This window comes from Butyrivibrio sp. INlla18 (assembly GCF_900103635.1).
Lineage (GTDB): Bacteria > Bacillota > Clostridia > Lachnospirales > Lachnospiraceae > Butyrivibrio.
The window spans coordinates 173015-230685 of record NZ_FMXK01000006.1 but is presented as its reverse complement, the minus strand read 5'-3'; the positions used below and the strand labels follow the sequence as shown (position 1 = coordinate 230685).

The following is a 57671-nucleotide window of genomic DNA, read 5'->3' as shown; positions in this document are numbered from 1 at the left end:
GCAACATATCTCTCAAGCTTACCAATAGAAACGGCGTCGCCCTTGATTCCTCTTACGCACTTTCCTTCACACTGGCTTTCCTGAGGACAAACACGTCCACATACAGCTGGAAGAGCACTTGACTTACTGATTGTCTGATAAGCTCCCTCAACATCACCAACTTTAACCTGCTGTATGAAAGCTGGGATATCGATTGATACAGGGCATCCCTGTACACACTGTGGGTTCTTACAGTTAAGACATCTTAATGCCTCTTTTTCTGCTTCTTCTTTGTTATATCCAAGGCATACTTCTTTGAAGTTAGTAGCACGCACTTTAGCATCCTGCTCACGAACAGGAACTCTTACAAATCCATCCATCTGTTTTTCTCCTATCTGTTTCGCTTACCTTAGTCACAATTTCCGCATCCGCCGTGGTGAGTATCACCTTCCTGAGCTTTAAGAAGAAGTCTGCCCTCTTCTGTCTTGTAAAGCTTCATACGGTTCATAGCCTGATCAAAGTCAACCTTATGTCCGTCAAACTCAGGTCCGTCAACGCAAGCGAATTTAACCTGTCCATCAACAGTTAAACGGCAAGCTCCGCACATTCCTGTTCCATCTACCATTATAGGGTTCATACTTACAACTGTAGGAATACCAAGTTCCTGTGTAAGTTTGCATACAAATTTCATCATGATCATTGGTCCAATAGCTACGCAGTGATCATATTTGTTGCCTTCATCCCAAAGATCCTGAAGAGCCTTAGTAACCATACCGCTTCTGCCATATGATCCGTCATCAGTTGTAACATGAAGGTTACATACTTTCTTAAATCTATCCTCTAAGATTACAAGGTCTTTAGTCTTGGCACCGATGATAACATCACAATCTACGCCATGTTCCTTGAGCCATTTAGCCTGAGGATATACTGGAGCTGTTCCAACACCACCAGCGATGAATACGATCTTCTTTTTCTTTAGATCTTCAATGCTCTCTTCGCAAAGATCTGAAGGCTTTCCAAGAGGACCAACCACATCTGCAAGATGATCTCCAGCCTTTAACTTTGAAAGTAAATGAGTCTCTGCACCGATTGCCTGAACAACAATCTCAACAGTTCCCTTTTCTCTGTCATAATCACAGATAGTAAGAGGAATTCTCTCTCCCTCTTCATCAACACGTATAATGAGAAACTGTCCTGGTAAACACGCCTCTGCCACACGTGGAGCTTCAACGATCATCTGATAAATGTTCGTAGTGAGCTCATTAGCCTCTAAAATCTTGAACATAGTCATCCTCCTACAAAAAATGTAATTACCTAGTACATGATAAATGATAAAAATAAAAATTTCAATTCATAATTTAAATTGGTAAAGTGTTAAATTGTTTTTATCTGTTAGAAATGGTTATGAGCGTATATTTGCCACTTGAGTCATAGCCAAGTCTATTAACTGTGCCATCATGGGTATTAACGGCATACATAAGGCCTGTAGGTGTCGACTTACCATCATTAGAAACATGATTCTCGATGATGACATAATATTCACCTGCACCCTGAATCTCTATCTCAGAGTTATATATGTATTCGTTATGTCCCTCTACGCCTCTTACTTTACCTGAAGCATCCAATAAGATATCAAGCCTTACAAGGGTACTTACAAGGCTATTAACAGCCTGCTCGGTAGATACAAGTCTTGTAAATACAAGATGATAATCTCTTTCCACTATCTCACTTGAATTGCCATCCTGATCAAAAGTAGCAAACTTAAAATGAGAAGTTCCAACTGGCATAGTAATAGGTGAAATATACTGTTTGGACTCCATAGTAGGGTCGCTTCCATCTGTAGTATAGAAAATAGTGTATCCTTGCTCTGCCACAGCAACTATCATGGTGTTCTGATTATAATCACCGCTTGGCTCCATGATCTCAGGCGCTACAGGAGCACCTTTTTCAAGAACATAGTTGCATTCAGTAACAGTACTAAAGATTCCATAGTCGTTGACGCAGGCAGCCTTAATATTGTATTCTCCATCAGTTTCGATAGCTATCTCGCCTTCGTATAGAATACTTTCGGTGGTTGGTACATCACCATTTACTGTGTAGTAAATTGGATTATTCTGATTATCACTTGTGATTATCTTGATCTGAACAATTCCCTCATATGTGCCGCTTTCAGGTAGCATGATAGGACTACTAGGCACGTACTTGGCTCTTAAGTCTGCTACTATTTTGTTATCAGTATCTGATAAGACTTCAGTTATCTTGTCAAACTCACCAGTCTGCTTGTAGATCGAAATAATGCCTTCATAAGCTGTGATCACTATATCATCAGCAAACTTATCAGAAGAGGTAATAGTCTTTAAAGTCTCAACTGCTTCATCTGGTTTCTCAGCTTCCATGTAATAATCAGAAAGTCTGAATATGATCTCGGAATTAGCAGGATTTTCTGTCATGCCGCGCTTTAAATACCCTATCGCCTGTTCCATATCACCTGAAGCTTTGGCACTCTCAGCTAGGCCCATATAATAGTTTGATGATCTGTCATTATAGGAAGCCAAAAAGACAACAAAAAGCACAAGACCAATAACTGCTACAACTCCAATAGCCGCAGCTCTCCAGTGAGCTTTGATGATGCTAAAGAAATTATGGATCTTTTCTTTTCTCAAAAGTTTCTTTCTGGCATCTTTGTTAAGCTCATCAGCTAGTCCTGACAAACTGATATTTATTTCATTTTCAACTTCAGGCTCAAAATCTGGGACAATGTTTATCTCTGTTCCGCAGTCGTCACAGTACATATGTCCTTCAGGTATATTTTTGCCACAGTTTGGACATTTCATAGGACCAAATCCTCTTAGGAATTCATATGCATGATCGCAGCCTCGTAACAATTGTTCATGAGCATAGCAATGGTCATAGGACCTACGCCGCCAGGAACAGGTGTTATTGCGCTAGCAATCTCTGATACCTCATCAAATTTAACATCTCCGCAAAGCTTACCATCCTCGCCTCTATTGATGCCTACATCAATTACAACCGCGCCTGGTTTGACGTGATCTTTTGTGATCATGCCAGCCTTTCCAACAGCTGCGATCAGGATATCTGCTCTCTTACAAACTTCTTCAAGATCCTTAGTTCTTGAGTGAGCTATTGTTACAGTAGCATTTTCTTTAAGCATCAAAAGAGCCATTGGCTTGCCAACAATATTGGATCTGCCAACGATCACACACTCTTTGCCGGAAATGTCAAAGTCATCAACGCCTCTTTTAAGAAGCTGTATAACTCCAGCTGGAGTGCAGGATACAAAGCCCTTATCTCCAACGCAAAGAGCACCAACGTTCATAGGATGGAAACCGTCTACATCCTTATCAGGACTGATCGCAAGAGTAACCTTTTTTTCATCAATATGTTTTGGAAGAGGCATCTGAACAAGGATTCCATCTACATCCTTTCTGCCATTTAATTCATCAATAAGCTTAAGGAGTTCTTCCTCTGTAGTATCTTCAGGAAGTTCATAGGACAAAGACCTGTAGCCAATATACTCACATGCTCTTTTCTTGTTACGTACATATACCTGTGAGGCAGGATCAGCGCCCACAAGAATAACTGCAAGAGTTACTTCTATGCCTTTTTCTTTCAAAAGAGCTGTCTTTTCTTTAAGCTCATCCTTGATCTGTCCTGATATTAATTTTCCATCTATAATCTGAGCGCTCATAATTAACCTTTCATTTTAGAACAATCCTGTAATCTTTCCAGATGCATCTACATCGATGTCGTATGCTGCAGGATGCTTTGGAAGTCCTGGCATTGTCATGATAGTACCTGTAAGAGCTACTACAAATCCAGCGCCTGCTGATACATAGGCTTCTCTAACAGTGATCTTATAATCCTTTGGTCTACCAAGAAGCGATGGATCATCAGAAAGAGAATACTGAGTCTTGGCCATGCATACTGGAAGATTGCCAAAGCCCATTTCTTCAATCTTGGAAAGCTGCTTGCTTGCAGGTCCTGTGAATATTACGCCATCAGCACCATAAATCTTAGTAGCAACTGTTTCGATCTTCTCTTTAAGAGAAAGATTATCCGGATAAATTGGAGCATAGTTACTTGGCTTATTTTCGATAGTATCGATAACTGCCTTAGCAAGATCCTCTCCACCGGCTCCACCTTTTTCCCAAACTTCTGAAAGAGCAAATCTGCAGCCCCTCTCCTCACAGAACTTCTTAACGAAGTCTTTTTCAGCTTCTGTATCTGTAATAAATGCATTAAGTGTTACAACAACTGGAACACCATACTGCTGAATATTCTCGATATGCTTCTCAAGGTTAACGATACCCTTCTTCAGAGCTTCAAGGTTTTCATTTGAAAGCTCTGTCTTAGGAATACCACCGTTATACTTAAGAGCTCTGATAGTTGCTACAAGTACAACAGCGTCAGGCTTAAGCCCTGCAATACGGCACTTGATATCAAGGAACTTCTCAGCTCCAAGGTCAGCACCAAATCCAGCCTCAGTTACTGTATAATCAGCAATTCCAAGAGCTGTCTTTGTTGCTCTAACAGAGTTACATCCGTGAGCGATATTGGCAAATGGTCCGCCGTGCACGATAACTGGTGTATGCTCAAGGGTCTGTACAAGGTTAGGCTTGATAGCATCCTTTAAAAGAGCTGCCATAGCACCGACTGCCTGAAGGTCACCTGCAGTTACAGGCTCTCCCTTAAAGTTATAAGCAACTATGATCTTTGAAAGTCTCTTTTTGAGATCATCCATATCACTTGCAAGGCAAAGGATTGCCATGATCTCAGAAGCTACTGTAATAACAAAGTGGTCTTCTCTTGGAACACCGTCAGCCTTTGCACCAAGACCTACTACGATATTTCTAAGAGCTCTGTCATTCATATCTTCAGCTCTTTTCCAGATGATCTGTCTAGTGTCGATCTGAAGTTCGTTGCCCTGCTGAATATGATTATCCAAAAGAGCTGCTAAAAGGTTATTAGCAGAAGTGATAGCGTGGAAATCACCAGTAAAATGAAGGTTAAGGTCTTCCATAGGAACAACCTGAGCGTATCCGCCGCCAGCTGCACCACCCTTAATACCAAAGCATGGTCCAAGGGAAGGTTCTCTAAGAGCGATCACTGTCTTGTATCCAAATCTGTTGAGTGCATCGCCAAGACCTACGCTTGTTGTGGTCTTTCCTTCTCCTGCTGGAGTTGGGTTAATAGCTGTAACAAGAATAAGTTTTCCTTTCTTGTTGCTTTCAGCTTTTTTGAGGTATTCTTCTGTAAGTTTTGCCTTATATTTGCCATAGAATTCAAGATCATCTTCCTGAATACCTATAGAACCTGCTACATCTCTGATATGAAGCATCTTTGCTTCCTGTGCGATCTCGATATCACTTTTTACTGCCATTTACTCTCCTCCTAACATCTCCTCAAACTGTTCCATTGTCATAAGTATCTTTCTTGGCTTGGTGCCTTCTTCATCACCTACGACACCTGCTTCGCAGAGCTGGTCCATGATTCTGGCTGCTCTGTTAAAGCCAATCTTGAATACTCGTTGAAGCATTCCAATAGATGCCTTTTCTTTCTCGATGATGAATCTGCCTGCTTCAGCAAAATACTCATCCCTATCAGACCCTGGGTCACCGCTTGCGCTGCCTGATCCCGAGAAGCTCTGGAAGTTTTGGATCTGCTTCTCGATCTCTTCGCCATAACCTGTATCAATGTCCTGATTTCTAAGGAAATCAGTAACATCCTGAACCTCTTTGTCAGATACAAATGCGCCTTGGACTCTGGCTGGCTTGGTGTATCCCTGAGGGTAAAATAGCATATCTCCTTTACCAAGAAGCTTCTCAGCACCGTTGATATCAAGGATTGTTCTTGAATCAACACCACTTGATACTGCAAAGGCAACTCGGCTTGGCATGTTAGCCTTGATAAGACCTGTGATAACGTCAACGGAAGGTCTCTGTGTGGCAATAATAAGATGAATTCCAGCAGCTCTTGCCAGCTGTGTAAGTCTACAGATAGCATCTTCAACTTCACTGGCAGAAACCATCATAAGATCAGCAAGCTCGTCTACGATAACAACTATCTGAGGCATTACTGACATTTCTGGATCATCGCTCTTTTCAGCGAGCTTATTGTATCCCTTAAGATCTCTAACTCCTGCTTCTGCAAACTTCTTGTATCTGTTTGTCATCTCTGCAACTGCCCAGTTAAGAGCTGCAGCAGCCTTCTTAGGATCTGTGACAACAGGAATCATCAGATGAGGAATTCCGTTATAAACACTAAGCTCAACGATCTTAGGATCGATCATGATCATCTGAACTTCTTCTGGCTTAGCCTTGTAGATGATACTCATGATGATGGTATTGATACATACAGACTTACCAGAACCTGTAGCACCAGCTATGAGAAGGTGAGGCATCTTGGCAATATCAGTAACAACAGTCTTACCAGCAATATCCTTACCAACTGCAAAGGCAAGCTTTGATGAAAACTCTTTGTATTCCTTTGATTCAATAAGGTCTCTAAAGGCAACCATCTGGTTTTCTTTATTTGGAACTTCGATACCAACTGCAGCTTTACCAGGAATAGGAGCCTCAATTCTGATATCCTTGGCAGCAAGATTCATCTTGATATCATCAGCAAGTCCAACGATCTTGTTGACTCTAACGCCTGCCTCTGGCTGAAGCTCAAATCTTGTAACAGAAGGTCCCTGACTAATATCAGTAACAGTTACGTTAACTCCAAAGGTCTTTAGTGTCTCCTGAAGCTTAAGTGCTGTCTCTTTAAGTTGCCTTGCTGAATCAGAGTTCTTGTTCTTCTCACCCTTTTCAAGAAGAGTTACAGGTGGAAAAACGTACTTCTTTGGAAGTGACTTTTTGTGCTTCTCTATTTCTTTTTCCATGCCTGGACTAGTTGTAACTGGACCAGATGCATTTATTACGTGACTTGATGTTGTAGCAGTTGAAGAAATCTTGGATGAAGCTGAAGGGCTTCTTGAAATATGCTCCTGAGCGTGAATAGAATACTCACCATTCATGCCATTTCCGATATCCTCTGCGTGAATAGGTACATCAGGAAGTATATCCTCTTCTATCTCTTCCTTTGGAGCTGTTGCTACAAGCTTGCCGGATGTAGGAAGCTGAATTGGCTCTTCAAAAGGAACCTCTTCATGTTCAAAGCTAGGAGTGATCTCCTCCATATCATCACTTGCATAGTCTTCTTCATATGGCTCGTCATAACCCATGCCATGGATGACAGGCTCTGTTCTAAGGACTCTCTGTCCATCAGGCTCAATATCAGTCTCAATTCCCTTATTGAGTGTGATCTCATGAATATCATCATGAAATTCATCTTCATCAGGAATAAATACGTTTTTCTTAACTGATTCCTTTTCATCGTGGATCTTGATATCTTCAGAAGAATCTTCCTCAGGGTCGTCTTCCTTAAGGGTTGTATCAAGGCTTACGCCTCGTACATTCTTTTCCATTCGAAGGATCTTGGCATCTTCCTTCTGCTCTATCATAAGGCGCTTTTCTTCTTCAATCTCAGCGCGTCTTTGTTCCATCTTTTCTCTGCGCTTCTCAGCAAAGTCTCTATAATTGGCTGCATCCTCTCTGGTGCGCTCAATGATCTTTTTGCCGCCCTTTTTAAGGCCTCCCACAAAGGACTGCTCTGTAAATACAACTACGCTTGCAATACCGATCACCAAAAGAAGCAAAGCTGTACCAGCAAATGACAAGTACTTATAAAGAAAATATGCCAAAGTACCAGCAAAGAAACCACCACCATTTCTGGCAGTTCTAGCCTGATCAAAGATATATGGAATATCATAACTAGTAAGATTCTGAGGTCTTCCTGTAATAAGGTCAGCTATGATACCAATTACCAAAAAGATAACGATTCCAGAAACTATCTTGCGAATGGATGCGCTATTACCAAAGTTTGCAATACCAATTACAACTGCACCAAGCATGATAAGTGGTGCCACATAAGCTGTGATACCGAATAATCCAAATAAAATACTGCTAACAGCGTTGCCAAAGTCGCCGCAAATTCCAAAATTACATAAAAACAGGAAAATAGTCAGAGCGATCATTACGATCACGATAAGCTCACTCTTAAGAGAATAATCAAACTCCTCATCCTGCCTTGGGACAGGTCTTGAAGCACTTCTGCTCCTTGATCTAGAGCTCGCTCTATTAGAATTATTTGACTTTTTTCTCCCCTTTGTTTGTTGTGCCATGTCTTCCCCTTATTTCATACAAAATCCTTATAAGTATACCATTTTCTGTGTGTTTATGCTATACTATCAACTGATTTTAACTATGAGAACTTAAGCAGTTTTGGGTATTAAGTTTTATATGTTATGACCAAAAACTTCATTGCGAAAATAATCGAATAGGAGAAAAAAATGGAATTTAAACAGGAATTAGAAACTGGCACATTTAAAATGGTCGGAACAACTGAGACCACTCTTAAAATAAAAGATGTAGCAAGCAAATGTCGTCTTGTTAAAACAGACAACGGCGTTAAGGTTGAGCTTGCTTATACTGGTCCTAATGCCAGCAAATATCTTCAGTATGTTGAAAAGCACAGAGAAGAGCTTACCAAGTATCTTATGAATCCAGATGAGGCTGATCTTTATGAGTGGCTTGAAACATCTCACCAGACAGCCGAGACACTTAAAAAGCATGAGAAAGAAAAGCTCATCCTCTATGTTAACTTTGATCCTGATACACACAAAATGCTTACAGGAATCGCTGATGAGAACATCACTCTTAAACTTGGCTCTCCACTTATGGAGGTTAACATCAATGAAGTTACTAGAGATGAATTCAAGCTCAGCATCTACAATATGCTTCTTTTAGCTGATGAGATCGCTGTAATGATGGGTAATCACGATCTTCGTAAGATGGCTAACATCCAGATCGTTAAGACATACCTTTCTGAGATCTATGATAAGTTCCACGACAGTGCAAACTAATAACTTTTGATCAAAAAAAACCTGAGATCATATGATCTCAGGTTTTATTTTTGTCTTATTCTACTGTTACGCTCTTTGCAAGGTTTCTTGGCTTATCAACGTCAAGACCTCTAGCAACAGATACATAATATCCAAGAAGCTGAAGTGGAATAACAGCAAGTGAACCAATGAAGTGCTTGTCCATCTTTGGAACATAAGTTACAAAGTCTGCTGTATCTTCTATCTCATATCTTCCATATGGTGCAAGTCCCATAAGGAATGCTCCTCTTGACTTACACTCAACCATGTTAGAGATTGTCTTCTCATAGAGGTTATCCTGGCAAAGGATACCAATTACAAGTGTACCATCCTCAATAAGGCTGATAGTGCCGTGCTTGAGCTCACCAGCAGCGTATGCCTCTGAATGGATGTAAGAGATCTCTTTCATCTTAAGGCTTCCCTCAAGGCCGATAGCATAGTCGATACCTCTTCCGATGAAGAAGATATCCTTTGAGTTAGCAATCTTAGAAGCAAACCACTGAAGTCTCTCTTTATCATCAAGAATCTTCTGAATGCACTCAGGGATTCTCTCTATTTCTGAAATATAGTTCTCATACTCTTTCTGCCCAAGCTTTCCTCTTACAAATGCAAACTGAAGAGCAAGAAGGTATGTAACTACAAGCTGACAGCTGTAAGCCTTGGTTGTAGCAACTGAAATCTCAGGTCCAGCAAGTGTATATAATACATAATCAGCTTCACGAGCAATAGAAGAACCAACTACATTTACGATGGCGAGAGTCTTAACACCTCTCTCCTTGGCCTCACGAAGAGCTGCAAGTGTATCAGCTGTCTCACCTGACTGAGAAATAACAATTACAAGTGTGTTCTTGTCAAGGATAGGTCCTCTGTATCTAAACTCAGAAGCAAGCTCTACTCTTACTGGAATGCCGCTAAGCTCCTCAAATACATACTGAGCTGCCATTCCTACGTGCCATGCTGAACCGCAAGCTACGATAGTGATGTTTGAAATATCCTTGATAGTCTCATCATCAAGCTCGATCTTGGAAAGGTCGATTGCCTTGTTTGATACAAGTGAACCAATTGTATTCTTGATAGCTGTTGGCTGCTCGTGGATTTCCTTCATCATGAAGTGCTCAAATCCGCCTCTTTCAGCAGCCTCTGCAGAGAACTTGATCTCTACAAGCTCTTTCTCAATGATATCACCGTTAAGGTCATAGAACTCAGCCTTACCAGGCATGAGTCTAGCCATCTCATTATTACCAATATAGTAAACGTTTCTGGTGTGATTGAGGATAGCTGGTACGTCAGATGCAACAAATGTCTCATCTCCAGATGTACCGATGATCATTGGGCTATCTTTTCTTGCAACATAGATCTCATCTGGATAATCTGCAAACATAACCTCTAATGCATATGATCCACGAACTCTGACCATAGTCTTAGCAAGAGCATCGATAGGTCCAACCTTATACTTCTTGTAGTAATAGTCTACAAGCTTGATAGCAACCTCAGTATCTGTATCACTATAGAACTGATATCCGTTCTTAAGGAGCTTTTCTTTAAGTTCCTGATAGTTCTCGATGATACCATTATGTACACCAACAACCTCAGACTCAACAGTACCTGAAGCTGAACCTGTGCAGTTACCTGATACATGAGGATGTGCATTGATCTGTGAAGGACCACCGTGTGTAGCCCATCTTGTATGACCAATACCGCAGCATCCAACTACGCTCTTGCCATTGTCAGTCTTCTCTTCAAGGTTCTTAAGTCTTCCGACTGCCTTAACTACCTCTGCCTTGTTGCTACCATCTCTAACAGCAATACCAGCAGAATCATATCCTCTATATTCTAGTTTTGAAAGTCCCTCAAGCAGTATAGGAGCTGCCTGATGCTTACCTATAAATCCTACTATTCCGCACATAAAAATTCCTTTCTTTAGGGATTTTTGTAAAATCAACTTTTCTAATAATAAAACGAAAGACTAAAAAAGGCAAATCCTTTACGAATTTGCCTTTGCTACAAACAAGGTTCCTACCTTCTTCTTTTCGATGATATCATACAGTTTTTCTGGATTTTTACCATTTGTCACAAGTACATCTATGCCATGGCTTGTGGCATATTCTGCAGCTTCTAATTTTGTGATCATACCACCTGTACCTCTATTTGAACCAGAACCTGAAGCTATGCTCTTAAGTTCAGTGGTGATCTCTTCTACTCTGCTAATAAGCTTGGCATTTGGATCAGTATTAGGATTGCCATCATAAAGTCCATCTATATCTGAGAAGATAATAAGCTTGCAAGCATTGCAGAACACAGCAACAAAGGCTGATAACATATCATTATCCGAAAAGAGCTTTTTCTCTGATTCGATCTCTGCATGACTTACAGAGTCATTTTCATTAACAATAGGGATAATATGATTTTCTAAAAGAGCTTCAAATGTATTCTTAAGATTCTCTGACCTTGTAGGATCTGCAATATCCTCATTATCAAGAAGGATCTGACCTACCATCCTGCCGTATTCCCCAAAAAACTTATCATAAAGGTGCATAAGCTCAGTCTGACCTACTGCAGCTGCAGCCTGCTTCATCCTTATTTCTTTAGGCTTTTGAGCAAGTCTCATCTTACCAGCTCCAACTGCTATTGCACCAGAAGAAACAAGCACAAGATCATATCCCATATTCTCAACACCAGAAAGGGCCCTGCAAAGATGGTCTAAAGCTCTGATGTCAACGTTTCCTTCGCTATTAGTGATGGTTGATGTTCCAACCTTAACAACAATCCTTTTCTTACTAATGCTCATAATTTACCCCTTTAACTCGTTAAATTACTTTTTATATTATATCTAATAAAGGAATTTAGCAATAGACAAGAAAAAGCGACGAACAATAAGTTCGCCGCTTCGTGTCATAGTGGATTAGGCGGGAGTCGAACCCGCGTCCAAAAATTCATCCCCTGTACTTCTACTATCGTAGTCAATTATTCTGAAGTTCTGCACTTCCGTTCCCTCCTGCCTGCGGTAATTGACAACTACAAACAGGAAGTAGCTTCATGATACGACCATAGCCGCAAAGCTTAAGCTATGTCGTTTCCTACAAAGTTTGATGCCAGTTACTAAATGTGTAGGTGCACTTAGGCTGACATGCTGCACTTAGGCAGCGTAAGCTAAATTATCGTTAGCGTTTAATTTTAATTTGAGGTTTGACGCACCGTCCTGCGGATAGCTTCTCCAGCTTCAAAATCCCTGTCGAAACCTTTACTAACCCATATTTAATTGTTATGCCCCTTTAAGGTGCTTACTTAGTATATCGTTAAAAGCCCAAAAAAACAATATACCAGCAGTTTAGTTTTTAGATTATTTTTCCAAAATATAGCAATAAATGAGAATAACTTAGTAGTATTTCGTTTGTTTATAAAACTCGCAGATACTATGATGATTATGGGGATTACATCTATGGAGGTATAGTGTATGAATAAACTAGTTTACTCAGTCTACATCATTATGCCACTGATTCTTTTGTGGCATAGCAAATTCTATGGAAAGGGCAAATTTAATGATGAGTTCTTGTCTCTTGAACAGACCAAGGCTCTTCAAGGATTCCTTGCCCTTTGCATCATGCTCCATCACATTGGTCAAAAGACCTGCGCATCATGGCTTACACCAAAGACAAGGATCATACATGGTCTCGATCTTTTTGAGCCTATGGGCTTTATGTATGTAGCAGTATTTCTTTTCTTTAATGGATATGGCGTTTATAAGAGCTTCCATTCAAAGGATAATTACCTTAAAGGCTTTATCAAAAGAAGAATATTGCCTGTAGTTTTAGCTCTTTATACAACTACTATCATCTTCTTTATTGCAAGACTTATATTAGGCGAAAAGATGGATGGAAAGCTTGTATTCTTTTATCTTACAAGCATCAAGCTCTGCAATCCAAATACCTGGTATGTTATAGTTCTTCCATTTTTCTACCTGGCATTTTATCTGGCATTTAAGTTCATCAAAAAAGATGGCCTTGCAGTAGCTGCTGTTACTACCTTTGTGCTTCTCTATATGTTTGGATCTTGTTATCTTTTGCACAACGATTTCTGGATTCGGGGCGAATGGTGGTATAACTGTGTTCATCTATTCCCTATTGGTATCATCTTTGCAAAGTTTGAAAGTAAGATAATTGCTCACGTTAAGAAATTCTATTATATCTACCTTGCTGTATTTGTACTTGGCGTATATCCAGCTTACCGCTTTTCAAAGTTTGTACTTATGTTCCACGGCTACTACATGGAGTTCCTACCAGATTACCCATATCACAAGATGATAGGTCTTTCTTCAGAAATGCTTGTTACATTTGTATTTACTATGGCTGTCCTTCTCGTAGGAATGAAGCTCAAGATTGGTAATAAGTTCCTTGCATTTATGGGCACCATAACTCTTGAATTTTACCTTATTCACGGCATCTTCGTTGAGATGTTTGACCATCAGTTTTGTAGCGTAATCAAATCACCATTTCCTATCAAGAACGTATTTCTTTATGTAGTCCTTGTATTTATCTTAGGAATCCCCTCAGCCGTACTACTAAAGAAGCTCCACACCTTGATCTTAGGACTTGGAAAAAGAACTGAAGATTCCAAAAACAAAAAGATAGCATAAAACAAGGGACAGGTGATGAGCCTGTCCCATTTCTTTATCTTAAGCTAACTTTATAGTCTCTAAGTGCTTCTCTTTGCTGGTCTTTCTTGGCCATATCAGCCCTCTTATCATAGAGCTTTTTACCTTTAGCAAGTCCCACTTCAACCTTTACTTTACCATTTTTGAAATACACTTCAAGAGGAACAAGGGTATAGCCCTGAACCTGCTTTTGCTGTTCAAGCTTTCTGATCTCAGCCTTGTGTAAAAGAAGTCTCTTAACTCTAAGAGGGTCCTTATTAAAGATATTGCCCTTCTCATATGGGCTTACATTCATGCCCATGATAAAGGCTTCTCCCTTATCAATGCTGATCCAAGCCTCTTTAATACTGCACTTTCCCTGTCTTATAGACTTAACCTCAGTTCCAAAGAGCTCTATTCCAGCTTCATATTTCTCTTCTATGAAGTAGTCGTGATATGCTTTTTTGTTATTAGCTACAAGCTTTCTAGCCTTGTTATCTTCTGCCATATTACACCTTTATACTAATTATTTTCTCTTTCTGCCTTTACCCTGGGCGCTTCTAGCAGCCTTACTTGTGGCAGATTTCTTATACTTATGAACCTTATAAACCTTGCGTGTAGATTTCTTTTCAGAATCACTACTTCCTGATCTCTTACCTCTTTTTGAAGTAGAAAGCTTATCAGACTTACTTCGCTTTTTCCTGAATCCTCCCGTTACAGAGTCAGGTTCGTACTCAGATAAGTCTATCATCTCTCCGTTATATTCTACAAGTCTTCCAGAGTTTTTATCCGCTTTCTTTGATTCTTTCTTAGAGGATCTACCAGATGACTTCTTTTCTTTTTTATCTTTCTTTTCAGATGAGATTTCAGCCTCTTCTCCTCTTGCGATAGCTCCGAGTTTTTTGATCTTTCTAGACCTCTCATCGGCTATTTTCTTGGCCTTTGGTATATCTATGAAGCTATCATATACATTCTCGTCAAAAGAATCATCGTCGTCATCTTCGTTTACAAGCCTAAAGTCAATAGTCTTAGCAATCCTGTCAGCTCCAATGACTTTTATCATAACCTTCTGACCAAGGCAATATTCCTTGTGAGTACTTTCTCCCACAAGTTTCATATTGTTTTCATCATATACATAGAAATCATCATTCATAGAGGCTGCTCTAACGATTCCTTCGCAGGAATTTTCAAGCTCAACAAAAAGTCCCCAGGCAGTAACACCTGAAACAATTCCCTCGTAGCGCTCTCCAATGTGATTTTCCATATACTGAGCCTTTTTAAGCTTATCTGTTTCTCTTTCAGCCTCTTCAGCTCGTCTTTCTGTCTCTGATGAATGCTTGGCTACTTCATCCAAGATATCAGCATAATGTGAGGCCTTAGCTTCTGTCATTCTGCCTCTTAAGTGATCCTTGATAATCCTGTGGATCTGAAGGTCAGGATATCTACGGATAGGTGAAGTAAAGTGGCAATAATAGTCAAAGGCAAGTCCGAAGTGTCCAAGACATTCTGTGCTGTATTTAGCCTGCATCATGCTGCGAAGAGCCATTCTACTGATGACTGCTTCTTCCTTTGTTCCTTCTATGCCCTTAAGGAGTTTCTGAAGCTCTTTTGGTCTAACCCCAGTATCCTTTCTGGTCCTGATATGAAGTCCGAAGTTACTGATGAATGCTGAGAGTGTAGATATCTTCTCAGGATCAGGCTGTTCATGTATACGATATACAAATGGGCTCTGTAAAAAGAAGAAGTGCTCTGCCACAGTTTCATTGGCCGCAAGCATAAAGTCCTCAATGAGCTTAGTTGCTACGTTTCTCTCATGAGGAACAATATCTATTGGATTTCCTTCGCTATCAAGAATGATCTTGGTCTCTGGGAAATCAAAGTCAATAGAGCCTTTATCCTCTCTTCTTTTTCTAAGAATAGCTGAAAGCTCAGCCATATCCTCAAACATAGGAACAAGCTCTTTATACTTTTCTATTTCTGCCTCATCCTTGTCTGCAAGTATCTTGGCAACACTAGTATAAGACATTCTCTCGTTGACATTGATAACAGACTCAACTATCTGGTGATCGATAATACCGCCGTTTTTGTCAATAGTCATAAGGCAGCTAAGAGCAAGTCTATCTTCGCCGTGATTAAGTGAACATATACCATTTGAAAGTCTATGAGGAAGCATAGGAATAACTCTATCTACAAGATAGACACTGGTTCCTCTCTTTAATGCCTCCCTATCAAGAGCAGATGACTCCTGAACATAGTTGGTAACGTCTGCGATGTGAACCCCAAGGTGATACAAGCCCTTGTCATCAATATAAAGACTTACAGCATCATCAAGATCCTTGGCATCTTCGCCATCGATAGTGACCATCTGAACATCTCTTAGGTCTTCTCTGCCATACATATCGGCTTCTGATACCTGATCAGGGCATCTATTTGCCTGATTTATGACCTTTTCAGGGAATTCATAAGGAATGTCAAAGCCCTTAACTATAGACAGGATATCTACGCCAGGATCATTGATATTACCAATGACCTGAGTCACCTTTCCTTCTGGCTTTTTTCTAAGTGCCTGATTGCCATAGTCAGTAAGCTTAACTACTACCTTATCTCCAGTGACAGCCTTGCCACTGTGTTCAATTGGAATAAAGATATCACTAAGGATCTTGGAATTGTCAGGCACAACAAAACCAAAGTTCTTTTCAGCCTGATATGTTCCAACAACCTCTTCCATTCCTCTTACTAATATATTCCTGATGCGGCCCTCCTGTCTCTTACCTGTTTGTTCAGGTAAAAGTTCTACCTCAACCGTATCAGTGTGAAAAGCACCATGAACATACTCTTCTGGTATAAAGATATCCTCATCCATGCCTTCAACTTCTACAAAGCCAAAGCCCCTTGGATTAGAAATAAACTGACCAACTATATATTTTTCAGCCTTCTTTTTTCCAGCTCCATATATGGTTTCTTCTACTCTCTTAAGCTTCTTTCCCTTACTCATAAAAACCTCGTAAATATAATGTGAAAAAAAGGCACTCTAAAAATAGAGTGCCTTCGTAAATACAAATACTTAAATATCTGATCAGAACATATTCATGTCAAGAAGTACGCTGAGAACAACGAAAAGTACTGATAATACTACAGTAACCTTTTTAAGGATGCCTTCTCTTGAACGTCCTTTGTTCTTTCCCCAGTATGTATTCTCTATTGTACCCTGAATAGCCCCAAGGCCCTGGTTCTTACCTTCCTGTGCAAGTACGAGTACAACCAAAGCGGCACAAATTATAATAAATAAAACACCAACAACATAAGCTAAAGTACTCACGAAATAAATCCCTCCCAGTACAACTGTCAATATAATTACTTGCTTGAAAATCGAAAAGTCACAAGCACGTAATAATATATCATAAAATTACTTTTTAATCAATAATGACTTACCAGTCATCTCTGCAGGCTGCTCCTCACCCATGCACTCGATAAGTGTAGGAATGATATCTGCAAGGCATCCGCCTTCTTTGAGAGTATAAGCCTCATCGTAGTTAACAAGGATAAATGGAACAGGATTTGTTGTGTGAGCTGTCCAAGGCTCGCCTGTCTCATAATCGATCATCATATCTGCATTACCGTGGTCAGCGCAGATGAACATTGTGCCATTCTGTGCCTTAACAGCATCTACTACCTTGCCAACGCACTCATCAACAACTTCGATAGCCTTAACAGCTGCAGGAATAACACCTGTGTGTCCAACCATATCAGGGTTAGCAAAGTTAGCGATAACTACGTCATACTTCTGAGAGTTGATAGCATCTACAATCTTCTCACATACTTCTGGAGCGCTCATCTGAGGCTTGAGGTCATATGTAGCTACATCCTTAGGAGAGTTAACAAGTACTCTGTCCTCGCCCTCGTTTGGCTGCTCAACACCGCCGTTAAAGAAGAATGTTACATGAGCGTATTTCTCTGTCTCAGCGATACGAGCCTGCTTCATTCCCTTTGATGCAAGCCACTCACCAAATGTGTTGTTAAGAAGAACCTTCTTGAATGCAACTTCCTTGTTAGGAATAAGTGGATCATAATCTGTGAAGCAAACATAAGTAACATCTAATCTGTTACCTCTGTTAAACTTATCAAAATCATCATCGCAGAAGCAATGTGTGATCTCTCTTGCTCTGTCAGGACGGAAGTTAAAGAAGATAACTGAATCGCCATCCTTAACTGTTGCTACAGGAGCACCATTCTTCATGATAACTGTAGGAATAACGAACTCATCTGTCTTGCCGTTCTTGTAAGACTCAACCATGCACTCGTGTGCGCTGTTTGCCTTGTTGCCCTCACCCTTTGTAAGTGCGTTGTAAGCAAGCTCAACACGGTCATAGTTGTTATCTCTATCCATAGCGTAGTAACGACCAGAAATAGAAGCAATCTCACCTACGCCAAGCTCTTTCATCTTGTCTTCTAGCTGCTGAACGAAATCGATACCACTTTCTGGTGGAGTATCTCTTCCATCAAGGAAGCAGTGAACATATACCTTGTTAAGGCCGTTCTTCTTGGCAAGCTCTAAAAGGCCATAGATATGTGTAATGTGGCTGTGTACACCACCGTCAGATACAAGACCATACATATGAAGGGCAGAATTCTTTTCTTTGCAGTTATAGATAGCTGCCATAAGTCCTTCATTGGTGAAGAAGTCGCCATCCTCGATAGACTTTGTGATTCTAGTAAGCTCCTGATATACGATACGGCCAGCACCCATATTCATGTGACCAACCTCTGAGTTACCCATCTGTCCGTCAGGAAGTCCAACTGCAAGACCTGAAGCATATCCCTTAACAAAAGGATAATCCTTCATAAGACCATCCATTACTGGAGTCTTTGCCATAGCAATAGCATTTCCCTCTGGGTTATCATTAAGTCCATATCCATCAAGGATCAAAAGAACTGTAGGCTTAGAACCTCTCATTTATATATCCTCCATTCTACGCTCAAGGCGTTAAAAACATTGATAATTAAAACTGTCCTTGCATAGTATAGCTCATGTAATTACTATCTGACAAGCATTTAACAAAAAAGTTAGATTATGTTTATTATTCTTATTTGAAGGCATAGCCTTCTATACTGATAGATTCGATCGGATTCTCTGCAAGATGATCTCCTCGAACTACAAGATTAGTGATCTTTAAAACTCCTCCATCAGAAAGCGGAACATAAACGTCAATAACACCTCCAAGCTGATCCTGATATTCCATAGAATCATTCTTATCTGCAGTTTGTTGAATCTCGCAAATCTCATTTACAATATTACTAAGGTCAGCATATCCTATGATCTCTTCATCTGCGTCGCTTCCAAAATCATATGCATAAATAGGTACTTTACTAAGATCAAGATCTGTATAATATCTATCTCCAAGATCTTCATCAACAAAATACAGTGTTTTGTATGAACTCACATCATAAGAGGTATGATTGCTAAATGCAGAAACAGAGAAATTATCAGTAGGAACGCTACTTTCTTCTCCAGATAGTTCCTCAACCTGTTCATCAGTTAGATTCTTTTCAATATATCTTTTAGCTGCTAATCCGCCATTTTGTTCAAGCATCCTAAATGCACTTTTAGCTTCCTCAATATCTTCAATCTCTGCTGCATCTCCAAGCTTAAAGTATTGTTCGATTCTAGCTTTCTGAGACATAAACACCACGCTATTAACGTTGACAAAAGGCATAATAAACACAATAAATGCAGCGATCATACCCATATAGATAATGTAATAGTTTTTATCCCAATTCTTTATGCTTGATACAGCATGGAAAATGATATATGCAATCTCAAAAACAATAAGTGCCATACCAAAATATCTTGAAGAAGTAAAGCCATACTCAGATACTCTCATAGAAAGACACATGATCTGAAGCACAATAAAAGGAATAAATGCATAGTGCATTATATTTACTGTCTTTTCCATGTTCTCTTTATTGGAACCAAGAGCAAGAAACCACGCTGGAACAGAACATACAAAGAGTCCTGTAAGGATTGAGAACACCTCATTTGATGGGAATGTCCATGTAACAACGATCTTAATGATATAAGCATAAATGATCACATATGCAATACCTAAAAGAGCCATGAACACATATGAAAAAAGTGCTTTACAGAATTTATCAAGTTCTTCATCAGTCTTAGAAAAGCCTGTTAAAAGACATGGAAACTCAACAAGCCCAACTAACATGAGCTCAACTCTTTCAATCAGATAAATCTCATAGGAATCAAATAAAAGAGAATCGACAATCCCAATAAGGATCAGAAAGCCAATTGCCAAGATCAAATAAACAAGCTGTGCCTTTGCCATACTGCAAAAAGCTTTAGCAATGTAAGTTTCAAACTTTTCGCCGCTTCTTTTATAAAAGAAATATACTGAAAGTAAAACCGTTATCAATAAATAAAAGATCACATAATTCCCTATAATAGTCTCTACAACTTCATTATCGAGAATATTAGAATACAGAGAATTTACAAGAGAAATACCAATAGACGCTACTGAAATAATCGCATATAGGATACTATATTTTTTCTTCTTATTCCCATACTCAGGGTCAGAAGTCTTTTTATATTTGTGAATCGTCTCACACAATACTATTCCAAAGGCTGAAAGAATAAGAAATCTGAATAAAAAATTTGAGGAATCGTCAATGCTATGAATCTCATATCCATACGTAACTGTGGTAATGATCATTGCGAGCAAGACTGTAATAAAGGAAAACTTATGCTCCTTGATGATATCAAAGTATACCTGCTTTAATTTTTTTAGTCCCAACATATACTCTCCTTTTTGCGCCTTACTGCTTTTCCTTCTTCTCCTTGTCGATAGTAACTTCCATCTCAAGTTCAGGATCAATTCCCTTTATATGGTTCCTTAGATAATCCAAAATATGATCATCACTTAGATCATATTTGTATGGAACTTCAAGATCGAAGGTAAGCTTTTTGCCCTCTTCCCCAGAATGAACAAGTCTAAAATCATGGAAATTAAGATCCGGATCAAGCTCATTTATAAGATGCTTAACCTTTCTCTTAAGAAGATCCCTCTCATCATCCTTAACTACTACAGGGTCCATGTGAATAACTGCTGTGCAATGATATTTCTGATGAAGTTCATTTTCTATGTCATCTATAAGGTCATGAATAGCGATAATATCTTTATCAGCAGGAACTTCTACATGCAAAGACATGAAGATCCTGGTTGGTCCATAGTTGTGAACCACAAGGTCATGAGCACCAAGAATTCCTTCATGAGCAGTGACTGTAGTAATAATCTCATTTACAAGTTCCTTGCTAGGTGGTTCTCCGAGCAAAGGACTTATGGTATCCCTTGCTGCATCAATACCAGCCTTGATAATAAGAAGTCCAACTACAATTCCTACAAAGCCATCGATATTAAGTCCCATGTAGTAATTGATAATGGCACATATCAAAACTATAGATGTGGTGAAAACATCAGAAATACTATCTATCGCAGTATTTCTCAACGCGGCGCTGCTTATTTTTTTTGAAGCCTGCATGTTTCCTTGAAACATGATCAGCTTTATACAAATAGAAAACAACAGAATAACACCTATCGTTGCATTAAATTCAATTTTTTCCGGATGGAATATCTTGTCAAAGGAAGAATGAATGAGCTCAACACCCATTATGACAATAAAAAGAGAAACGATCAGTCCGGCTATATACTCTATTCTGCCATGACCAAAGGGATGATCTTCATCAGCTTCCTGTCCCGAAAGCTTGAATCCAACAAGTGTGACCACAGAGGACGCCGCATCAGATAAGTTATTAAATGCATCACCCATGATAGCAATAGAACCACTGACTAACCCTGCAAAGAATTTAGACAGGAACAATATAATATTAAAGGCAATGCCAGTAGCGCCACTTAGGACGCCATAGCTTTGCCTTACTGAAGGTAGATTTACCTTATCATTATCTTTGATAAAAAACTTCGCGAGAAAACATATCATAATTCATCAGAGAAATATGCCGTTATCAGAAGCGTTCCCTCCTCAACGGTTATCTCAGCCTCCTCATCAATAATAAACTCGTTACTGACCCCCAAAGGAAAATCTGAGCGGAGCTCTCCTTTATCCAAATTATACATCAATCCCTTTAATGTGACACCTTTTGAAACTTCAGACAATGAAAAGACTGATATATAGCCTGTATTTCCAGCATGGAACCTAACAGTCTCATTTTCAGCTATCATAAGAACTCTGTTATGCTCCATGATATAGCCCTTACCACCGCCATGTTTGATATAGGTAAGAGTCTGTATATTAGCAATAGTATGATCTACTCTCTTGCCTCCAAGAGCTCCATAGAGATAAAACTTAGTGTAGCCCTTAGATAAGCCAACTTTAACGGCTTTAATGGTATCTGTGTCGTCCTTCATAACATCAAGTCTCATGACGCGGGATGGATCTGCCTCTTCTATTTCACGAAGAGCATCAAGACCAAGGCTTCCAGTTTCTGATAAAGAATCAAAATCACCGATAATAAGATCTGGCAAAAGCCCAAGCTTTTGAACATTCAAAAAGCCAGCATCACATGCTATCAGAAAATCTCCGTCATTAAGATCAAGATCAACTGGAACAAAATCACCAGCTGAGACAATAACACATTTTTTATCCATTATGCTTTAATCCTAGATTCAATAGTGTCGATATCCATAACCCACTCATTGGATCCGCCCCAGTCTCCAACAATAGTCTCGTCAATGGAGCCATCCTCATAAGTGATAGTAGTATCAAGTCTGTAGTTCATCTGAGCAACCTTAGTAGATTTGCCAGATGTGATATAGCTTAAAAGATATGTTACAGAATACTGAGTATGAGGATAAACATTCCCATTTATAGCAGCTGGTTCATAGGAAATAGCTGCTCTCTGAACACCATTATCCTCAAAGAAATTAGCCCAAAGAGTGATAACTCCGCTAGTCTCAGGATTCTCCTCAAAGTTCATAAATCTGTATGACCATGTAGCATCTTTTCTATCAAGAACGATTGCTTCACGACTGATTGGAACGTAGGTTGTATTCTCCTGAGGAGTGTCCTGATTATTAAGGAACACGTCTCTTAAAGCGATATAAGAATCAGAAACAACAAAGTTTCTGAGTTCATCTACATTTCCAACATCAAGCTGAGTGAATATATCAGAAAATACTGATAAAACCTCTTTTGAATTATTAAGACATGCCTTAAAAGAATCAATCTCCTCATTTGAACCTACAACTGATGTTGTAGAATCAATAAGGCTAAGATATGAATCAACACTGTCTACGTCTAATGCAAAAGAATCTATGTTAGGAACAAGATAGTTCTGGATTGCTCCCTTAAGTTCCTCTGAGCCATTACTTTGATAAACTGATACCATCCTACCGATCATCTCTGCATACTGCTCGAAGGTTGGCAAGTTTCCATCGCCTGATCTAAAAAGCTGGTTCATATCACTACTGTAAGAATCAGCAAAGCATCTGTCAGAAGCAGCATTTAAAAGCTCTACTGCATGTGCGTTCTCACCGTTTTCTTCTAATACATTAACGATAGATAAAACAGTGTTAAGATCAGTCTTTTGATCATTCATGGCATATACTGCTTGATTCAAAACTACTGTGTGATAATTGTCTAAAAGAGCCGTGTTTCCAGTATTCTCATATCCTTCATAAAATACGTTTTTGGCTGATTCAAGGTCATCTAAACTAAGATACGCTCCAGCAAGATTTGAATATGCTGTAACTGATTCTTTATCAATATCAAGTGCCTTCTGGTATGACTCTATCGCTGACTGATAATCTGCATTTTCTGTAAACTTGTCACCAGCAGCAATTGCCTTATTTACTTTTACAAATGGAAGGTGGCTGTATACAACGTAACCGCAGATCACTATTGCAACTGTAGCTACTGCGATAATACCTATTCTTTTTAGATCGATTCCTCTTTTCTTTTTCCTATAGCCTCTTCTTTTCCTGTTATTAACCCTATTTCTGTTGTAACCCAAATCCTTATCCTCTGTACAAAAAATCTCATAATAATAAAACAAACAATCTATAGTATAGCATGAATTATTCTATACCTAAAGAAATAAAAACTCACAAAAAAATTTGACATAAATCTTGCAAAAATAACACAAATCTTGATAACAAGTAGACTTTATATCCATATATCTCTAAAATTATAGTCATAATAAACTTCTAACATTTGTAGATGATGATTTGGAAAGGAAATTAAAATGAAAATTGCACTTATCAATGAAAATAGCCAGGCAGCCAAGAATGAAATGATCTATGGCGCTCTCAAAAAAGTTGCTGACAAGCACGGCTTTGAAGTATTTAACTATGGAATGTACTCTGCTGAAGACGAGGCTCAGCTTACATACGTTCAGAATGGTATTCTTGCTTGCGTTCTTCTTAACTCAGGCGCAGTTGACTATGTTGTAACAGGATGTGGCACAGGCGAAGGCGCTATGCTCGCTTGCAACAGCTTCCCAGGTGTTATCTGCGGACATGTAACAGATTCTCTTGATGCTTATACATTCGCCCAGATCAACGATGGTAATGCTATCTCAATGAACTTCGCTCTTAAGTCAGGTTGGGGCGCAGAGTTAAACCTTGAGTACACATTTGAAAAACTCTTTAGTGAAGCAAGTGGACAGGGATATCCAAGAGAAAGAGCTGTTCCAGAGCAGCGCAACAAGAAGATCCTTGATGAAGTTAAGAAGGTAACTTACAAGCAGGATGTTGTTGAGATCTTAGAAAACCTTGATCAGGACCTTGTTAAGGGGGCTCTTTCAGGTAAGCACTTCCTTGAGTATTTTGATGCTAATGCAAAGGATGCTCGTATCAAAGAAGCTGTTCATAAGATCCTTGGTAAATAATTTTTTCTGTAGCATAAAAGGATGTGTCATTTTTAGACACATCCTTTTAATTTGCTTTAACATCAGTTTTTATCAGATTTCAGAAACAATAACTGAAATAGTATTAGGCTTAGAAATGTAGTTAAATCCAAGCTCTGCGTCCTCTTCTACAAGGGCTACCTTTGTAGGCTCTTCGATGCTGTTGCAATCATCTACGTCGCCTTCCATCTTATAGATCTTAGCTGCACCTTTGTGATATCCGTTTATTGTAGCAAGGTTAAGCTCTACATCAGCATTTCCAGCGTTGATAACCTTGATGTACATCTTCTTAGAATCCTTAGATACAGTTACATATACTCTATCCTTCTCGAGCTCATCAAAGTCTACATCAACAAGCTCTGTTCCTGTAAATCTAGCATAAATCTTCTGAACATAGTAGCTTGGTGAACCATAAGCTGATGAAGCATCAAACCAGATAAGATCTGGCTGCCACTGTGTAAACTTAAGTCTTGCAAATAATGGTGCATAAGAAGCCATAAGTACAACGTCACAGTTCTTTTCAAGACCAGTCATAAATGCTGCCTCAGCAAGAGCTGCACCAAAGCTGTTTCTCTTTTCTGGTACTCTATCTGGATTTATATGGCAAGCATACTCTCCAGCAAATACCTTCTTGTGCTTGTCATATGCATCATACATGTGAACGTTGTTGTACATCCACTCATCTGATACATAATAATGCTCATCTACAGCATAGCTGTAATTCGCATCTGCCTTCATCTTTGGTGAGAAGTGATTCCAAGCATCTCTGTAGTGATCTGATGTAACATCAGGACCAGCACTTCCGCAGCACTTGATCTCAGGATACTTGTCATGGATAGCCTTCTCAAATACATCATAGCGGTGGAAGAAATCAACTTTATCAGTCTCCCACTGCTCATTACCGATACCAATAAGCTTTAAGTCAAAGCTCTCTGGGTGTCCCATCTTGGCACGAACAGCTCCCCACTTAGTATTAACGTCACCATTAGCAAATTCGATAAGATCAAGAGCATCCTGAACAAACTCATTAAACTCAGGTGATGAACTCTCTACAAGCTGATCTGACTGATACTGGCAAGCAAGTCCAACATTCTGAACTGGAAGTGGCTCACAACCAAGATACTCGCAAAGAAGGAAGTACTCATAGTAACCAATTCCAAGAGTCTGGTTGTAATAAGGGAAATCTCCCATATCCTTGTTGCCGTGATCGTTGTCATTACCATGAACTGCCCATCTGTTCCAGTTAGCTTTTCTTTCCTCTGAAGGGCCTACTGTAAGCTTCCACTGATATCTGTTAGTAAGCTCATTACCTTCTACTACGCAGCCGCCAGGAAATCTCATAAATCCAGGCTTAAGATCCTTTAAGAGCTCCACAAGGTCTTTTCTGAAAAGGCCAAGTACAGCATCCTTTGGATATGCTCTGAACTGGTCAAAAGAAATAACGCCGCTATTACCAACAACTACAGTAAATTTACCAGCTTTGATGTCCTCATTGTTAATTAGCTCTGTAGTATATTTTGTCCAGTTAGCTGATGATACCTTGATCTCAGCACTTGAAACAAGCTCTTTTCCATCTTCTGAAAAGATCTTAATAAACACTGATGTCTCTTTGTCTGCCTTAGCATAGAAGCTGATATCAGCGCCTACCCCCTTCTTTAAAAAGATTCCTTCGTAAGCCTTGTTAGTAAAGCCTGCTCCATCCTTTTTAACGTCTGCAACCAAGTGACTTGGATTAACATCATTAAGTGGATTTTCCTTAGAAGCTGTAAGCTCTATATCTGATGCAGAAGGATATGCACCCCATCCGTATAAAGGAGCCTCCTGCTGATAATAATTTGATTTATGTCCGTGACACTCCAAAAAATCAAAACTACGGTTCTCAAGCATTTCTGCATGAAGTCCACCGTCAAGACCGTAGTTGATATCCTCAAAGAACAGTCCAAACATACCTTTGCTAATAGTCTTACTCATTAGCTAAACACCTCCCGATATTTCCAATTTCTTTTATAGACTCAAAAACCACATCTGGTTTTATGTCTGACTTTGCAATGTCTTCTTCTTTGGTTTCCCCAGTAAGAACAAGAACTCCCTTGGCTCCGTTATTAACTCCAGTTGCAACATCAGTGTAGATCCTGTCTCCAACAAAAGAGATCTTGCTGCGCTCTACACCTGTAGCATCAGCAACCATATCGACAGTCTCTTTAAATGGCTTACCTACAAACCTTGGAGACACACCTGTAGAAAGCTCGATAGCTTTACAGATAGCTCCGCAATCAGGAATAAATCCACCCTTCATAGGACAATTTATATCAAGATGAGTTGCAAGGAAAAGAGCACCTTCACGAATATAAGTACATGCATTTGAAAGCTTTTCAAATGTAAGAGTTTTATCAAATCCTACTACAACTATGTCAGGTCTTTCTGACATATTAGCAAGAGCATCGCTGTTATCCTTGTTAAAAAGGGTGATGCCCGCCTCTTCAAAACTATCTTCAAGTGGCTTGGTGCCAAGAAGATAGACTTTTTTACCTGGGTAATTTGTCTGAAGGAATCTGATCATAACATCACCTGAAGTCATGATCATATCTCTTGTGATATGACAGTTCATCTTAGCAAGCTTTTCTATATAGAGCTCTGCTGAAGTTGAAGAATTGTTAGTAAAAAAGATGTATCTTTTTCCTGCCTTTTTTACTACATCAAGAAAATCTAACGCTCCATCAAGGATGTCATTTTCAAGATAAAATGTGCCATCCATATCAAGAACAAAAAGATCTGTGTCTTTAAAGATCTGCTGTTTTAATTCTAAACTGTTATACATTCTCGTTTCTTACATGCTTCTCATATAGAAGCACTACATCTCCTGCTTTGATAACTAGGCTGCCCTTTGGAAGCATAGCTTTGCCCCTACGCCTTACCATAAATATAAAGCTTTGTCTTGAAATATCAAGATTTTTAATTGCAACGCCGTTCCAGGAATGACCTTCGTTTATGACTATTTCTTTTAGATCAATAGGCTGTATATCCTTGACCTTCTCGGCGCACATGACTATTACATCGCCTTTTTCTATAACTGTATCGCCTCTAGGAATTATGGTATCCTTGCCCCTTTGAATAGCTACGATTATGACATCCTTTGGAAGTGCAAGCTCCATGATCTTCTTGCCATTCCACACATCGCTATCAAGAACCTTAACTCTTATGAAGTGAAGGTTTTCTTCCTCTGCGTAGTCTCCAACAGTCTTAAGTCTCTGGTACTGTTCCACGAATCCAGCAGAAATAATACCTGTAGGAATCGCAACCATTCCAACACCAAGGAAACTGATAATGATGCCCAATATCTTACCAGTTATGGTAACGGGATATATATCTCCATAACCAACAGTTAAAAGTGTAGATGCTGACCACCATATTCCTGAAAATGCATTTTGGAAAACTCTTGGCTGTGCCTCATGCTCCACGCTGTACATGCAAAGGCTTGATGCAAGCATAAGGATAAATATGATAAATACTGAGGCAAGGAGCTGTTGGCTCTTGGATACTATAATTTCAGTAATAACATTAAGTTGATCATAATAGGAATTGATTCTAAAAAGTCTCAGTATTCTAGCGACTCTAAAAAGCCTAAATACTGTACTTCCTGCCGGAAAGAATACCGGAAGATAATAAGGTAAAAATGATAAAAGATCGATCAGACCTGTAAAGGAAAAGATATATCTGATAATAGATTTTCCTTCTGAGAGCTTAGGATAAAGCTCATTAGCTGATACGATCCTTAGAACATAATCAACTGCAAAAAAGGCAGTTGTAACTGCTTCAATAGCAAGGAGGAGCCCTTTATAGTGCTCCTCCATATAATCAAATGTAATGGCAAAAGCCGCAGCAAGGTTTAAGATGATAGCAATAATACTGATAACGTCATAAAACTTATTAATTGGCTCATCAATAACTCCAACACTTACCATGTTGAAGATCTTGGCCTTAATTCGTCTGGAATTAAAACGCTTTTCTAGATTACCTGCATTCATCCCCTTTGACACAGCTATCCCATCTCCTTATTTTTTGCGCTTTCCAAAGCTCTCCATTACAAGATCATTTACATCCTGTAAGTAATCAATACTTCTCTTCTTGTTTTCAGACTTGATCTGCTTTTTCTCTTTCTTTGAAACGTTCATGGTGTTTGTATCTTCACCAACATACCAAGCCTTTGTTGAAGACTCGCCCTTTATACTAACGCGTCCAACCTTTTCGAAGCCTTCTCCAGGATTGTTTCTAGGTCTGCGATCCTTCTTCTGGCTCCTTATCATGTCTGTTCCAGTTTTTGATCTATCCTTGGAATCTTTATCAAAACGTCTTCCATCGCGAGTAGCACCATTTCTATCTGAGCGTCTTCCATCGCGGCTCTTACCGTCTCTATCGAAGCGTCTGCCATCACGGCTCTTACCATCTCTGTCAGAGCGTCTTCCATCGCGGCCCTTACCATCTCTGTCAAAGCGTCTGCCATCACGACCTCTGCCGTCACGACCTCTTCCTTCAGATCTGCCGTATCTGCCTCTTGAAGGTCTGTCAAAGCTAAAATCAAGATCTTCGATATCAGCGCCCATCTTGAGCTTCATAAAGCCTGCTGCAAGCTGCTCTGCTGTATACTCACCTTCTTCTACCTTCTGCTTAACAAACTCAAGAGCTGAAGTGATATCGCTATTCTCAATAATATCAATAACTTCAGCAAATACCTTCTGTGATTTAGCTCTTGTTATCTCTTTTGCAGAAGGAACCTTCCTCTCTTCGATCTTGGTATGACATACCTTCTCGATCTCTCTGAGCTTGTACATCTCTCTTCCACCAACAAGAGTAAAGGATCTGCCACTCTTACCAGCTCTTCCAGTACGTCCTATTCTATGTACATAATACTCAATATCTTCAGGAATATCAAAGTTAAATACTGCCTCAACGCCGCTGACATCAATACCTCTTGCTGCAACGTCTGTAGCAATAAGAATGTTGATCCTACCGCTTCTAAAGAGATTCATTACTGTATCTCTCTGGTTCTGTGAAAGATCTCCGTGAAGTCCATCTGCAAGATAGCCCTTGCCCTTAAGGTTCTCAGCAAGCTGGTCAACCATTCTCTTTGTGTTACAGAAAATAAGTGATCTTGTAGGATTGTAGTAATCCATAAGTCTGCAAAGAACTTCCTCTTTGGACTTCTGAGGAACTCTGTAGTAAGCCTGATCAATAGCTGCTACTGTGATCTCCTTTGGAGTCATCTTGATGTACTCAGCATCCTCACTCTGGTACTTCCTAGTGATCTGCAGGATAGGCTCTGGCATTGTTGCAGAGAAAAGAGCTGTCTGTCTCTCTTCTGGCATACCCTGTAAAATAGTCTCGATATCTTCTCTAAAGCCCATATCAAGCATTTCATCTGCTTCATCAAGTACAAGGACCTTAACATCCTTCATCTTCATGGTATGTCTACGCATATGGTCCATAACTCTTCCAGGTGTACCAACAACGATCTGAACACCTGAAGAAAGAGCTCTGATCTGTCTTGAAATATCCTGTCCTCCATAAACTGCAAGGACCTTGATGCCAAACATGTACTTGGCAAAATCTCTAATATCATCAGCAGCCTGCATAGCAAGCTCTCTGGTAGGGCACAATACAACGGCCTGTAAGTGCTTGTTGTCTGGATCTACCTTCTGAAGAAGTGGTATTCCAAAAGCAGCTGTTTTACCTGTTCCAGTCTGGGCCTGCCCTATAATATCCTTTCCTTCCAGCATGACAGGAATAGCTGCCTGCTGAATTGGGGACATGTACTCAAATCCCATCTCTGAAACGGCTCTGATGATCTTCTCATCAAGGCCTGACTCGTCGTATCTGATCTTTACTTCGTTATTACTCATTAAATTTCTCTTTCTATAAAACTAAAAATTACATCTCTCCACTCATAACATCCTTGTTCTTTACAAGGTAATCAATAAGTGAAATAACAGTAAGCGCAAGAGCTACCCACATAATAACTGTAGTTAATACCTGCACTGCAGGGATTGGTAAATTAGCGATCATAAGGATTACCATGATCATCTGGAAAGTTGTCTTGAACTTTCCCCAATAACTTGCTGCAATTACCCTGCCATTGTCTGCAGCAATAAGTCTAAATCCGCTGATAACAAATTCTCTTGCAATGATGATGATAACGATCCATGAAGGAATTCTGTGAAGTTCGATAAGTCCGATCATGGCGCTGCATACTAAAAGCTTGTCTGCCAGCGGGTCCATAAATTTACCAAAATCTGTGATAAGGTTATACTTTCTTGCAATCTTGCCATCAAGCATATCTGTAAGGCTTGCAACGATGAATATTGCAAGTGAGATCCACTTAAATGTCACATTAGATGGATCAAAAAGTAAAAAGAATACAAAAAATGGAATCATTATTACTCTTGCTACAGTTAACTTATTTGGTAAATTCATTATGCTTCCTCCCCAATAAGGTCATATTCATTTGAACCTGTAATATTAACCTTTAAATAATCTCCAGTCATCAGTTCTCTGTGAACACCTGTTACAAAAACAAATCCGTCAATATCAGGTGCATCCTTGTAGGTTCTAGCCACATAAGTAAATCCATCAAGATTACTGTCACCAGAATCTACTATTTTTCCCTCAACAACAGCGTCTACTGTTCTGCCAACCATGTTGCTTGCAGATTCAAAAGCTATTTCCTGCTGAAGTCTCATAAGCTTGTTTCTGCGAGTGTTCTTGACCCTCTCTGTAACCTGATCTGGCATAGTAGCTGCAGGAGTATCCTCTTCCTGAGAATATGTAAATACTCCAAGTCTATCAAACTTAAGATCCTTAACAAGATCATAAGTCTCATTGTGATCTGCGGCAGTTTCTCCAGGGAAACCACTGATAAGAGTTGTTCTGATACAGATATCAGGAATCTCCTGTCTTAAGTAGCTGACAAGCTCTCTTATCTCTGCATTATTTGTTCTACGTCCCATCTTTTTAAGGATTCTGTCTGAACCAGACTGAATTGGAATATCAAGATAATGACATATCTTTGGCTCTTCCTTAATGGTCTGAACTAGCTCCTTGGTGATCTCTTCTGGATAACAATACATGATCCTTATCCATTTAAAACCATCGATCTTGCAAAGCTTATGTAAAAGCTCTGGAAGTTTCTTTTCACCATACAGATCAGTTCCGTAAAGTGTAGTTTCCTGTGCTACCAAAATAAGCTCAGTAACACCCTGATCAGCAAGATTCTGTGCATCTACTAAAAGCTGTTCCATAGGAACACTTCTATAATTGCCTCTGACCTTAGGAATAATGCAGTAAGTACAGTGCTTATCACAGCCTTCTGCAATCTTAAGATAGTCATAAAGACCACCTGTAGTAACGATTCTCTTTTGACCGCCTACAGGCTTTCTGTTGATATCATCAAAATAATTCTTGTGTGTAAAAAGCTTATTTCTCTTAAGTGTCTCTTCAAGCGCTTCTATTATCTTGTCTGTAGAAGATATACCAAGGATCTCATCTACTTCTGGAATCTCTTTTTGTATCTCTTCCTGATAGCGCTGTGCAAGACAACCTGTAACTATAAGTGCCTTGAGCTGGCCACTCTTTCTACGCTCAGAGAGTTCAAGAATAGTATCTATACTCTCCTGCTTGGCATCATTGATAAAGCAGCAGGTGTTAACAACTGCTGCTTCGGCTTCTTCTTCATCATCTGTAAAAGTAAATCCGCGTCCGCTCAGCATTCCAAGCATAACCTCGGTGTCTACTCTATTTTTATCACATCCAAGTGATACGAACAAAATCTTCAAGCTTCTGTTTCCTCGTTATTCTCTTCTGCAAGAGCATCCTTCTCTTCATCTGTAAGGATTCTAAGTGTATCCTGGTTCATCTCTTCAACAGCGATTGAAAGAGGCTTCTGCTTGTCCTTAACCTTAACCATTGGCTCATCACCGGCAATGATCTGTCTTGCTCTCTTTGATGTTGCCATAACAATTGAGTATCTTGAGCTGATAACTGGCTCTTCTCCCTCTTCTACTCCCTTGTTTACTACATTCATTAAATCTACGTATGATGGATGTATCATAGTGTTCCTTTCCTGCGGGTCTTCCGCATATACAAGCCTGTTAGTTTAACTCTCCAAGCTCTTTTCTAATAGTATTTATAAATTCTTGATTTCTGGCAGGACTCAAATGTGCTGCTTGAATGATCTCATGAACACATTCTACACTATCCTGGAGATTATCATTTATAACAATGTAATCATAATTCTCGATGCCGACTGCTTCTTCATTGGCCCTTGAAAGTCTCTTTTTGATGACTTCATCAGTCTCAGTTCCTCTGCCACGAAGTCTTTCTTCTAAGACCTTTGCTGATGGTGGCATTACGAAAAGAAGTACCGCATCCTTATATCTTTCTTTTATCTGAAGAGCACCCTGGATCTCGATCTCGAGAATAACATCAATGCCCTGAGAAAGCTTGTCCTCTACATATTTCCTAGGAGTTCCGTAGTAATTGTCTACATATCTAGCGTGCTCGATGAGGCCATCCTCTTCGATGAGCTTCTCAAACTCCTCTTTAGAAATAAAGAAATACTCTCTGCCATTTTCCTCACCTTCACGAGGATTTCTAGTTGTGGCTGAGATTGAAAGAGCGTACTGATCATACTTTTTGGTCAGCTCTTTCATGATTGTTCCCTTACCAGCTCCTGAAAAACCGGAAACAACAATAATAATACCTTTACGTTTCATCTAAACTACTCTCACTCTCTGATGATAAACGCATACTGATAGTTTCTGGTAAAAGAGCAGATAAAACAAGCATACCATTTTCCATGACTATAACAGCCTTGGTCTTGCGGCCTTGAGTGGCGTCAACGCTTGTGCCTTCCTCTCTGGCTTTCTGGACCATTCTTTTGATAGGGGCTGCCTCTGGACTAACTATGCTAATAATCTTGTCTGCATTTACTATATTACCAAATCCTATGTGAATGAGTTTACTCAATGTTCTGTATCTGCTCCCTTACTTTCTCGATATCAGTCTTAAGAGCAATACCTCTGTCTGATATCTTAAGGTCAGTTGACTTAGAAAGGATCGTGTTGGCTTCTCTGTTCATCTCCTGTGCAAGGAAATCAAGCTTTCTACCAATTCCGTCCTTGTCATCACCCTTTATAAGTGCATCCCTCATAGCCTGAATGTGGCTGCGAAGTCGTGTGATCTCTTCATCAACACAGATCTTGTCTGCGTAAATAGTAACTTCCATAGCAAGGCGATTCTCATCTACCTGCTTGTCCTCTAACAGATCCTGGATCTTCTCTCTGAGCTTAGCTTTGTACTCATCGATGATCTCAGGTGAACGCTCTGAGATATACTCTACATTTTCAAGCATACCATCAAGCTTCTCAGTAAGATCCCCTGAAAGGAACTCACCCTCTCTAACTCTGGAATCTAAGAACTGCTTACCAGCAGCTGCAATTGCCTTCTGAAGACCGCTTAAAACCTCTTCTTCATCAAGCTGTTCATCTTCCATTGTGAAAACTTCTGGAAATCTTGATAACACTGAGATCCTAACATCATTATCAAGTCCAAAGTCACTGGCCATCTCATTTAAGTATGAATAATACTCCTGAGCAACAGCCTTATTGTACTTAACTCTTGTATCTGATTCAGAAAAGTCCTCGTAGCTGATATATACGTCAACCTTACCACGTTTCATGAAGTTCTTGAGCTGATTTCTAATCTCAGATTCAAAAGCATTGAACTTCTTTGGCATCTTGATATTTATATCAAGATATCGGTTATTCACTGATTTAAGCTCAACGATGTACTTTCGTTCCCCTTCTGTAATCTCACTTCTGCCAAAACCTGTCATACTGCAGACCATAAGAAAATCCCCCTTATTTTTGGGCATAATAATACAAAAGTTATTATAATATATAGCAATTTTAAGGTCAATGTCAAGACGGATGTCAGTTCTTGAAGCTGTGGACCGGTGCTGGAATTCGTCCACCACGGTTTACAAAATTATCGCATGAGAACTGGTTTACTGGCATGATTGGTGCATAGCCAAGAAGGCCTCCAAATTCAACTGTCTCACCAACGCCTTTTCCAATTACTGGAATAAGACGAACTGCTGTTGTTTTTTGATTGATCATACCGATTGCCATTTCATCTGCGATGATTCCGGCAATAGTTGTGTCTTTAGTGTCTCCAGGTACTGCTATCATATCAAGACCAACTGAACATACACAGGTCATTGCTTCAAGCTTTTCAAGTGTAAGGCATCCGGCATTAACTGCATTTATCATACCCTGATCTTCACTGACAGGAATAAATGCTCCAGAAAGGCCTCCCACATAAGATGATGCCATTACTCCACCTTTTTTGACCTGATCATTCAAAAGAGCAAGGGCTGCTGTTGTTCCAGGTGCGCCAGCATGCTCAACACCGATCTCATGTAATATATCTGCTACGCTATCGCCAATTGCTGGTGTAGGAGCAAGTGAAAGGTCGATAATACCAAATGGAACCCCAAGTCTCTTAGAAGCTTCCTGTGCAACCAACTGACCAACTCTTGTAACCTTGAATGCTGTCTTTTTGATGGTCTCGCAGAGAACTTCGAAATTCTCTCCCCTAACGCTCTCAAGAGCTGTCTTAACAACACCAGGTCCACTTACGCCGACATTTATTATCTTGTCAGATTCTGTTACGCCATGGAATGCCCCAGCCATAAATGGGTTATCATCAGGTGCATTACAGAAAATAACAAGTTTAGCACATCCAAGGGAATCGTTTTCCTTAGTTGCTTCAGCAGTCTTTTTAACTATGGTTCCCATGAGCCTTACTGCATCCATGTTGATTCCAGTCTTTGTTGAGCCAACATTTATAGATGAACAAACAACATCTGTTGTAGCAAGAGCTTCTGGGATTGATTCAATAAGAAGTCTGTCAGCTTCTGTCATTCCCTTACTTACAAGAGCTGAATAGCCACCAATAAAGTTAACACCAACTTTTTTGGCTACGCTATCAAGAGTCCTTGCGATCTGAACAAAATCAGATGGGCTCTTACATGCAGCTCCACCAACTAAAGCGATAGGTGTTACTGATATTCTTTTGTTAACGATTGGAATTCCGAATTCTCTAGAAATCTGATTGCCAGTACTTACAAGGTCCTTGGCAGTATCGTAGATCTTGTCATAGATATTTTTGCAGAGCTGATCTAAATCTGAAGAGATACAATCTAAAAGGCTGATACCCAGAGTGATTGTTCTAACGTCCAGATTTTCTTTCTCGATCATTTCATTGGTCTCGACAACCTCTTTTACATTTATCATATTACATACCTTCCTCTGAAAGATTAAATTCTGTGCATAGAATCAAAGATCTCTTCTCTCTGACATTTGATGACAACACCAATCTCTTTGCCCAGAGCTTCCAGATCATCAGCAACAGTATTAAAATCCTTGGCTGCTCCAGCCATGTCAACAACCATCATCATGTTAAAATATCCGCTGACGATAGTCTGTGAAATATCAAGGATATTGATACTCTCACCTGCAAGATATGTACATACCTTAGCTATAATACCAACTGTGTCTTTTCCAACTACTGTAATGATAGTCTTATTCATGTCTCCTCCATATTAAAAAAAGCTGAAATTATAGAACTAATGCAATTTGTTATCAATAGTAAATGTAATCTCTAAATTAATCAAGAAGTTTAGAACTCTAAAATTGGAGAAATACTGCTTCTGTCCGCAACTATTAATGGAAAATCGTTGCCATGATATGGATTATCCCCCATTTCAATCTCTACACGAACAGTCTCATAAGCAAGCTCAGGAAGGTTATTTTCCTTGGAAAGATGTCCCAAAAATACACCCTTCATCTTGTCATTTAAAAGCTTACATAAAAGCTCACCACTCTTTTCATTGGATAGATGGCCTCTGTCCCCCAGTATCCTAGTCTTTAACACATAAGGATAAGGACCTGTCTGAAGCATTCTCACATCATGATTAGCTTCTAATAAAAGCGCATCACAGTCCTTAAGGCACTCAACTGTATAATCTGAGTAACAACCAAGGTCAGTTGCGATACCCACCTTTTTGTCCCCCACAAAAAATCTATAGCCGCAAGGCTCAAGGGCATCATGGGATATCACCATTGGATTTATCTTCATATCACCAAGTATTATCTCTTTATCACAGGTGATGGGAATAAATCTAGAATCTACCATCTCATTTTTCTTGTCACTGTTTCTAATGCCTTCAATTGTGCCCTCTGTGGCATAGATAGGAATATCAAACTTTTTTAAGATAGTTCTAAGGGCTGCAATATGATCAGAATGCTCATGAGTTACAAATATAGCATCTATATCTGAAAGGCCAAGTTCTAAAGCCTTAAGCCCCTCTTCAATTCTTTTTTTGCTAACACCTGCATCAACTAATACGTGGGTGTTATCTGAACCAACATATGTACAATTCCCGCTACTTCCGCTGGCAATACTAGTAAATCTCATAAATAAAATAATCCTTTAAAATCTCTATACATATTTAAAGACTTATCTATATATCAGATAAGTCTTTAAGTGCTTTATTTCCAATATACTTCTATTCTGTCGCCTTCTTTGATAGGCTGGAGATATTCTGGAGTTGCTCCATTTAAGCTTGTTACGATCGCTCTTCCATTTGGCTTGGACAGATCAAAATCTATAGCATCAAAGATATCTACAAATACATAATCTGCTTTGCCATGAAGAGTGATAGGCTCGTTGTTAACTGTAACATGAAGGTCATGAGCTAGGATATTCCTTACAACAACCTGCTCTTCTTTCTGAGAACCGTCATCATCTGGAAGATCATCAAAAGAAAGCTGTCCATCAGCATCCTCTACAAGTCTGCCATCCTCTGTGCTCTCATAGGACTCCTCATTTTCCTGGCTGATAGCAACTTCATCAGCGCTTGGGAAATCCTTGTAGTAGTCCATGATAACTTCTTCCTGAGCCTTGAACTCAATCTTGAAGTTCTCATAAACAGGAGTATCCTTATTGCCTCTCTCATTATTAACAAAGATCACAGTATCTTCATTAATATCGATATCCATCAATGCTGCAATCTGTTCAGCTGTATTATAGTCAAGGACTTTGACTTCATCGCCAGCCTGAATGCTATATAAAGGAGTTGAAGGCTGACCATTAACTGTGGCAAATCTGGATGCTTCAACGTTCTTGCCGTTTACATTTACATTAAACTTAGTCTTAAACTCTGGGATACCCTCGATAACAGCCTTACCAGGAGCACCAGCTGTAGATGGAGTAACCTCGATGATATCATTTGCTCTGATCTTGGTATGAATATCAGCTGGCTTACCATTAAGCTGGATAATAGCTGCTTCACCAGGCTCACCTCTTGAGCTTCTCTCCTTGCCGTTAACAGTATACTTAAGCTCCTGACCTCTCTTTGGGAAAAGATCTTCATTAGGGAACTGGGCCTGCATAGCAGCATCAACTACCTGAAGCTTACCATTATCATAGATCTTGGTCTGTACGCCATTAAATGAAACAAAGATAAAGTTATTTGCCTCTTCATAATAGCTGATACAAATACCAAGAGGAGTTACTAAAAGTGAATCTCTCTCGATACCATCGTTATTAAGGAAGGTGATGTTCTTCATGACTTCTTCACCACGAAGAGCAACTCTTTCTTCTGGAATATCCATCTCCCTTGCAATAGCCTTAACGTATCCAGGAACGCATCCGCCACCACCTACAACGAATACAGCGCTAACTGGCTTGTCGCCATTTAATCTCTTGATCTCATCAACAGCTTTTTTGGCCATTTCATCAACCTTAGGCTTAACGATCTTGGCTATATCCTTGGAAGAGATAGTCTTGTTAAGGCCCATGATATCAACATAATCAACCTTGTCATTGTGGCTGGCTGCAATCTTGATCTCATCAGCCTGATTAAAGTCCACAAGGCAGTGCTGGGCGATTATCTCAGTAATATCATCACCAGCTATAGGAAGCATGCCGTATGCTGTGATAGAGCCATCATCAGTAACACAGATATCGGATGTACCTGCACCTACGTCTACAAGTGCAAGATTCAGCATTCTAAATCTATCTGGAATAGCAACCATCATAGCTGCAATAGGCTCCAAGGTGAGATTTGCAACCTTAAGGTCTGCTCTCTCACAAGCCTTATATAGACCGTCAACACAGTCATCAGGAAGGAATGTAGCAATAAGCTCTACACTTACTTTACCTGCGTTATGTCCCTCAAGATTGGCAATCTGATAACCATCAAGGTAATAGTGCATAACAGAATAGCCAACAAGATAAAACTTAAGGTCTGATGTATTGTTCTTTATAAATTCAGAGTAAGCCTGCTCTACTGCAGCAGAATCCAGGTTATAGATATCCTCCTCTGTAATATCATGAGCATCTACATATTCATAGTCGTAAGTTGTTCTGACAGTTTTAAGAACACGACCAGCGGCAGCAATACAAACATCTGTAAGATGAATGTCTGTCTGCTGTTCAAGCTTTTCTTTTACAACCTTGATAGTGGCTCCAACCTTACCGATATCATGGATCTGTCCATCAAGCATTGCTCTTGTCTCGTGCTTCTCAACACACTGGGCAATAACATTAAATTGTCCATCATTCATGTATCCGACTGTACCTACTACGCTTCTGGTTCCTATATCAAGTCCGAATACAACTTTCTGATCTGCTTGTTCTAAACTAGCCATCACTTTCTCCACTCCCAAAGTTTATTATCAATCTGTTTTGCAGCATCTGACAGATCTGTGCTGTTATCTATCACAAAGCTGCAATACTCTCTAAATACTTCATCACTTAGCTGATTAGCTAAGATATCAGTTATCTTGGCATCCGAATAGCCTCTTGAAGCCTTAAGTCTCTCTCTTCTGGCTTCTTCAGATGCATATACATACCACAGCTCATCAACGATCTTGTCGTAACCATTTTCTATCAAAAGAGCTGCTTCTACAAAAACAAAGTCATAAACGTTTCTTTTACGTTCATTCCCTATAATATTTATAATATATGTATTTACTGCAGGATGCAAAATATTATTTACTTTTTCAAGGCTATCTTTGTCATTAAATATAGCCGCTGCCATCTTGGCTTTATCGATCTCGCCATCGCCAGAGAGGATCTCTTTTCCAAGGAGCTTAACAAGCTCATCATAGGCTGGATAGCCTTTCTTTTTGATCTCGTTAGCCACATCATCAGAAAAGATCACAAGACAGTTATAATTGTCCCTAATATAACCAAGAACCGTGGATTTACCTGCGCCGACGCCGCCTGTAATTCCTATTATGTTCGTTTTACCTTTAATAAGTCCCATTATCTTACTTTGCCTCATACCAGTCTGAACCTATGTGGCAATCAACCTCCATAGGCACAGACAAAGTAACCGCCTTTTCCATTTCTTCTACCAATAGTTTTGTTACTGTATCCACTTCATCTGGAGCAGTCTCAATTACCAGTTCATCGTGGATCTGCAAAATAAGCTTGGACTTAAGTGACAGCTCTTTTAACTTAAAGAAAACATCAATCATTGCTATCTTCATGATGTCGGCAGCAGTTCCCTGAATAGGTGCGTTCATGGCAACTCTCTCACCAAACTGCCTCAGATTAAAGTTTGATGCCTTAAGCTCAGGCACTGGTCTTCTTCTGCCAAACATAGTCTCACTATAGCCCTTTGCTTTGGTGCTTGCTATTACATCCTCCTGATACTTCTTAACTCCAGGATAGGTCTCAAAATACTTTTCCATATACTCTTTTGCTTCATGAGCCGATATAGAAAGATCCTGTGAAAGACCAAAAGCGCTTATACCGTAGACAATTCCAAAGTTTACAGCCTTGGCGTTACGTCTCTGAAGGGATGTAACCTCTTCAAAAGGTACATGGAATACCTTGGATGCAGTGATCCTGTGGATATCCTTACCTTCATGATAGGCTTCGATAAGTCCCTTATCCTCTGACATATGGGCAAGGATCCTAAGCTCGATCTGTGAATAGTCAGCGTCAGCAAAGACGTAGCCGTCCTTAGGAACAAAAACCTTTCTGATGAGTCTTCCAAGCTCTGTTCTCATAGGAATATTCTGAAGATTTGGCTCAGTTGAGCTGATCCTACCTGTTGCGGTGATAGTCTGATTAAAGCTTGTATGAATCCTGTTATCATCAGCAATGTAAGCCGCAAGACCATCTGCATATGTAGATTTAAGCTTAGTAAGACCTCTGTATTCCAGGATATCTGCAACGATCTTATGCTCTGGCGCAAGCTTTTCTAGTACGTCAGCTGCTGTTGAATAACCAGATTTTGTCTTCTTTTCAGCAGGTAGCCCTAGCTTTTCAAATAATATCTCTCCAAGCTGCTTTGGAGAATTGATGTTGAATTCTATGCCCGCAGCCTCATAGATTGCCTTTTCAAGTTCATCGATCCTTACAAGGAGCTTGTCTCCATAGGCTTTAAGCTCATCTCTTTTAACGATGATGCCTTCTTTTTCCATGGAATAAAGAATATATGAAAGAGGCATCTCTATGTTATACATAAGCCTCTCCATGCCTGTTTTAGCAAGTTTTGCCCTTATAAGAGGCTCTGCATTGAAACAGATATATGCTATCTTGGACGCATACTCAGAAAGTACCTTAATATCTGCATTTGCAAGGGGCTCTTTTCCAAAAAGGTCCGCTCTCTTAGGAAGAGTGAGCTTAAGGTACTCTTTCGCAACATCCCATGGCTCATAGTCATTTTTAAGTGGATTTATAAGATATGCTCCAATGAGCACGTCAAAGCACTTATTCCCTGACACGTCCTCATCTTTGTAGCCATAGGTCCTGTTTGCAAATTCAGAAGGTTCAAAATACTTGTAGCTTTCTTTGATATCAAAGCTGCAAAGGCTCATCCTCTCACTTAAAATAGACAGCTTCTTGCCAAGATAATCTGCAGTTATAAAGTTTTCAACTGGAATATAGGTTACATTACTGCCATCAAAAGATATCCCTAATCCAAGGAAATCACCTATATCTGTAAGGAAATAGAAAGCCGCTCTATCAGACTTAGTTTCAAAAAGAGCTTCTACTTCATTAAGGTCAGATGTAACCTTCAAGGTCATATCAAAGGAAGCACCCTTTACTTCTCCTGATGGAGAAAGGTCTTTTAACGCATTTTCAAGGGACTCCAAAAGCTCTTTGGTCACAGGAATCTCTCCCTGACCCTTTGCCTCTATGATCTCCTTAAATTTAAGTATCTGAGGCTTTAATCTCTCATTGCCACATTCCTCAGAAAAAGAAATACTCAAAGCCTTATATTCACTTGTCTTTAAAATTGAAATAAGCTTGAAGATACCGCCATAGACACCATTTACAAATACTCCTTCAGAGTTTGTAAAGGCTGGCGTTTTGTAAAAAGCATCACTGATCAGCTCATTACCATTAACAATTAATAGATTTTCAGACATAAACCACCAACAATAAAAAGAATCATAAAATAAATGAAAGAACTACTGTAATCGCTCCCAAGACTAAAACAGCAAGTTCAAGGACATAGCTGGTATACACAAGATATCTTCTGGCTTTGAGACTCTTTTTGGAATCTCTCATAAGAAGTTCAAGTTCATCTCTTAAGTTAAATGTATTACCATCCTCAAGACGCTTCATACCAACCTTAACAAGGAACTGAATAGTAAGTTCTTCTTTGCATTCAGCACAGCTCTCAATATGAGAAATAAACTCTGATAGTTCCTCATTATCAAGGTCATCATCAAGGAAAGATGGAATTAACTTTTCAATATCTTTACAAGTCATCAGCTCACCTTTTGTACAATACAATTAAAGTTATTATAGCATAAAAAACACCGTATGCCCCGAAAAATGAAGCAAACGATGTTTTTTATATATCCTCATAAGATGCAAGGCACCTATTAATTCTTTGACATTTCTTCTGTCTTTCTCTGTACAAGAGTAACTGAGATCTCCTGGAGTTTCTCATCAGTTAAGAAGTACTTATTTTTGAACCAGAATATTGCAAAAACAAGTCCGATGATAGGTACGATAGTCATTGCCATCCTAAGTCCCATCTTCTGGGCAAGAGTAACGCCCATTGAATAATCGATCTCTTTTACTGTTTCAGCAGTATCATTTGATAAAGCAAGGATCTGAAGTGAAATAGCAGCTATGAAAGCTGAAATACCAGAAGCAAGCTTAACTACAAAGGTCTGCATTGAAAAGATGACTGACTCATCTCTTCTGTTATTTTTGAGATCCCCGTAATCTACAGTATTTGCAAGGAATACTGTGGTAATAACTGAGAGCATTCCATTTGCTGCAAAGATAAAGAATCCAGGAATGAACAAAAGGAATACGTTATTCATTGATGTAGAAGCAAGGACAAGAAGTGAAATATATCCACAGATTGCCATGCCCATGCTGATGTAATAAATATTGATAGATGTAAACACTTTTCTAAGGAGTGGATAAAGGATCATCATTGAAAGGATCTGAATTCCGCCTCCAAATGTTGAAAACAGTGTGTAATCTCCTCTCCAGCCTGTACCACCAAAGTCATACTTAAAGAAGTAGATAACAAGGTTAGATGTGATATAGATTGAGCAGTTAACGATAACTATAGCTACAACTACTGCCATAGCCTGATCGTTCTGAATAAGAGCCTTGAACATCTCTCCAATTGAAGCTGTCTTCATATCTACTGTTGATTTCTCTTTTACAAAAATGCAGCAGATAACAGTAAAGAGAACAAATAAAGCAGCTATGATAATTGAAAAGTATGAAAAACCAAGTCTCTCAACTTCTCTATCAGTAATATTGGTTCCGCCAAAGGCATGTCCAAGAGCTGATACAGTCATTACAGTAATGATAGTGATGATAGCTGATCCAACACCTGCGCAGGATCTAGCAAGAGTTGTAAGGCCTTCTCTTTCTTTACCACCCTCAGTAAATGCTGGGATCATTGACCAATATGGAATGTCCATCATTGTGTAAGTAACGCCCCATAAGATATATGTCACAGCAGCGTATGTTACAAGTCCCTGACCATTAAGTGCTGGAGGTGCTGAGAACATAAGAAACATCACAATTGCATTGGTAATAGTTCCGATCAAAAGCCAAGGACGGAACTTACCCCATTTAGTCTTGGTCTTGGCAACAATAGCGCCCATGATAGGATCATTAAAAGCATCAAAGATTCTGGCAACCATAAGGATAACTCCCATGGCAGCAGCACTTACGCCCAAAATATCCTGGTAATAATACAGAACATAAGACGCTGAGAGCATGTATACCATGTCCTTACCAACTGCGCCTAGTCCATAGGAAGCCTTCGCTGCCCCTGATAAACTGATCTTCTCTTCCATCACTTATCTTCCTCCTTAAGCTTCATCGCAAGCTCAATTACTTTTTTGGCTCCGTCATAGATGCCCATATTCTTGTTAAGTACAATGTTGTCACACATCTCACATACAAGATCTGTCTGAATGAACTGATCTATCATCTGGAGAATATGTGGAATATCTCTGCACTCAAGTGTTCCATCGCCGATTTCAGCTGAATGGATTGCCCCCCACATCTCGTGCTTACCAACTCGTTTGATAAAAAGCTTAGGAACAGGATAAAAAGCAAGTTCACTAGGCTTTGTAACAAGTACATCGCAGCTTCTCATCAAGAGATTAGTTGCATAAACCGCTTCAAAGATATTCTTGTGATAAAATCCGTGGATTCCCTCTATCTCAAGCTCTGGATCAAGGGCTTTTTCAGCAAAAGAAACTGTATCTTCCCAGTTATCCATATGCTCAGTCTTTAAATTATCCATCTCTGGAATTTCCTTGCAAAGCTCATCCCAGACATTTCTATAATCACCAACATTTACATAAAGAGCTGCAATACCAGATTTTATCGCTGGTAAAAGATGCTTGATGATCTCAGCAAAGATCTCTTTCTGAGCACCTGCTCCTCCTATAGTTAAAAGGAAACGTATCGGCTTTCCTTTTCTATGTCTTATTCTTCTTGCTTCGCAGTCATTTTCGATATTGCTAACCAGCTCATAATCAATGTAATGACCTGTGTAAACAAGTGACTGCTTTGGCATTGGCTTACAAACGTTCTTTTTGTCCATGCCATTTAACACTCTATAGCCCATATATGCATTTCTGCACTGGATAGTGTGTACACTTCCCTCTGATAAATGAAGTGCCATTGGCCAGTTATCAGGAATGGCATTTACAACATACTTCATTCCTGCGTGAACAGCAGCCTGCGCTGGCCATGCATGAGCTGCAACAACTGGAATATCCTTTGGTACATTCTTATAAACAGGAGCCATGAGCTCTGCATTTTTCTGATCCTTGGCATTATATGAAAGAGCTCTGAATCCCTCGTAGTTCATAGGCTCCCATACAAACTTATTAAAGATTGGATTTTTGGAAAGTCTAGATCCAAGAGAATACAGGTCATTCTGTGCTCCGATAACCTTGGTACATGTTGTCTCCTTAAAAGAATTAAGATCCATCCAATAAGGAGTAAGCCCAAGATGATGAGCATATGAAGCCATAGCCATGGATATACGATAATGTCCAAAGCCCATTCTGATGTTTCCTACTATGATGCCCTTATTAGTATCTAAAGTACCCTCTGAAGGCTTAGTAGAAACTTCGATATTCTCTACCCCAAGGATAGGCCCAATGACATTATTACGTGTAACCTGCACGCCGTAATCTACGGCAGAATCATCGCCATATTTCCTTATATAACTTTTCTTGGATTTGATGGCACCTCGATAATCTTTGTCACTAATCTTGTTTCCGAAAATTACTTTTGATTTCTCTGTCATGATCACCCAATCTGCTGGTATAGCCAGCTAAACATAAACAACTTATAAGGAAACGAAAAAAATATTTTTGGTTTCCTTATAACAATAATATGACAATGGGATTTAATTAACAAGAAACGTTTTTTACAATTTTCGTTTCCGATATTTGTGCAAATTTCCTTAGATAACCGCCACGATAGAAAGTTTTCTTTCTAATTCCAGATTGATATATTTTTCCCCACATTTTACTGTTGGTCTAGATAAATGTTCCGGATGATTATAGATAATATCGCCAGTCTGCCCATTATTGAGCATAACTCGATTTGCAATGAAGGTATTGGCTATATTGCCAAGGAAAGTGATAATAACATCTGCATCAAACTTCTCATAACCTTCCTCTTCAAACTTACTGATAACTTCAAATGGGCAAAGAGGTGCTCTATACTTTCTCTTGCTGGTAAGCTCGTCATAGATATTGGCAACAGTCACAATGCTTGCGATCTCGTCGATCTGATCGCCCTTGATATGGAATGGATATCCTGAACCATCACGGAATTCATGGTGCATGATAACGCTATTTTTGATGTGCTGATCAATATCTTCGTCTTTTACAAGCTCGTATCCCTTTACTACGTGCTCCTTAAGGAGTCTAGTTTCATACTCTGTATATGGAGTATCCTTATCAAGAAGCTCCTGTGGAAGGAGAACTTTACCAATATCGTGTAAAAGACCTGCTGCTGTAGCAAGCTGGATTTTTTCCTCTGGAAGTTTCATCCAGTTAGCAATTGTATTACAGATAAGTGAAACGTTAAGGCTGTGCATATAAACTGCATCACTGTTGTCGCGGAGATTATGAAGCATATCAAATACACCTGCTGTACCACCGGCTTCTACAAAGAGGTGATATACAGGTTCTGTAAGCTTATCAACATCAAGAGCCATAGTGCCATTTGCGATCATCTTAAATGACTCTTCAAGCTCTTTGGCGTTTTCCTCGATATGCTGTTTGAACTTGATGAATTCTTCAGAATTTCTAAGCCTTTCAGCATAGGATAAAGTGACAGCCGGTTTATGTGGAATATCCAAAGGAACAGGCTTCTTCTCATTTTCTACAAAGATATTGTAAAGAGAATGAGATCTGATTCTTTCTATGTCCTTGTTAGAAAGGACAGTTCCTTTAGGAAGAACAAGTCTGTCATCAATAGTATAGATGTTTTCAGAAACAACAAGCCCCGGTTCAAGTTTATCAACAGATATTAGTTTCATACACGCCGCCCACCGTAAAATTTATAAATATAGCATTATCATTATAACATAACTCTTTATTTGTTACTATTTATCAAAAAGAAACTATTATGATTACAGAAATTATTTTTCAAAATAATTTAATCTTGTAGCAATATGATTACCTGGAGTATCATCATAAGTAAAAACGCATAAACACAGAGGTATCCCAAATGCAAAACAATGACCTTAAATGGAAACTCATAAATGAAGAACACGTAGTTCAGGACGAATGGATCGACTTTAGAAGAAATGAATATAAGCTCCCTAATGACTCCGTGATCGGTCCTGTATATAACTATTCCAAGCACAGCTTCTCTCTCATCGTTGCTATAGATGAAAAAGGCCAATATATCTGCGTCAAGCAGTACAGACATGGTATTGATGAGATTACAACTGAATTTCCAGCTGGAGCCATCGAATACAAAGAAAAAAGCGACGTTCCTTACATAACAAGCAAAAATATCATCGCCACTGAAGATGACGCCTTTGAAGCTGCCAAGAGAGAACTCAAAGAAGAAACTGGCTATATCTCAGATAACTGGGCACACCTACTTACAATCCCAGCAAATGCCACATTATCAAACAGTAACGTTCACATCTACTGCGCTACAGCTTGCAAAAAGATCTGCGGTCAGGACCTTGATGATACTGAATTTCTTAACATTGAGACTATTTCAGAAAAAGAACTATTATCAAGAATCTATGGCGGCGACTTCAAACAGTCTCTTCATGTGCTTGCTTACTACCTTTATAAGAACAAAGCATAAAGAATTCTATTCAAAAACTCCTTGAATATAATCATCTCCTATGCTAAACTAATAAAGCTGTATTCCTCATGTGATACAGCTTTTATAAGCCGGCATGTCGGAATGGCAGACGATGCAGACTCAAAATCTGTTGTGGGTAACCACGTGTGGGTTCAAGTCCCACTGCCGGCACTACAAAAGCCTGATCTTTCGATCAGGCTTTTTTCTTTACATTTTAATCTTCATATCTTCGTAGGCACCAAAAAGACTCTTTTCATTAAAGTCACATCCGGTCACCACAAAATCAGAGCTCTTTTTTCCAAGCTCTTTTCTACCATACAGAACTAAATGAATACGCTTATCTTCTGTCATATATTCCTCAGACACTTCATCAAAAGAGTCCGTCTTTTCAAGAACCTTTTTAAAGTCCCCAAGAAAAGCAGGGATAATGACAGCACCAATAGACTGGCCCTGATTTGGGCCATATACCCCCATAATTTCGTGTAAAAGTCGCATACGTAGTTCGTCCATAAGATTTTCCCCCAGATTTTCTATCTTAGCTTTGTATGGCCTCAACTATATTTGGCAAAAGCTGTTTCTTACGAGATACCACTCCAGGAAGGATTGCGCTGTCGCCCTTTGTAGTAACTCCAAATGCACTTCCTAATGTATGCTGCGCCTTAGCTCCAGTAAAGATAATTTCAGAAGACTCATCAATGATATTTGTAAGCATGAAGAACAACATATCAAGTCCGTCATCTGATGATACTTTGCTAAGCTCAGGCATTATCTTCTCTTTGATCTCAGAAAGTTCATCTGCACTCATAGAATTGATCTGACCAATTCCGATAGTAAGATCATCAACAGTGAACTTCTTGAAGTCCTGATGAAGGATCTCAGTTGCTGTCTTGCCACTTAAGTTAGATCCGGCATGGAACATCTCTTTTGCAAAAGACTCATAATCAACACCAGCGATCCCAGCTAGCTCTTCTCCTGCCTGCTTGTCGATAAGTGTGCAGGTAGGTGACTTGAACATAAGAGTATCTGACAATATAGCTGCCATTAAAAGTCCAGCAATAGTCTTGTCTATCTCAACCTGATATTCCTTGTACATCAGATAGATGATAGTACATGTTGAGCCAAGTGGCTGGTTTCTGAAATATACAGGTCCTGCAGTCTCAATGGTACGAAGTCTGTGGTGATCTATGATCTCAAGGATTTCAGCTGTATCAGCACCATTTACTGCCTGATTCTTTTCATTGTGATCTACAAGGATCAGTTGCTTTTTCTTGGCACCAAGGAAATTTCTTCGGCTGATCATACCAATGTAGTGATCGTTCTTATCAAGGACTGGGAAATATCTATGTCTCATCTGAGCCATTACTTCCTGAATATCCTCAATGTAATCATCCATGTGGAAGCTTACAAGATTGTTCTTTTTCATAACATGTTCAATTGGCATTGACTGATTTATAAGTCTTGCCACAATGAAGGTGTCATGAGGTGTTGTAATGATCTTGGTTCCGTGCTCTTTAGCCTGGATTTGAATAGTCTTGGCTACATCAGCACCTTCACAGACTATGATACATCCAGCATTCATCTCGATGGCACACAGCTGCATATCATATCTATTACCAAGGATTACTACGTCGCCTTCCTCAATAACATTCTCCATCATATCAGGGTTAGCTGCTGCAATTACAACCTTTCCCTTCTTTAAAACGTCATCGATCTCGCCCACAATCAGCTCGCCATCAAGGGTCTCTACGATATTTCTGTAGCAGGTACCTGCCTCAGAAAGGATATTTGGATCGATAACATCCATGTATGTCTCAACGATATCATTAGTTGTAACAATACCCTGAAGTTCATCATCTTCAGTTACGCAAAGAGTTACAACCTCATTATCTCTCATCTTTGCCCACGCATTCTTGAGAGAAAGGTTTCTATCTGTACCATCGAGCTGCTTGATCTCCATGTCCCTAACCTGTGTTCTAACATCCTTAACATAGCAAGGAACTTCAACTCCAAAATGAGACAATACAAACTGTGTCTCCTCGTTAAGGTGTCCAGCTCTGCAGGCGATATACTCTCCGCCTGTTATCTTTCTTTTTAAGTTAGCATAAGTTATAGCTGCGCAGATTGAATCTGTATCAGGATTCTTGTGTCCCATCACTATAACTGGTCTGTTCTGCTTGTTCATATATATCTCCTAAAACGAATTAAGTCTGTAACCCACCATCCTTATTCCATATTAACGCATTTTAGTTAACATTTGCTATACTTTTAAAAAACATATTTTATCATGCAAACTGACTATTATAAAGATTATAATAAAATCCCTGCTTAGCTAACAAGTCCTCATGATTTCCCTGCTCAATAATATGTCCATCCTTCATAACAAGAATGACGTCAGCTTCTCTGATAGTTGAGAGTCTGTGAGCTACGATAAAGCTTGTTCTACCCTGCATCATTCTATTAAATGCTTTCTGGATACGAATCTCAGTACTTGTATCAATTGATGATGTAGCTTCATCAAGAATCAACATTGGAGGAATACTCAGCATTACTCTAGTAATGCAAAGAAGCTGCTTCTGACCTTGAGATAGATTACCACCATTTTCAGAAATAACTGTATCATAGCCATTTGGAAGTCTCTTAATAAAGCTATGAGCATGAGAAGCCTTGGCTGCCTCAATGATCTCTTCATCAGTAAAGCCTTCTCTTCCAAGAGTGATATTATCTCTGATAGTTCCATTTCGAAGCCATGTTTCTTGAAGGACCATACCAAAGTTGTCTCTGATATCACGTCTTTTCAGCTTTCTAAGATCATAGCCATCAATCTTAATCGAGCCCTCATCCACATCATAGAAACGCATAAGAAGATTTATAAGTGTAGTCTTACCACTTCCTGTTGGTCCAACAATAGCTACTCTCTGACCTTTCTTGATATCAAGGTCAAGGTCTTCAATAAGCTTTTTAGACTTATCATATGAAAATGCCACATCCTTAAAGTCTACAACGCCTTCAGGACTAAAGCTTTCTGGTGCATCCTTATCCTCAAGAAGCTCTTCCTTTTCTTCGATAAGAGCAAATACTCTCTCAGCACATACAAGTGAATTCTGAAGCTCTGTAACCACGCCTGTAATCTCATTAAATGGCTTGGTATACTGATTGGCATATCTAAGAAATACAACAAGTCCGCCAATAGTCATGGTTCCAGCCATGCATGCAAAAGCGCCAAATAAAGCAACTGCAGCATATACTAGGTTATTGATAAATCTGGTTCCTGGATTAGTAAGTGATGAAATAAATGTAGCCTTGATGCTTGTCCTTTCAAGTCTGTCATTGACATCATCAAACACTTCCATATTTTCAGCTTCATGAGCAAAGGCTTTAACAACTGAAAGGTTACCTATCATCTCATCAACAAAAGCTGTCTGATCAGCTCTAGCCTCGCTCTGGCTCTTAAAATAGCTAAAGGACTTAGTAGCAATAAACCTAGCCACAAGAAGTGAAAGTGGCGTAAGGAATACAACAACCAGCGCAATCTTATAGTTTTTCATAAACATGATGATAAGAGTAGCTGCTATAGTCACAACACCAGTAAAGAGCTGTGTAAATCCCATAAGTAGTCCATCTGAGAATAGATCAACATCAGAGATGACTCTACTTACTATCTCACCAGTCTGCTTGGAATCAAGATATTCAAAAGGAAGATGCTGAAGTCTCTTGAAGGCATCCTCTCTTACGTCTCTTACAACCTGAAAGGTGATCTTATTGTTTGCGATGTTCATGATCCACTGGAAAAGAGCTATTGCAAGAACCACAAACACTACCTGATGCAGGATCTTAACAATCCTTGCCATATCTACCTTGCCTGTATCAACTATACAGTCGATGGCATCACCAACAAGAATAGGCACATAAAGTGTCAAAAGAGCTGTAACTATTGAAAGAAACAAGGATACAAATATAAGGAATCTGTATCTTGATGCATATTTTAATACCTTTTTAAGTGTTCCCTTTTTCATACTGCTCCCTCCTTCTTGAACTGAGAATCATAGATTTCCCTATAAAGGTCGCAGCTATTCAAAAGCTCGTCATGCTTTCCAATGCCAGCAACTTTGCCGTTATCAAGTACCACGATCTTGTCACAAGTAGAAACGGCAGAGGTTCTCTGAGATACAATAAACGTCGTTGGCGGATCAGGCATATTGGCTATAGCTTCACGCAAATTCTTGTCAGTCATATAGTCAAGAGCTGAAGCACTATCATCAAGGATCAAAACTTCAGGCTTTCTTACAAGAGCTCTGGCAATAGTAAGTCTCTGCTTCTGACCACCTGAGAAGTTTTTACCGCCCTGAGCAACTACAAAGTCAAGGCCACCTTCCTTGCCATCCACGATCTCTTTTGCCTGAGCTATAGATAAAGCTTCATAAATCTCTTCATCTGTGGCATCCTTCTTGCCCCATTTGATGTTATCTCTGATGGTTCCATGGAAAAGAACTGCCTTCTGAGGAACGATACCTATCTTCTCCCTAAGAGCGTCAAGCTTGTACTGCCTAACATCCTTGCCGTCAAATAAAACAACACCTTCCCTCGTATCATAAAATCTAGGAATGAGATTTATAAAAGTAGACTTGCCGCTACCAGTACCACCGATAACGCCAATCTTCTCGCCCCTATTAACGACAAGGTCTACATTTTCAAGAGAATCCTCGCTGTCTCCAGCATATCTCATCGATACATTCTTAAATACAACATGCTCAGTTGTCTTTTCAAAGCTTTCTGATGAGCCATCTTCCATTGATGACTTAAGTTCAAGAAGCTCCTGCACTCTGTTACCAGAAGCAATCGCCTTGGTAATAGTCAGGATAAGATTAGCAAACTTAATAAGTTCTACAAGTATCTGAGACATATAGTCATAAAGAGCTACCATATCACCTTGAGAAAGATCTCCTGAATTAACAACAATTGCTCCCTTGTAGATAAGAAAAGCTACAGCAAGATTAAGAATACCAAAAGTAAGTGGATTCATAAGAGCCGATACGCTTCCTACGAATTTTTGAAGATTCATAAGGGCATTATTTTGCTTATTAAAGTTCTTTACTTCCCTGTCCTCAAGACCAAAAGCCCTGATAACACGAACGCCGCTATGATTTTCTCTAGTAAGTCTAAGAACTGTATCAAGTCCAGCCTGAATCTTGCCATATCTTGGAATGCTCCATCCCATGATAAGTGCGACTACTACAGACAAAAGAACTATGGTTACTAGGAAAATAAGCGCAAGCCTTGTATCAATAGTAAAGGCCATGACCATAGCTCCAAGAACTACAAAAGGAGACCTAAGAAGTAGTCTTATGGTCATGTTAACGCCCTGCTGAACCTGATTTACATCAGTTGTCATTCTGGTGATCATGGCTGAAGTGCCGATCTGATCCATATCTGTGTATGAAAGCTTCTGAATATTATCAAACAAAGCTCTTTTTACCTTCTTGGCAAAGCCTGTTGCTGCCTTAGCTGCAAAAAACTGGGCAGTGACTGCGCTTATAAAGCCAACAAGACATAAAAGCACCAGAATAATGCTCATCTTAATAATATATTCTTTGTTGCCAGTCTTGATACCGTCATTTATCATTGCTGCGATAACAAGAGGAACCATGAGCTCAAAGGATGCTTCAAGAAGCTTAAATAAAGGTCCTAATATTGTCTCTTTCTTATAATCTTTTAAAAATACCAGTAATTTACGCATAATTTATTCTAAGTCCCTTTGGATAATGATTTTTGAGCATACCACCTGCAGCCTTGGCCCAACCAATACTAAGGCCTGATACTGTAACAAGTGCCCAGCCCTTTTGTCCTGAAAGCTCAGCTCTTATGGTCTGTCCATTAAGATAAGCTTTGATATCATCAGAGTCTGCGTCGTGGTCAAAGACTATATTCACATCTTCCTTTTTTAGGAAAAGAGCTAGCGCATGCGAGGGCTCAAATCTGTCTTTTTTGAGAGTTCCAAGATGAAGACCTGGACGCATACATTTAAGTCCCATTACAGAAGGCATGTCGCTTGGAGCAAGGTACATCTGATCTCCAAACATAAATATAATGCCCTTAAGTTCCTGGCCGCTTTCAAGTCTGCAATATATACTTCCTCTCTTAAGTTCAAAGGTCTTTTTATCAAACTTTAAGCTCTCCATAACAAAAGTCTCAAATGGCTTGATACATTCAGGCTTAGCAGGAATATTTCGTCCACCTGGCACAAAAGATGAATCTTTTAAAAGCTCTCCATCTCTTTCAAGTACGCACAAAAAATGGCCCTCACCTTTAAGTTTATGAGGCCACAGCCTTATAGAATATTTAATCTGTTCAAGGCTCTTTTCAAAAAGAGCTTTATCCTTAGCTTCTAATGAAGCTCTGAGCTCAGGCCTTATAAGCTCTGCTCGGCCTGGATCCATGCCATCAAAGGCATCCACCTTGACAACATGAAAATCAGGATGAGCAAACAGAAACTTTAGTATGCTCTCTTCATTTTCATCAGCAGCAAAGGTGCAAGTTGAATACACAAGTCTTCCTCCTGGAAGAAGCATCTTGGCTGCATTATCTAATATTTCTTCCTGTCTTAAGGCACAGGTCTTAACGTTCTCCATGCTCCATTCATCTGCTGCATTGTCATTTTTCCTAAACATTCCTTCGCCGGAACATGGCGCATCTACTAATATCTTGTCAAAATAGCCCTCAAACACTGAGGATAGCTTTGCTGAATCCTCGTTAGTTACAAGAGCGTTACTTATTCCCATCCTTTCTACGTTCAAAGAAAGAATTCGTGCTCTGTCCCTATTTATCTCATTGGTTATAAGAATGCCCTGCCCCTTCATCTTAGAAGCGATCTGAGTTGTCTTACCTCCAGGAGCTGCGCACAGATCAAGAACTTTGTCTCCAGGCTTTGGATCAAGAAAGCAAACAGGTGACATAGCGCTTGGCTCCTGAATGTAATAAAGCCCCGCCTCATGATAGGGGTGCTTTCCTGGAGTGACCATATTTGCTGGATCTTCATTATAATAAAAAGCTGTTTCCTCCCATGGAACATTATTTCCAAGATAAGAAAGCATCTCTTTTGCGCTTAAAACATCGCTTTTTAATTCATTTATCCTAAGAGCCTGATATCTTTCATCAGTGTCAAAAGATGAGATGAACTGCTCATACTCTTTTTCTGAAAGATACGCTCTCATACGTTCTTTAAACTTTTCAGGTAACAATATCTTATCCTCCAATAGTCTATGGTTATACTATCAGTTTTTATCTAAAATCACAAATAAGAAGTCTACCTAAAGTAAAAGAACTGGTGCCAAAAAGCACCAGCTCTTTTTTATATTAAACATCCCTGTTTAAATTTTGATATTACTCTTTTTCTTCCTTCTTTTTTCTACCAACAAATGTCATGCATGAAGCAAGACCAGCAGCTATAAGGATAACGATAAATCTACCTGTATTATTAGTAGAATCCTCTGTTCTAGCTCGTCTAGCACCAAGTACTGCCTGACCATTTGTTACAGGATCTCTTCTAGCACCAAGTACTGCACCTGCAGGCGCTGCAGCTGGAGCGGCTGTTGTTACTGTGCCACCTTCTGCAGGAGGATTGTCCTCGCCGCCAGTAGTGTAGATCTCAAGTGTTCCAAATACTGTAGTAATGTTGTAGTTATCTGCCTTAGTATTTTCCTGTAATGTGTACGTAAATGCGTTAGGTGTGCTTCCTTCATTTGTGATCGATCCAGTTACGTTATAAACTGCACCTTCCTGACCTGCTTCACCATTTGCAAATCCATCGCCTGATACTGTAACAGTGCTGTTTGTAAGAGGAGTTCCATCCTGCTGCTTTCTACCAGAACCTGATGTAAGAGTTACTTTTCTCTTTTCTACAACAAGGTTACCGATAACTACTTCTGATGGGTTAAGGTCTTCTGTAACCTGCTCTTCTTCTGTAACTTTTGTGATATTGTTCTCAACTTCAATCCTAACCTGATTATTAAGGTCAATCTCTTTACCATCAACAACAGCTTCGATAGTCATATTCTCAGTGTTAAGAAATACTGGATATGTTCCTACATCAGTTCCCTCGCCGCCTGATACATAGAGGTTATCAACCGTAACATCTATGCCATTTATCTTAACTGTTTCAGCATCTACCTTTGTTCCTTCAGGAGTCTCAGGTTCACTCTCCTCAGCATGAACTACAAGAGTACCAATGCTAGTTACATTTGATAAAAGTGCGTTAAGTCTATTTACAAGATCCTCAAGACCTGATGAACTCTCAGCATCAACATATACATGAACTGTAAGGTCAGCATGCTGCGAACTTCCGTTATAAGGAAGTACTGTATCGCCACCATTTCCTTCAGCGCCAAGGCGAACCTTGATAACATATTTCTCTTCTCTATCTGTAACTACAAGATCACCAAACTCAGTTGAAATATTGTAGTTCTCAGCCTTTGTTTCTTTTAAAAGACCTTTAGAAAGAACATAAGTAAATTTGTTCTCACCTTCACCTGTACCACCAACTTCTACTCTGCTTCCAGTAAATTCTGTCTTAGAAGCATCGATTCCTTCGCCAGAAACAAATCCTTCACCTGTTTCAGCGTTAAATGCTGTTGCTATGATGTCTTTTGCATCTGTCTCGCCAGCCTTAAATCTCTCTTCAGCTGTAAGAGATTTGAGATCAAATTCCTTTGTAAGAGTCTTAGATGTAAGTGTTACTGTTCTAGGCTTGATCTTAAGGGATCCGTTTACAACAGTTACCTTTGTTGCTGCATCGCCGCCTGTTACAACCTTGCCATCCTTAACTGTTAATGAATATTCCTTACCAGTTTCAGTATTCTTGATCTTAAGAGCTGTTATCTCATTGTTACCAAGCTTATTGTCACTTACATTTGTTACTTTATTAGATGCAAGTGTAACATCAGTTACCTCAATGTTTTTAGATGAACTTGTGTAAGTGAACTTCTCTTCCTTGTCATACTCATGAGCTGTTCCATCATAGAACCATTCCTCGTCTAATGATGTAACAACTACGTCAGTACTAAAGTCATCACGCAAGTAGTAGATATTAAGAACTAACTGCTCACCATCTTTGCTTACTGTTCCTGACCAGTTACCAGCAACCTCTTCTGGAGCTACTGTATAAGTAATCCCCTGCTCATCTACGATATTTCTATCAAACATCATCTTAACGCCTCCGATTGCAGGTATAAGATAGCTTGAGATCTTAGCAGGCTTAGGATTCTTAAATACCTCTGGAGTAACAGTCTTAGTTTCGCCATCCTTCAGCTTGATCGTAAACTCTTTCTGCATGATATAGTTAAGTGCACCATCTGTATAGAAAGAACCATCCTCACCCTGAACGATGAAGTTAGCCTTAAATGTTACTTCCTTGTTCCACTGAGCATAAAGAACAATCTTATCATTTAATTTGATCGTCTTGTTATTGTATGTTGTTCCATACCATGTTCCTGTTCCATCAGCCTTTGTATTCCAGCCAACGAAGTTAGAATCTGAATTTGTGAACATGTTAGGCTTAACACTTACTGTATTGCCAAATCTAACCTTGCTATCAGCTACTTCTGTCTTACCATCAGCAGTTGTTCCGCCCTGGTTAGCATTGTATGTAACATTTGTTGCTACATATCCATCAATATGTCTAGAACCACCTGACTGTCTCTTATATACGTACCAAACTACATCGCTTTCTGAGAAGTTAGAACCAAATGTGCTGCTTACATAAGTGTTGATCTTGTCCTTAACACCAGCATCATATGCCCAACCAGTGTACTCCTGGTTGATACCATTTTCCCAATTATAGATAGAAACATAACCATTTGAACCTGTATATGTAGGTGTCAAAAGATCAAAGTTCTTGGCTGAACCTGTCCAATCATATTTACCACTTTCTGGATAATAGTACTTTGAATCCTGTGGTCCAGCATTTGGTGTAGCTGTATATGTATCTTTGATGATAAAGAAGGCAAGGCTTTCTCTATCTGGCTTAGTGAACTTAGCATAAAGAGTTGTGTTCTCACTAATGCTTGTAAGTCCATTAAACTTCTGAGTGCAAGCTTCATCTGTGTAAATATCAGCAAGCTTATATCCATTAGCATAAGCTGATACATAATCAGATGCGTCCTTATATGTTACAGCAGTTCCTGAAAGGTATGTAGAACCCTCTCCAAGATCCT

45 protein-coding genes, 1 tRNA gene, 1 other RNA gene and 1 pseudogene (2 of these 48 running past the window's edge) are annotated in these 57671 nt (G+C 39.5%); 5 read left to right on the top strand and 43 right to left on the bottom strand.

The window, feature by feature from the left end:
- The 6 genes from gltA to BLS24_RS05060 all read right to left on the bottom strand — a co-directional run.
- On the bottom strand, positions 1 to 359 hold the start of the coding sequence (gene gltA / locus BLS24_RS05085; protein ID WP_091756750.1) for an NADPH-dependent glutamate synthase. 1027 nt of this gene lie to the left of the window's left edge; the window shows 359 of its 1386 coding nt (coding positions 1–359); it begins with the start codon at positions 357 to 359; its stop codon lies off the left edge, out of view.
- Positions 360 to 388: 29 nt separating this feature from the next.
- Entirely contained in the window at positions 389 to 1264 is an 876-nt protein-coding gene (locus BLS24_RS05080; protein WP_091756748.1) for a sulfide/dihydroorotate dehydrogenase-like FAD/NAD-binding protein, read from the bottom strand.
- Between the two features lie 100 nt (positions 1265 to 1364).
- Positions 1365 to 2813, bottom strand: a complete 1449-nt coding sequence (locus tag BLS24_RS05075) for a chitobiase/beta-hexosaminidase C-terminal domain-containing protein (RefSeq protein WP_091756746.1) — start codon at positions 2811 to 2813, stop codon at positions 1365 to 1367.
- 14 nt (positions 2814 to 2827) lie between these two features.
- On the bottom strand, positions 2828 to 3688 hold the full coding sequence (folD, locus tag BLS24_RS05070) for a bifunctional methylenetetrahydrofolate dehydrogenase/methenyltetrahydrofolate cyclohydrolase FolD (protein WP_091756745.1): 861 nt from the start codon (positions 3686 to 3688) through the stop codon (positions 2828 to 2830).
- A 15-nt stretch (positions 3689 to 3703) separates the two neighbouring features.
- Positions 3704 to 5380, bottom strand: a complete 1677-nt coding sequence (locus BLS24_RS05065) for a formate--tetrahydrofolate ligase (protein WP_091756743.1) — start codon at positions 5378 to 5380, stop codon at positions 3704 to 3706.
- Positions 5381 to 8224: an FtsK/SpoIIIE family DNA translocase gene (locus BLS24_RS05060; protein ID WP_091756741.1), complete on the bottom strand. Its 2844-nt coding sequence runs from the start codon at positions 8222 to 8224 to the stop codon at positions 5381 to 5383.
- A 168-nt stretch (positions 8225 to 8392) separates the two neighbouring features.
- Here BLS24_RS05060 and BLS24_RS05055 point away from each other — a divergent pair, with 168 nt between their 5' ends.
- Complete coding sequence (locus BLS24_RS05055) at positions 8393 to 8965, top strand: hypothetical protein (RefSeq protein ID WP_091756740.1); 573 nt, start codon at positions 8393 to 8395, stop codon at positions 8963 to 8965.
- A gap of 55 nt (positions 8966 to 9020) precedes the next feature.
- On the opposite strand, the gene glmS is transcribed toward BLS24_RS05055, so the two are convergent.
- The 3 genes from glmS to ssrA form a co-directional block, all read right to left on the bottom strand.
- The gene (glmS, locus tag BLS24_RS05050) at positions 9021 to 10889 is read right to left on the bottom strand and encodes a glutamine--fructose-6-phosphate transaminase (isomerizing) (RefSeq protein WP_091756738.1); all 1869 of its coding nucleotides are present in this window, start codon (positions 10887 to 10889) and stop codon (positions 9021 to 9023) included.
- Positions 10890 to 10967: 78 nt separating this feature from the next.
- Positions 10968 to 11771, bottom strand: coding sequence for a glutamate 5-kinase (proB, locus tag BLS24_RS05045; RefSeq protein ID WP_091756736.1), 804 nt, complete (start codon positions 11769 to 11771; stop codon positions 10968 to 10970).
- A gap of 107 nt (positions 11772 to 11878) precedes the next feature.
- Positions 11879 to 12234, bottom strand: a transfer-messenger RNA (tmRNA) gene (ssrA, locus tag BLS24_RS05040).
- Positions 12235 to 12437: 203 nt separating this feature from the next.
- On the opposite strand from ssrA, the gene BLS24_RS05035 reads away from it, so the two are divergent.
- The gene (locus BLS24_RS05035) at positions 12438 to 13616 is read left to right on the top strand and encodes an acyltransferase family protein (protein ID WP_091756734.1); all 1179 of its coding nucleotides are present in this window, start codon (positions 12438 to 12440) and stop codon (positions 13614 to 13616) included.
- Between the two features lie 34 nt (positions 13617 to 13650).
- On the opposite strand, the gene smpB is transcribed toward BLS24_RS05035, so the two are convergent.
- The 8 genes and pseudogenes from smpB to BLS24_RS04995 all read right to left on the bottom strand — a co-directional run bounded on the left by smpB (position 13651) and on the right by BLS24_RS04995 (position 23649).
- Positions 13651 to 14121: an SsrA-binding protein SmpB gene (smpB, locus tag BLS24_RS05030; protein WP_071176215.1), complete on the bottom strand. Its 471-nt coding sequence runs from the start codon at positions 14119 to 14121 to the stop codon at positions 13651 to 13653.
- Between the two features lie 480 nt (positions 14122 to 14601).
- Positions 14602 to 16584, bottom strand: a pseudogene (gene rnr, locus BLS24_RS05025) (ribonuclease R); the annotation flags it as partial.
- A gap of 105 nt (positions 16585 to 16689) precedes the next feature.
- The gene (gene secG, locus BLS24_RS05020) at positions 16690 to 16932 is read right to left on the bottom strand and encodes a preprotein translocase subunit SecG (RefSeq protein WP_091756730.1); all 243 of its coding nucleotides are present in this window, start codon (positions 16930 to 16932) and stop codon (positions 16690 to 16692) included.
- An 87-nt stretch (positions 16933 to 17019) separates the two neighbouring features.
- Positions 17020 to 18567 carry a 2,3-bisphosphoglycerate-independent phosphoglycerate mutase gene (gpmI, locus tag BLS24_RS05015; protein WP_091756728.1) on the bottom strand — a complete coding sequence of 516 codons (1548 nt, stop codon included), beginning with the start codon at positions 18565 to 18567 and terminating at the stop codon, positions 17020 to 17022.
- A 130-nt stretch (positions 18568 to 18697) separates the two neighbouring features.
- Positions 18698 to 20419 (bottom strand): DUF4153 domain-containing protein, encoded by a 1722-nt coding sequence (locus BLS24_RS05010; RefSeq protein ID WP_091756726.1) that lies wholly within the window; start codon positions 20417 to 20419, stop codon positions 18698 to 18700.
- A gap of 19 nt (positions 20420 to 20438) precedes the next feature.
- A complete protein-coding gene (locus BLS24_RS05005) occupies positions 20439 to 21617 on the bottom strand; it encodes a cation diffusion facilitator family transporter (protein WP_091756724.1) in 1179 nt (392 codons plus the stop codon).
- A complete protein-coding gene (locus BLS24_RS05000) occupies positions 21614 to 22285 on the bottom strand; it encodes a thiamine diphosphokinase (RefSeq protein WP_091756722.1) in 672 nt (223 codons plus the stop codon). The genes BLS24_RS05005 and BLS24_RS05000 overlap by 4 nt, the downstream gene beginning before the upstream one ends.
- On the bottom strand, positions 22285 to 23649 hold the full coding sequence (locus BLS24_RS04995; protein WP_176764335.1) for a tetratricopeptide repeat protein: 1365 nt from the start codon (positions 23647 to 23649) through the stop codon (positions 22285 to 22287). Before BLS24_RS04995 ends, BLS24_RS05000 begins: the two co-directional genes overlap by 1 nt.
- A 231-nt stretch (positions 23650 to 23880) precedes the next feature.
- Between BLS24_RS04995 and BLS24_RS04990 the strand changes: the two genes are divergently transcribed.
- A complete protein-coding gene (locus BLS24_RS04990) occupies positions 23881 to 24525 on the top strand; it encodes an RpiB/LacA/LacB family sugar-phosphate isomerase (RefSeq protein ID WP_091756718.1) in 645 nt (214 codons plus the stop codon).
- A 72-nt stretch (positions 24526 to 24597) separates the two neighbouring features.
- On the opposite strand, the gene BLS24_RS04985 is transcribed toward BLS24_RS04990, so the two are convergent.
- The 20 genes from BLS24_RS04985 to BLS24_RS04890 form a co-directional block, all read right to left on the bottom strand.
- Positions 24598 to 26514 (bottom strand): alpha-L-arabinofuranosidase C-terminal domain-containing protein, encoded by a 1917-nt coding sequence (locus BLS24_RS04985; protein WP_091756716.1) that lies wholly within the window; start codon positions 26512 to 26514, stop codon positions 24598 to 24600.
- On the bottom strand, positions 26507 to 27361 hold the full coding sequence (locus tag BLS24_RS04980) for an HAD-IIA family hydrolase (protein ID WP_091756714.1): 855 nt from the start codon (positions 27359 to 27361) through the stop codon (positions 26507 to 26509). Before BLS24_RS04980 ends, BLS24_RS04985 begins: the two co-directional genes overlap by 8 nt.
- A complete protein-coding gene (locus tag BLS24_RS15570; RefSeq protein WP_242872234.1) occupies positions 27354 to 28580 on the bottom strand; it encodes an ion transporter in 1227 nt (408 codons plus the stop codon). The genes BLS24_RS04980 and BLS24_RS15570 overlap by 8 nt, the downstream gene beginning before the upstream one ends.
- A gap of 15 nt (positions 28581 to 28595) precedes the next feature.
- On the bottom strand, positions 28596 to 30440 hold the full coding sequence (locus BLS24_RS04970) for a DEAD/DEAH box helicase (protein ID WP_091756710.1): 1845 nt from the start codon (positions 30438 to 30440) through the stop codon (positions 28596 to 28598).
- Positions 30441 to 30468: 28 nt separating this feature from the next.
- On the bottom strand, positions 30469 to 31011 hold the full coding sequence (pgsA, locus tag BLS24_RS04965) for a CDP-diacylglycerol--glycerol-3-phosphate 3-phosphatidyltransferase (RefSeq protein WP_091756708.1): 543 nt from the start codon (positions 31009 to 31011) through the stop codon (positions 30469 to 30471).
- Complete coding sequence (gene rimO / locus BLS24_RS04960) at positions 31011 to 32369, bottom strand: 30S ribosomal protein S12 methylthiotransferase RimO (RefSeq protein ID WP_091756706.1); 1359 nt, start codon at positions 32367 to 32369, stop codon at positions 31011 to 31013. Before rimO ends, pgsA begins: the two co-directional genes overlap by 1 nt.
- Entirely contained in the window at positions 32366 to 32644 is a 279-nt protein-coding gene (rpoZ, locus tag BLS24_RS04955) for a DNA-directed RNA polymerase subunit omega (protein WP_071176229.1), read from the bottom strand. Before rpoZ ends, rimO begins: the two co-directional genes overlap by 4 nt.
- 40 nt (positions 32645 to 32684) lie before the next feature.
- On the bottom strand, positions 32685 to 33308 hold the full coding sequence (gene gmk / locus BLS24_RS04950) for a guanylate kinase (protein WP_091756704.1): 624 nt from the start codon (positions 33306 to 33308) through the stop codon (positions 32685 to 32687).
- The gene (locus tag BLS24_RS04945; RefSeq protein WP_071176231.1) at positions 33298 to 33561 is read right to left on the bottom strand and encodes a DUF370 domain-containing protein; all 264 of its coding nucleotides are present in this window, start codon (positions 33559 to 33561) and stop codon (positions 33298 to 33300) included. The genes gmk and BLS24_RS04945 overlap by 11 nt, the downstream gene beginning before the upstream one ends.
- Positions 33554 to 34441 (bottom strand): YicC/YloC family endoribonuclease, encoded by an 888-nt coding sequence (locus BLS24_RS04940; RefSeq protein ID WP_091756702.1) that lies wholly within the window; start codon positions 34439 to 34441, stop codon positions 33554 to 33556. The genes BLS24_RS04945 and BLS24_RS04940 overlap by 8 nt, the downstream gene beginning before the upstream one ends.
- 85 nt (positions 34442 to 34526) lie before the next feature.
- A complete protein-coding gene (locus BLS24_RS04935) occupies positions 34527 to 35891 on the bottom strand; it encodes a PFL family protein (protein WP_091756700.1) in 1365 nt (454 codons plus the stop codon).
- 23 nt (positions 35892 to 35914) lie between these two features.
- On the bottom strand, positions 35915 to 36187 hold the full coding sequence (locus BLS24_RS04930; protein WP_071176234.1) for an ACT domain-containing protein: 273 nt from the start codon (positions 36185 to 36187) through the stop codon (positions 35915 to 35917).
- A gap of 89 nt (positions 36188 to 36276) precedes the next feature.
- Positions 36277 to 37074, bottom strand: a complete 798-nt coding sequence (locus BLS24_RS04925; RefSeq protein WP_091756698.1) for an MBL fold metallo-hydrolase — start codon at positions 37072 to 37074, stop codon at positions 36277 to 36279.
- A 74-nt stretch (positions 37075 to 37148) separates the two neighbouring features.
- Complete coding sequence (locus BLS24_RS04920; protein ID WP_091756696.1) at positions 37149 to 39311, bottom strand: cell division protein FtsA; 2163 nt, start codon at positions 39309 to 39311, stop codon at positions 37149 to 37151.
- Positions 39311 to 39931: a dephospho-CoA kinase gene (gene coaE, locus BLS24_RS04915; RefSeq protein ID WP_091756694.1), complete on the bottom strand. Its 621-nt coding sequence runs from the start codon at positions 39929 to 39931 to the stop codon at positions 39311 to 39313. The genes BLS24_RS04920 and coaE overlap by 1 nt, the downstream gene beginning before the upstream one ends.
- Before the next feature lie 4 nt (positions 39932 to 39935).
- Positions 39936 to 42050: a DNA polymerase I gene (polA, locus tag BLS24_RS04910; protein ID WP_091756692.1), complete on the bottom strand. Its 2115-nt coding sequence runs from the start codon at positions 42048 to 42050 to the stop codon at positions 39936 to 39938.
- A 22-nt stretch (positions 42051 to 42072) separates the two neighbouring features.
- The gene (locus tag BLS24_RS04905) at positions 42073 to 42396 is read right to left on the bottom strand and encodes an anti-sigma factor family protein (RefSeq protein WP_091756690.1); all 324 of its coding nucleotides are present in this window, start codon (positions 42394 to 42396) and stop codon (positions 42073 to 42075) included.
- 116 nt (positions 42397 to 42512) lie between these two features.
- Positions 42513 to 43961 (bottom strand): glycoside-pentoside-hexuronide (GPH):cation symporter, encoded by a 1449-nt coding sequence (locus tag BLS24_RS04900; protein WP_242872233.1) that lies wholly within the window; start codon positions 43959 to 43961, stop codon positions 42513 to 42515.
- The gene (locus tag BLS24_RS04895) at positions 43961 to 45433 is read right to left on the bottom strand and encodes a DUF6937 domain-containing protein (protein WP_091756689.1); all 1473 of its coding nucleotides are present in this window, start codon (positions 45431 to 45433) and stop codon (positions 43961 to 43963) included. Before BLS24_RS04895 ends, BLS24_RS04900 begins: the two co-directional genes overlap by 1 nt.
- Positions 45434 to 45592: 159 nt before the next feature.
- A complete protein-coding gene (locus BLS24_RS04890; RefSeq protein WP_091756687.1) occupies positions 45593 to 46678 on the bottom strand; it encodes an HD-GYP domain-containing protein in 1086 nt (361 codons plus the stop codon).
- 191 nt (positions 46679 to 46869) lie between these two features.
- Between BLS24_RS04890 and BLS24_RS04885 the strand changes: the two genes are divergently transcribed.
- Positions 46870 to 47466 carry an NUDIX hydrolase gene (locus BLS24_RS04885; protein ID WP_091756685.1) on the top strand — a complete coding sequence of 199 codons (597 nt, stop codon included), beginning with the start codon at positions 46870 to 46872 and terminating at the stop codon, positions 47464 to 47466.
- An 88-nt stretch (positions 47467 to 47554) separates the two neighbouring features.
- A tRNA-Leu gene (locus tag BLS24_RS04880) sits at positions 47555 to 47637 on the top strand.
- 36 nt (positions 47638 to 47673) lie between these two features.
- On the opposite strand, the gene BLS24_RS04875 is transcribed toward BLS24_RS04880, so the two are convergent.
- The 6 genes from BLS24_RS04875 to BLS24_RS04850 form a co-directional block, all read right to left on the bottom strand.
- Positions 47674 to 47976, bottom strand: a complete 303-nt coding sequence (locus tag BLS24_RS04875) for a hypothetical protein (RefSeq protein WP_091756683.1) — start codon at positions 47974 to 47976, stop codon at positions 47674 to 47676.
- 25 nt (positions 47977 to 48001) lie between these two features.
- Entirely contained in the window at positions 48002 to 49648 is a 1647-nt protein-coding gene (locus BLS24_RS04870) for a putative manganese-dependent inorganic diphosphatase (RefSeq protein ID WP_091756680.1), read from the bottom strand.
- A 100-nt stretch (positions 49649 to 49748) separates the two neighbouring features.
- Positions 49749 to 51479: an ABC transporter ATP-binding protein gene (locus BLS24_RS04865; protein ID WP_091756678.1), complete on the bottom strand. Its 1731-nt coding sequence runs from the start codon at positions 51477 to 51479 to the stop codon at positions 49749 to 49751.
- Positions 51476 to 53200, bottom strand: a complete 1725-nt coding sequence (locus BLS24_RS04860) for an ABC transporter ATP-binding protein (RefSeq protein WP_091756676.1) — start codon at positions 53198 to 53200, stop codon at positions 51476 to 51478. The genes BLS24_RS04865 and BLS24_RS04860 overlap by 4 nt, the downstream gene beginning before the upstream one ends.
- Positions 53193 to 54701: an RsmF rRNA methyltransferase first C-terminal domain-containing protein gene (locus BLS24_RS04855; RefSeq protein WP_091756674.1), complete on the bottom strand. Its 1509-nt coding sequence runs from the start codon at positions 54699 to 54701 to the stop codon at positions 53193 to 53195. The genes BLS24_RS04860 and BLS24_RS04855 overlap by 8 nt, the downstream gene beginning before the upstream one ends.
- Positions 54702 to 54843: 142 nt before the next feature.
- Positions 54844 to 57671: the 3' portion of an InlB B-repeat-containing protein gene (locus tag BLS24_RS04850; protein WP_143015141.1), read on the bottom strand. The gene runs 2299 nt beyond the window's last position; 2828 of the gene's 5127 nt are visible here — the last part of the coding sequence; its start codon lies beyond the right edge, outside the window; the stop codon is at positions 54844 to 54846.

Excerpts from the sequence above, each read along its gene's own strand:
- BLS24_RS04900 (WP_242872233.1), bottom strand. The coding sequence starts at position 43,961 with ATGGAAGAGAAGATCAGTTTATCAGGGGCAGCGAAGGCTTCCTATGGA.
- BLS24_RS04940 (WP_091756702.1), bottom strand. The coding sequence starts at position 34,441 with ATGGTCTGCAGTATGACAGGTTTTGGCAGAAGTGAGATTACAGAAGGG.
- BLS24_RS04935 (WP_091756700.1), bottom strand. The coding sequence starts at position 35,891 with ATGATAAATGTAAAAGAGGTTGTCGAGACCAATGAAATGATCGAGAAA.
- BLS24_RS05065 (WP_091756743.1), bottom strand. The coding sequence starts at position 5,380 with ATGGCAGTAAAAAGTGATATCGAGATCGCACAGGAAGCAAAGATGCTT.
- BLS24_RS04980 (WP_091756714.1), bottom strand. The coding sequence starts at position 27,361 with ATGTATAACAGTTTAGAATTAAAACAGCAGATCTTTAAAGACACAGAT.
- BLS24_RS05000 (WP_091756722.1), bottom strand. The coding sequence starts at position 22,285 with ATGGATAAAAAATGTGTTATTGTCTCAGCTGGTGATTTTGTTCCAGTT.
- BLS24_RS05075 (WP_091756746.1), bottom strand. The coding sequence starts at position 2,813 with ATGAAATGTCCAAACTGTGGCAAAAATATACCTGAAGGACATATGTAC.
- BLS24_RS04890 (WP_091756687.1), bottom strand. The coding sequence starts at position 46,678 with ATGAAACTAATATCTGTTGATAAACTTGAACCGGGGCTTGTTGTTTCT.
- BLS24_RS05080 (WP_091756748.1), bottom strand. The coding sequence starts at position 1,264 with ATGTTCAAGATTTTAGAGGCTAATGAGCTCACTACGAACATTTATCAG.
- BLS24_RS05060 (WP_091756741.1), bottom strand. The coding sequence starts at position 8,224 with ATGGCACAACAAACAAAGGGGAGAAAAAAGTCAAATAATTCTAATAGA.
- BLS24_RS04885 (WP_091756685.1), top strand. The coding sequence starts at position 46,870 with ATGCAAAACAATGACCTTAAATGGAAACTCATAAATGAAGAACACGTA.
- rpoZ (WP_071176229.1), bottom strand. The coding sequence starts at position 32,644 with ATGATACATCCATCATACGTAGATTTAATGAATGTAGTAAACAAGGGA.
- BLS24_RS04990 (WP_091756718.1), top strand. The coding sequence starts at position 23,881 with ATGAAAATTGCACTTATCAATGAAAATAGCCAGGCAGCCAAGAATGAA.
- folD (WP_091756745.1), bottom strand. The coding sequence starts at position 3,688 with ATGAGCGCTCAGATTATAGATGGAAAATTAATATCAGGACAGATCAAG.
- polA (WP_091756692.1), bottom strand. The coding sequence starts at position 42,050 with ATGTCTGAAAATCTATTAATTGTTAATGGTAATGAGCTGATCAGTGAT.
- BLS24_RS04870 (WP_091756680.1), bottom strand. The coding sequence starts at position 49,648 with ATGAACAAGCAGAACAGACCAGTTATAGTGATGGGACACAAGAATCCT.
- BLS24_RS04860 (WP_091756676.1), bottom strand. The coding sequence starts at position 53,200 with ATGCGTAAATTACTGGTATTTTTAAAAGATTATAAGAAAGAGACAATA.
- BLS24_RS05010 (WP_091756726.1), bottom strand. The coding sequence starts at position 20,419 with ATGTTGGGACTAAAAAAATTAAAGCAGGTATACTTTGATATCATCAAG.
- BLS24_RS04920 (WP_091756696.1), bottom strand. The coding sequence starts at position 39,311 with ATGGCTAGTTTAGAACAAGCAGATCAGAAAGTTGTATTCGGACTTGAT.
- BLS24_RS05005 (WP_091756724.1), bottom strand. The coding sequence starts at position 21,617 with ATGATATGTTTTCTCGCGAAGTTTTTTATCAAAGATAATGATAAGGTA.
- BLS24_RS04865 (WP_091756678.1), bottom strand. The coding sequence starts at position 51,479 with ATGAAAAAGGGAACACTTAAAAAGGTATTAAAATATGCATCAAGATAC.
- BLS24_RS04895 (WP_091756689.1), bottom strand. The coding sequence starts at position 45,433 with ATGACAGAGAAATCAAAAGTAATTTTCGGAAACAAGATTAGTGACAAA.
- gpmI (WP_091756728.1), bottom strand. The coding sequence starts at position 18,567 with ATGAGAGGTTCTAAGCCTACAGTTCTTTTGATCCTTGATGGATATGGA.
- proB (WP_091756736.1), bottom strand. The coding sequence starts at position 11,771 with ATGAGCATTAGTAAGAAAAGGATTGTTGTTAAGGTTGGAACATCAACC.
- BLS24_RS04875 (WP_091756683.1), bottom strand. The coding sequence starts at position 47,976 with ATGGACGAACTACGTATGCGACTTTTACACGAAATTATGGGGGTATAT.
- pgsA (WP_091756708.1), bottom strand. The coding sequence starts at position 31,011 with ATGAATTTACCAAATAAGTTAACTGTAGCAAGAGTAATAATGATTCCA.
- BLS24_RS04985 (WP_091756716.1), bottom strand. The coding sequence starts at position 26,514 with ATGAGTAAGACTATTAGCAAAGGTATGTTTGGACTGTTCTTTGAGGAT.
- BLS24_RS04905 (WP_091756690.1), bottom strand. The coding sequence starts at position 42,396 with ATGACTTGTAAAGATATTGAAAAGTTAATTCCATCTTTCCTTGATGAT.
- coaE (WP_091756694.1), bottom strand. The coding sequence starts at position 39,931 with ATGGGACTTATTAAAGGTAAAACGAACATAATAGGAATTACAGGCGGC.
- BLS24_RS04925 (WP_091756698.1), bottom strand. The coding sequence starts at position 37,074 with ATGAGATTTACTAGTATTGCCAGCGGAAGTAGCGGGAATTGTACATAT.
- gmk (WP_091756704.1), bottom strand. The coding sequence starts at position 33,308 with ATGAAACGTAAAGGTATTATTATTGTTGTTTCCGGTTTTTCAGGAGCT.
- glmS (WP_091756738.1), bottom strand. The coding sequence starts at position 10,889 with ATGTGCGGAATAGTAGGATTTATAGGTAAGCATCAGGCAGCTCCTATA.
- BLS24_RS05055 (WP_091756740.1), top strand. The coding sequence starts at position 8,393 with ATGGAATTTAAACAGGAATTAGAAACTGGCACATTTAAAATGGTCGGA.
- BLS24_RS04970 (WP_091756710.1), bottom strand. The coding sequence starts at position 30,440 with ATGAGTAATAACGAAGTAAAGATCAGATACGACGAGTCAGGCCTTGAT.
- BLS24_RS05035 (WP_091756734.1), top strand. The coding sequence starts at position 12,438 with ATGAATAAACTAGTTTACTCAGTCTACATCATTATGCCACTGATTCTT.
- BLS24_RS04930 (WP_071176234.1), bottom strand. The coding sequence starts at position 36,187 with ATGAATAAGACTATCATTACAGTAGTTGGAAAAGACACAGTTGGTATT.
- smpB (WP_071176215.1), bottom strand. The coding sequence starts at position 14,121 with ATGGCAGAAGATAACAAGGCTAGAAAGCTTGTAGCTAATAACAAAAAA.